47 protein-coding genes (2 of these 47 running past the window's edge) are annotated in these 57,671 nt (G+C 71.1%); 37 read left to right on the forward strand and 10 right to left on the reverse strand.

Annotation, left to right across the window (positions count from 1 at the left end):
• The 14 genes from ABZ953_RS11195 to ABZ953_RS11260 form a co-directional block, all read left to right on the forward strand.
• Positions 1-497: the final stretch of a methionine synthase gene (locus tag ABZ953_RS11195; protein WP_361720366.1), read on the forward strand. It extends 517 nt beyond the left edge of the window; 497 of the gene's 1,014 nt are visible here — the last part of the coding sequence; the start codon falls outside the window, past its left edge; it ends in the stop codon at positions 495-497.
• 30 nt (positions 498-527) lie between these two features.
• Positions 528-2,711, forward strand: a complete 2,184-nt coding sequence (gene ligA, locus ABZ953_RS11200; protein ID WP_361720369.1) for an NAD-dependent DNA ligase LigA — start codon at positions 528-530, stop codon at positions 2,709-2,711.
• A 314-nt stretch (positions 2,712-3,025) separates the two neighbouring features.
• On the forward strand, positions 3,026-5,356 hold the full coding sequence (locus ABZ953_RS11205) for a bifunctional diguanylate cyclase/phosphodiesterase (protein WP_361720372.1): 2,331 nt from the start codon (positions 3,026-3,028) through the stop codon (positions 5,354-5,356).
• A 121-nt stretch (positions 5,357-5,477) separates the two neighbouring features.
• The gene (gatC, locus tag ABZ953_RS11210; RefSeq protein WP_010984178.1) at positions 5,478-5,774 is read left to right on the forward strand and encodes an Asp-tRNA(Asn)/Glu-tRNA(Gln) amidotransferase subunit GatC; all 297 of its coding nucleotides are present in this window, start codon (positions 5,478-5,480) and stop codon (positions 5,772-5,774) included.
• A gap of 4 nt (positions 5,775-5,778) precedes the next feature.
• Entirely contained in the window at positions 5,779-7,272 is a 1,494-nt protein-coding gene (gene gatA, locus ABZ953_RS11215; RefSeq protein ID WP_361720375.1) for an Asp-tRNA(Asn)/Glu-tRNA(Gln) amidotransferase subunit GatA, read from the forward strand.
• On the forward strand, positions 7,269-7,508 hold the full coding sequence (locus ABZ953_RS11220) for a hypothetical protein (RefSeq protein ID WP_361720378.1): 240 nt from the start codon (positions 7,269-7,271) through the stop codon (positions 7,506-7,508). Before gatA ends, ABZ953_RS11220 begins: the two co-directional genes overlap by 4 nt.
• A 16-nt stretch (positions 7,509-7,524) precedes the next feature.
• The gene (gene gatB, locus ABZ953_RS11225) at positions 7,525-9,039 is read left to right on the forward strand and encodes an Asp-tRNA(Asn)/Glu-tRNA(Gln) amidotransferase subunit GatB (RefSeq protein WP_361720381.1); all 1,515 of its coding nucleotides are present in this window, start codon (positions 7,525-7,527) and stop codon (positions 9,037-9,039) included.
• Positions 9,040-9,304: 265 nt separating this feature from the next.
• A complete protein-coding gene (locus ABZ953_RS11230) occupies positions 9,305-11,434 on the forward strand; it encodes a phosphocholine-specific phospholipase C (protein WP_361720384.1) in 2,130 nt (709 codons plus the stop codon).
• 215 nt (positions 11,435-11,649) lie between these two features.
• Positions 11,650-13,959, forward strand: coding sequence for an MMPL family transporter (locus ABZ953_RS11235; RefSeq protein ID WP_361720387.1), 2,310 nt, complete (start codon positions 11,650-11,652; stop codon positions 13,957-13,959).
• Complete coding sequence (locus ABZ953_RS11240; RefSeq protein ID WP_361720390.1) at positions 13,928-14,506, forward strand: GNAT family protein; 579 nt, start codon at positions 13,928-13,930, stop codon at positions 14,504-14,506. Before ABZ953_RS11235 ends, ABZ953_RS11240 begins: the two co-directional genes overlap by 32 nt.
• A 35-nt stretch (positions 14,507-14,541) precedes the next feature.
• Positions 14,542-15,195, forward strand: a complete 654-nt coding sequence (locus tag ABZ953_RS11245) for a hypothetical protein (protein ID WP_361720393.1) — start codon at positions 14,542-14,544, stop codon at positions 15,193-15,195.
• Between the two features lie 197 nt (positions 15,196-15,392).
• Positions 15,393-15,572: a hypothetical protein gene (locus ABZ953_RS11250; RefSeq protein ID WP_361720396.1), complete on the forward strand. Its 180-nt coding sequence runs from the start codon at positions 15,393-15,395 to the stop codon at positions 15,570-15,572.
• Positions 15,573-15,639: 67 nt separating this feature from the next.
• Complete coding sequence (locus ABZ953_RS11255; RefSeq protein ID WP_361720399.1) at positions 15,640-18,768, forward strand: AAA family ATPase; 3,129 nt, start codon at positions 15,640-15,642, stop codon at positions 18,766-18,768.
• Positions 18,769-18,849: 81 nt separating this feature from the next.
• The gene (locus ABZ953_RS11260; RefSeq protein ID WP_361720402.1) at positions 18,850-19,095 is read left to right on the forward strand and encodes a DUF6191 domain-containing protein; all 246 of its coding nucleotides are present in this window, start codon (positions 18,850-18,852) and stop codon (positions 19,093-19,095) included.
• Here the strand turns inward: ABZ953_RS11260 and ABZ953_RS11265 are convergent, their stop codons facing one another.
• Positions 19,096-20,253, reverse strand: a complete 1,158-nt coding sequence (locus ABZ953_RS11265; protein ID WP_361720405.1) for a PQQ-dependent sugar dehydrogenase — start codon at positions 20,251-20,253, stop codon at positions 19,096-19,098.
• A gap of 89 nt (positions 20,254-20,342) precedes the next feature.
• A complete protein-coding gene (locus tag ABZ953_RS11270) occupies positions 20,343-21,368 on the reverse strand; it encodes an aldo/keto reductase (RefSeq protein WP_361720408.1) in 1,026 nt (341 codons plus the stop codon).
• A 117-nt stretch (positions 21,369-21,485) separates the two neighbouring features.
• On the opposite strand from ABZ953_RS11270, the gene ABZ953_RS11275 reads away from it, so the two are divergent.
• The 6 genes from ABZ953_RS11275 to serA all read left to right on the forward strand — a co-directional run bounded on the left by ABZ953_RS11275 (position 21,486) and on the right by serA (position 31,408).
• Positions 21,486-22,439 (forward strand): 2-hydroxyacid dehydrogenase, encoded by a 954-nt coding sequence (locus tag ABZ953_RS11275; protein WP_361720411.1) that lies wholly within the window; start codon positions 21,486-21,488, stop codon positions 22,437-22,439.
• A 437-nt stretch (positions 22,440-22,876) separates the two neighbouring features.
• Positions 22,877-25,822: an EAL domain-containing protein gene (locus ABZ953_RS11280; RefSeq protein WP_361721004.1), complete on the forward strand. Its 2,946-nt coding sequence runs from the start codon at positions 22,877-22,879 to the stop codon at positions 25,820-25,822.
• A 235-nt stretch (positions 25,823-26,057) separates the two neighbouring features.
• Positions 26,058-27,905, forward strand: a complete 1,848-nt coding sequence (locus ABZ953_RS11285; protein ID WP_361720414.1) for an acetolactate synthase large subunit — start codon at positions 26,058-26,060, stop codon at positions 27,903-27,905.
• A gap of 29 nt (positions 27,906-27,934) precedes the next feature.
• Positions 27,935-28,462: an acetolactate synthase small subunit gene (gene ilvN, locus ABZ953_RS11290; protein ID WP_361720417.1), complete on the forward strand. Its 528-nt coding sequence runs from the start codon at positions 27,935-27,937 to the stop codon at positions 28,460-28,462.
• A gap of 115 nt (positions 28,463-28,577) precedes the next feature.
• Complete coding sequence (gene ilvC, locus ABZ953_RS11295) at positions 28,578-29,576, forward strand: ketol-acid reductoisomerase (protein ID WP_361720420.1); 999 nt, start codon at positions 28,578-28,580, stop codon at positions 29,574-29,576.
• Positions 29,577-29,803: 227 nt separating this feature from the next.
• The gene (serA, locus tag ABZ953_RS11300; protein ID WP_361720423.1) at positions 29,804-31,408 is read left to right on the forward strand and encodes a phosphoglycerate dehydrogenase; all 1,605 of its coding nucleotides are present in this window, start codon (positions 29,804-29,806) and stop codon (positions 31,406-31,408) included.
• A 104-nt stretch (positions 31,409-31,512) separates the two neighbouring features.
• On the opposite strand, the gene ABZ953_RS11305 is transcribed toward serA, so the two are convergent.
• Positions 31,513-33,006, reverse strand: coding sequence for an MFS transporter (locus ABZ953_RS11305; RefSeq protein WP_361720426.1), 1,494 nt, complete (start codon positions 33,004-33,006; stop codon positions 31,513-31,515).
• Positions 33,007-33,117: 111 nt separating this feature from the next.
• On the opposite strand from ABZ953_RS11305, the gene ABZ953_RS11310 reads away from it, so the two are divergent.
• The gene (locus ABZ953_RS11310) at positions 33,118-33,702 is read left to right on the forward strand and encodes a TetR/AcrR family transcriptional regulator (protein WP_361720429.1); all 585 of its coding nucleotides are present in this window, start codon (positions 33,118-33,120) and stop codon (positions 33,700-33,702) included.
• 65 nt (positions 33,703-33,767) lie between these two features.
• Here the strand turns inward: ABZ953_RS11310 and ABZ953_RS11315 are convergent, their stop codons facing one another.
• Complete coding sequence (locus tag ABZ953_RS11315; protein ID WP_361720432.1) at positions 33,768-34,118, reverse strand: hypothetical protein; 351 nt, start codon at positions 34,116-34,118, stop codon at positions 33,768-33,770.
• A 96-nt stretch (positions 34,119-34,214) separates the two neighbouring features.
• Positions 34,215-35,420, reverse strand: coding sequence for a helix-turn-helix domain-containing protein (locus tag ABZ953_RS11320; RefSeq protein WP_361720435.1), 1,206 nt, complete (start codon positions 35,418-35,420; stop codon positions 34,215-34,217).
• A gap of 163 nt (positions 35,421-35,583) precedes the next feature.
• On the opposite strand from ABZ953_RS11320, the gene ABZ953_RS11325 reads away from it, so the two are divergent.
• Together ABZ953_RS11325 and pruA are read left to right on the forward strand one after the other, a co-directional pair.
• Positions 35,584-36,510, forward strand: a complete 927-nt coding sequence (locus tag ABZ953_RS11325; protein ID WP_361720438.1) for a proline dehydrogenase family protein — start codon at positions 35,584-35,586, stop codon at positions 36,508-36,510.
• Positions 36,511-36,551: 41 nt separating this feature from the next.
• A complete protein-coding gene (pruA, locus tag ABZ953_RS11330) occupies positions 36,552-38,183 on the forward strand; it encodes an L-glutamate gamma-semialdehyde dehydrogenase (protein WP_361720441.1) in 1,632 nt (543 codons plus the stop codon).
• 317 nt (positions 38,184-38,500) lie between these two features.
• Here the strand turns inward: pruA and bla are convergent, their stop codons facing one another.
• On the reverse strand, positions 38,501-39,415 hold the full coding sequence (gene bla, locus ABZ953_RS11335; RefSeq protein ID WP_361720444.1) for a class A beta-lactamase: 915 nt from the start codon (positions 39,413-39,415) through the stop codon (positions 38,501-38,503).
• A 251-nt stretch (positions 39,416-39,666) separates the two neighbouring features.
• Between bla and ABZ953_RS11340 the strand changes: the two genes are divergently transcribed.
• Positions 39,667-40,584, forward strand: coding sequence for a hypothetical protein (locus ABZ953_RS11340; protein WP_361720447.1), 918 nt, complete (start codon positions 39,667-39,669; stop codon positions 40,582-40,584).
• Positions 40,581-40,817 carry a hypothetical protein gene (locus ABZ953_RS11345; protein ID WP_361720450.1) on the forward strand — a complete coding sequence of 79 codons (237 nt, stop codon included), beginning with the start codon at positions 40,581-40,583 and terminating at the stop codon, positions 40,815-40,817. Before ABZ953_RS11340 ends, ABZ953_RS11345 begins: the two co-directional genes overlap by 4 nt.
• Before the next feature lie 22 nt (positions 40,818-40,839).
• Here ABZ953_RS11345 and ABZ953_RS11350 read toward each other — a convergent pair whose 3' ends face one another.
• Positions 40,840-41,199, reverse strand: coding sequence for a MerR family transcriptional regulator (locus ABZ953_RS11350; RefSeq protein ID WP_361720453.1), 360 nt, complete (start codon positions 41,197-41,199; stop codon positions 40,840-40,842).
• A 56-nt stretch (positions 41,200-41,255) separates the two neighbouring features.
• Here ABZ953_RS11350 and ABZ953_RS11355 point away from each other — a divergent pair, with 56 nt between their 5' ends.
• On the forward strand, positions 41,256-42,380 hold the full coding sequence (locus tag ABZ953_RS11355) for an alkene reductase (RefSeq protein WP_361720456.1): 1,125 nt from the start codon (positions 41,256-41,258) through the stop codon (positions 42,378-42,380).
• On the opposite strand, the gene ABZ953_RS11360 is transcribed toward ABZ953_RS11355, so the two are convergent.
• The gene (locus ABZ953_RS11360; protein WP_361720459.1) at positions 42,359-43,066 is read right to left on the reverse strand and encodes a nitroreductase family protein; all 708 of its coding nucleotides are present in this window, start codon (positions 43,064-43,066) and stop codon (positions 42,359-42,361) included. The two genes, ABZ953_RS11355 and ABZ953_RS11360, sit on opposite strands and share 22 nt — an antisense overlap.
• Positions 43,067-43,205: 139 nt before the next feature.
• On the opposite strand from ABZ953_RS11360, the gene ABZ953_RS11365 reads away from it, so the two are divergent.
• Together ABZ953_RS11365 and ABZ953_RS11370 are read left to right on the forward strand one after the other, a co-directional pair.
• Entirely contained in the window at positions 43,206-43,739 is a 534-nt protein-coding gene (locus ABZ953_RS11365; protein ID WP_361720462.1) for a GNAT family N-acetyltransferase, read from the forward strand.
• A 291-nt stretch (positions 43,740-44,030) separates the two neighbouring features.
• Complete coding sequence (locus ABZ953_RS11370) at positions 44,031-44,159, forward strand: hypothetical protein (protein WP_361181394.1); 129 nt, start codon at positions 44,031-44,033, stop codon at positions 44,157-44,159.
• A gap of 16 nt (positions 44,160-44,175) precedes the next feature.
• Here ABZ953_RS11370 and ABZ953_RS11375 read toward each other — a convergent pair whose 3' ends face one another.
• Positions 44,176-45,738: a metallophosphoesterase family protein gene (locus ABZ953_RS11375; RefSeq protein ID WP_361720465.1), complete on the reverse strand. Its 1,563-nt coding sequence runs from the start codon at positions 45,736-45,738 to the stop codon at positions 44,176-44,178.
• Positions 45,739-45,867: 129 nt separating this feature from the next.
• Between ABZ953_RS11375 and ABZ953_RS11380 the strand changes: the two genes are divergently transcribed.
• Together ABZ953_RS11380 and ABZ953_RS11385 are read left to right on the forward strand one after the other, a co-directional pair.
• On the forward strand, positions 45,868-46,917 hold the full coding sequence (locus tag ABZ953_RS11380; protein WP_361720468.1) for a 3-isopropylmalate dehydrogenase: 1,050 nt from the start codon (positions 45,868-45,870) through the stop codon (positions 46,915-46,917).
• Positions 46,918-47,186: 269 nt separating this feature from the next.
• On the forward strand, positions 47,187-48,278 hold the full coding sequence (locus tag ABZ953_RS11385; RefSeq protein ID WP_361720471.1) for a branched-chain amino acid aminotransferase: 1,092 nt from the start codon (positions 47,187-47,189) through the stop codon (positions 48,276-48,278).
• 102 nt (positions 48,279-48,380) lie between these two features.
• Here the strand turns inward: ABZ953_RS11385 and ABZ953_RS11390 are convergent, their stop codons facing one another.
• Entirely contained in the window at positions 48,381-49,814 is a 1,434-nt protein-coding gene (locus ABZ953_RS11390) for a cytosine permease (protein ID WP_361720474.1), read from the reverse strand.
• 189 nt (positions 49,815-50,003) lie between these two features.
• Between ABZ953_RS11390 and ureA the strand changes: the two genes are divergently transcribed.
• The 7 genes from ureA to ABZ953_RS11425 form a co-directional block, all read left to right on the forward strand.
• The gene (gene ureA, locus ABZ953_RS11395) at positions 50,004-50,738 is read left to right on the forward strand and encodes an urease subunit gamma (RefSeq protein WP_361720477.1); all 735 of its coding nucleotides are present in this window, start codon (positions 50,004-50,006) and stop codon (positions 50,736-50,738) included.
• Positions 50,735-52,456 carry an urease subunit alpha gene (locus ABZ953_RS11400; RefSeq protein ID WP_361720479.1) on the forward strand — a complete coding sequence of 574 codons (1,722 nt, stop codon included), beginning with the start codon at positions 50,735-50,737 and terminating at the stop codon, positions 52,454-52,456. The genes ureA and ABZ953_RS11400 overlap by 4 nt, the downstream gene beginning before the upstream one ends.
• Before the next feature lie 11 nt (positions 52,457-52,467).
• Entirely contained in the window at positions 52,468-53,505 is a 1,038-nt protein-coding gene (locus ABZ953_RS11405) for an agmatine deiminase family protein (protein ID WP_361720482.1), read from the forward strand.
• A gap of 28 nt (positions 53,506-53,533) precedes the next feature.
• Positions 53,534-54,142: a TetR/AcrR family transcriptional regulator gene (locus ABZ953_RS11410; protein WP_361721007.1), complete on the forward strand. Its 609-nt coding sequence runs from the start codon at positions 53,534-53,536 to the stop codon at positions 54,140-54,142.
• Positions 54,143-54,485: 343 nt separating this feature from the next.
• Positions 54,486-56,090, forward strand: a complete 1,605-nt coding sequence (cimA, locus tag ABZ953_RS11415; RefSeq protein ID WP_361720485.1) for a citramalate synthase — start codon at positions 54,486-54,488, stop codon at positions 56,088-56,090.
• Positions 56,091-56,153: 63 nt separating this feature from the next.
• Positions 56,154-57,524, forward strand: coding sequence for a hypothetical protein (locus ABZ953_RS11420; RefSeq protein ID WP_361720488.1), 1,371 nt, complete (start codon positions 56,154-56,156; stop codon positions 57,522-57,524).
• Between the two features lie 71 nt (positions 57,525-57,595).
• On the forward strand, positions 57,596-57,671 hold the start of the coding sequence (locus tag ABZ953_RS11425) for an alpha/beta hydrolase (protein ID WP_361720491.1). Its footprint extends 836 nt past the window's final position; 76 of the gene's 912 nt are visible here — the first part of the coding sequence; it begins with the start codon at positions 57,596-57,598; the stop codon falls past the right edge of the window.

The following is a 57,671-nucleotide window of genomic DNA, read 5'->3' on the forward strand; positions in this document are numbered from 1 at the left end:
CGCTCATCGCCGTGCTTCGCGGACAGATCAAGACCGCCAGCGAGTACCGCACCCACCGCGCCGTGGACCGGCAGCGCGTCGAGAGCACCCTGCGGGACGTCCTCGCCGTCCGGGGCGACGGGCCCGCGGTCATCCACTCCTGCGCGCCCGACGTGCCGTTCGCGCTGCTGCGCCGCGCCGGGGCCGACGCGATCTCCTTCGACTTCTCCCTCCTCACCGAGCGTGACGACGAGGCGATCGGTGAGGCGGTCGAGGGGGGCACGCGGCTCTTCGCCGGTGTCGTGCCGGGCGTGGACGGCGGATTGTCAGACCCTGCCGGTAGCGTCATGGGTGTCAGGACGTTGTGGCGCAGGCTGGGGCTGAATCCGGGATCACTCGCGGAGTCGGTCGTGGTCACTCCGTCGTGCGGGCTCGCGGGTGCGTCTCCCGCGTATGCCCGCGCGGCGCTCGCCCACTGCGTCAGGGCGGCGAGATCGCTCGCAGACAACCCTGAGTAATTGGGTATGACGTAACGGGAGGACGAAACGGTGGCTGTCGAACAGCAAGGCTCTGTGCCCGCCGAGGCACGGGATCAGCATGCCCAGCTGGCCGAGCAGATCGAGGAGCACCGCTTCCGGTACTACGTGAAGGACCAACCGGTCGTCAGCGATGCCGAGTTCGACAAGCTCCTGCGTTCCCTCCAGGCCCTGGAGGAGGAGCACCCGGAGCTGCGCACCCCGGACTCGCCCACCCAGAAGGTCTCCGGTTCGTACGAGACGGAGTTCACCGCGGTCGAGCACCGGGAGCGCATGCTCTCGCTGGACAACGCGTTCGACGACGCGGAGCTCGCCGCCTGGGCGGACCGCGTCGCCAAGGAGGCCGGCACCCCCGACTTCCACCTCCTCTGCGAGCTGAAGATCGACGGCCTCGCGGTCAACCTCACGTACGAGGACGGGAAGCTGACCCGCGCCGCCACCCGCGGCGACGGCCGCACCGGCGAGGACATCACGCCGAACGTCCGCACCATCGGGGACATCCCCCAGCGCCTCAAGGGCGACCGGGTGCCCGCACTCGTCGAGATCCGCGGCGAGGTCTTCTTCCCCATGGAGAAGTTCGAGGAGCTGAACGCCCGCCTGGTGGAGGCGGGCGACAAGCCCTTCGCCAACCCGCGGAACGCGGCGGCCGGTTCGCTGCGCCAGAAGGACCCGCGCGTCACCGCGACCCGCCCGCTGCACATGGTGGTGCACGGCATCGGCGCCCGCGACGGCTTCGACATCGACTGCCTCAGCCATGCCTATGACCTGCTCCACGAATGGGGCCTGCCCACCGCCAAGCACAACAAGGTCGTCGAGGGCCTCGACGGCGTGCGGGACTTCATCACGTACTTCGGAGAGAACCGCCACTCCGTGGAGCACGAGATCGACGGCGTCGTCGTCAAGCTCGACGAGATCCCGCTGCAGGGCCGCCTCGGCTCCACCTCGCGCGCCCCGCGCTGGGCCATCGCCTGGAAGTACGCGCCCGAGGAGGTCAACACCAAGCTCATCAACATCCGGGTCGGCGTCGGCCGCACCGGCCGCGTCACGCCGTACGCCCAGGTGGAACCCGTCACCGTCGCCGGTTCCGAGGTCGAGTTCGCGACCCTGCACAACCAGGACGTGGTGAAGAAGAAGGGCGTCTTCATCGGCGACACGGTCGTGATCCGCAAGGCGGGCGACGTCATCCCGGAGATCCTCGGCCCCGTCGTGGACCTGCGGGACGGCAGCGAGAAGGCGTTCGTGATGCCCGCCGAGTGCCCCGAGTGCGGCACGGAACTGCGGCCCATGAAGGAGGGCGACATCGACCTGCGGTGCCCCAACGCTCAGTCGTGCCCCGCCCAGTTGCGTGAACGTCTCTTCTACCTGGCCGGCCGCAAGTCCCTCGACATCGAGAACTTCGGATACGTCGCGGCGGCCGCCCTCACCAAGCCCCTGGAGCCCGCCGAGCCGCCGATCCTCGACGAGGGCGACATCTTCGACCTCAAGGTCGAGGAGCTCCTTCCCATCAAGTCGTACGTCCTCGACCAGGACTCCGGCCTGCCCAAGCGCGACCCCAAGACCGGCGAGGAGAAGGTCGTCACCTTCTTCGCCAACCAGCAGGGCGAGGCGAAGAAGAACACCCTGGCCATGCTGGAGAACATCGCCGCGGCCAAGGAGCGCCCGCTCGCCCGCATCCTCACGGGCCTCTCGATCCGGCACGTCGGCCCGGTGGCCGCCGAGGCGCTGGCCCGCGAGTTCCGCTCCATCGACAGCATCGATCAGGCCACCGAGAAGGAGCTGTCCGACGTGGCGGGCGTGGGCCCGACCATCGCGGCCTCCCTCAAACAGTGGTTCGCCGAGGACTGGCACCGGGAGATCCTGCGCAAGTGGCAGGAGGCCGGCGTGCGCATGGAGGAGGAGACGAGCGGCGAGGACGAGGGCCCGCGTCCGCTCGCGGGCCTCACAGTGGTCGTCACCGGAACGCTTGAGCACTACACCCGGGATGGCGCGAAAGAGTCGCTACAGACCCAGGGGGCGAAGGTCACGGGTTCCGTTTCCAAGAAGACCGATTTCGTGGTCGTGGGCGACAACCCGGGATCCAAGTACGACAAGGCCATGCAGGTGAAGGTTCCGGTTCTCAACGAGGAAGGCTTCGTTGTCCTGCTCGAACAGGGCCCGGACGCGGCGCGGGAAGTCGCGCTTCCGACCGAGGAGTAGCGGTTGAAGGCCACCCGTTCAGCGCATATCAGATGCATAGGGGTGGCCGGGTCGCATTCGGGCAACCGTAGTCGACCGCTGCCCCTGGAAGCCTTCTGCGGCCTACTGTTGAGGTGTGCGCCTGCCGTGCCCCGCTGCGAACGGGGTATCTCCTGCTCATCAAGAGCTTGGAAGGGGGCATCCCCTGTTCGGCGCGAGTTGTGGAGCAGTGCATCTCCTTGCTCGCGGAGGGCCAGGGGAAAAATGATGGGACACGGCCGACTCCGGGCCGGGTCCGCATGGCGTGGGCACCGCCGGCTGTGAGAGGGACGGGAATGGAACCGACCGAGAGCGCCGCCCCGGACTCACGGCTGCGCGCGCGCCTGTGGCGCGCGCCGACCGCCTGGGTGCGCGGCCGCCGAACAGCTACGACCACCGGCCCGTGCACCGCGTCGGGAGCCGCCGCGGGTTGCGGGTCAGGAACGCTGAGCACCGCCGTCGAACCTCGCGAACGGGCCTGGTCCTCCGGCGTGAGCCGCCCCGTGGACAGCCCCGGCGCCACCGCGGGGCCCACCGCCCAGGACGCCCGTGACCCCTGGCCGCTGCTGCCCGTCGTGATCGTCGCGGCGGCCGCGATCCTGCTCGGCACCGGCTTCTTCCAGGCCTTCGCGGGCGGGCACGCGCTGTTCCCCTCCGGCGCCGAGGGCTGGTCCCTCGCCGTCCTCACCGGCTTCGTCGTCGGCCATCTCGTCGCCCTCGGCCGCGACCGCTGGTGGGGCGGCACGGGCTCCGGCGGCGCGCTCACCGTCGCCGTCCTCCTGCTCTACGGCTGGGTGCCCGCCGGCATGGTCAGCCTCACCGTCTTCGTCCTGGTCGGCGTCGCGCGCAGGCACCGCTGGCGGCAGGGCGTCCTGCACGGCGCCGTCGACATCCTCGGCATCGGCGCGGGCGCACTCGCCCTGGCCGCCTTCGGCACGGCGCCGAGCGCCGAGTCCCCCTGGCTGCCCGAGACCTGGGACCTGTACACCGCGCCCCAAGTCGCCCTGGTCGCCGTCGCCTACCTCGTCGTCACCCGCGCCCTGCTCTGGTACGTCCATGCACCGCGCACCGGCGCCCTGCCCACCGTCACCCGCACCGCCCTGGTCAGGCAGGGCCTCCTCGGCGTCGCGCTGCTCGGCATCGCCCCGCTGATCTGCGTCGTCGCGATCTCCCTGCCCATCCTGCTGCCGCTCTTCGCGATCCCCCTTGTCGCCCTCGACTCCACCCTGTGGATCGCCCGCGCCAGGGCCGAGGAGCAGCTGCGGGACCCGCTCACCGGGCTGCCCAACCGGCAGTGGCTCCTCGAACGGACCTGGACGGCCCTCGACGACGCCGAGCGCATCGGGGCGCGGGCCGCCCTGCTGCTGATCGACATGGACCGCTTCCGGTCGGTGAACGACACCCTCGGCCACCTCGCGGGCGACCGGCTGCTGTTGCAGATAGCGGACCGGCTGCGCCTCGCGCTGCCCCGCGGCGCGGAGGCCGCCCGCCTCGGCGGCGACGAGTTCGCCGTACTGATCCCGATCGCCGACTCCACGACGTCGGCCACGCGCGTGGCGCGCCAGCTGGTCGCCGCGCTCGGCTCGCCGCTCGACCTGGACGGCCTGACCCTCGTCCTGGAGGCCAGCGCGGGCCTCGCCGTCTTCCCCGACCACGCGCTCGACGCGGAGGGCCTCCTGCGGCGCGCGGACGTCGCGATGTACCAGGCGAAGCGGGACCGCACCGGCGTCGAGGTGTACGAGTCCAAGCGGGACTCCAACACACCGGACCGGCTCGGACTCCTCGGCGACCTGCGCCGGGCGCTCGACGCGGGCGACGTCGAACTCCACTACCAGCCCAAGGTCCGCTTCGACGGCAAGGTCGCGGGCCTCGAAGCGCTCGTGCGGTGGGTGCACCCCGAGCGCGGCAAGGTGCCGCCCGACGAGTTCATCGCCATCGCCGAGTCGTCCGGCCTCATGCCGCACCTGACGGAGTACGTCCTGGAGACCGCCCTCGGCCAGGTCGCCAAGTGGCAGGCCCAGGGCCTGAAGGTGCCCGTCGCCGTCAACGTGTCGCCGCGCGACGTGCACACGCCGGGCTTCGCGGGGGCGGTCGCCGCGCGCCTCGCCCGCCACGGAGTGCCCGCGGGTGCGTTGCAGTTGGAGATAACCGAGCACGTCCTCCTGGAGGACCCGCAGCGCGCCGCGGACACGCTGGCCGGGCTCACAGGACACGGCGTCAAGATGTCGCTCGACGACTTCGGCACGGGGTACTCCTCACTGGTCCACCTGCGCCGCCTCCCGGTCAGCGAACTGAAGATCGACCGTTCCTTCGTCGCACGGCTCGCCGTCGACAACGAGGACGCGGAGATCGTCCGCTGCACCGTGGACCTCGCGCACTCGCTCGGCCTGCTCGTCGTCGCCGAGGGCGTCGAGGACGACGAGACGTGGGAACGGCTGCGTGACCTCGGCTGCGACGCGGTGCAGGGCTGGCTGGTCGCCGCGGCGATGCCCGCCGAGGAGACGACGGCGTGGCTGCGGGCGCGGGGCTCCCGCGGCTGGCGCCGCCCCGTGGACCTCGCCGCGGAGGCCGCGGCGAGCGCGGAGGCCGCCGACGCGGACCAGCCCTCGGGCCACGTGGTCCAGTAGCCGCCCCGAACACCTGAGCCCCGGCCGTCGGCCGGGGCTTCTGTACCGGCCCGGACCTCACGTACGCGGGGATTAGGATTGGGCCACCACCCACACACTCACCACCCCTGAGGATCGCCGCATGCCTGGCATCACGCGCGAGGAGGTCGCCCACCTCGCCCGCCTTGCACGTCTGGAGCTGAAGGCCGAGGAGCTCGACCACTTCGCCGGACAGCTCGACGACATCATCGGCGCGGTCGCCCGCGTCTCGGAGGTCGCCGACCAAGACGTACCGCCGACCTCGCACCCGCTGCCGCTGACGAATGTCATGCGCGCGGACGAGGTCCGTCCGTCGCTCACCCCCGAGCAGGCGCTCTCGGGCGCTCCCGCCCAGGAGCAGCAGCGTTTCAAGGTGCCGCAGATCCTGGGGGAGGACTAAGAACATGACGGACATCATCAAGCTCACGGCCGCCGACATCGCGTCGAGGATCGCCTCCGGCGAGCTCACCGCCGTCGAGGTCACCGAGGCCCACCTGGCCCGTATCGAGGCCGTCGACGAGAAGGTGCACGCCTTCCTGCACGTCGACCGCGAGGGCGCCCTCGCGCAGGCCCGCGCCGTCGACGAGAAGCGCGCCAGGGGCGAGAAGCTCGGCCCGCTGGCCGGCGTCCCGATCGCGCTGAAGGACATCTTCACCACCGAGGGCATCCCGACCACGGTCGGCTCGAAGATCCTCGAGGGCTGGATCCCGCCGTACGACGCGACGGTCACCCGGCGCCTGAAGGCCGCCGACGTGGTCATCCTCGGCAAGACCAACATGGACGAGTTCGCCATGGGGTCCTCCACCGAGAACAGCGCCTACGGCCCCACCGGCAACCCCTGGGACCTCACCCGCATCCCGGGCGGCTCCGGCGGCGGCTCCTCCGCCGCCCTCGCCGCGTACGAGAGCCCGCTCGCGATGGGCACCGACACCGGTGGCTCCATCCGCCAGCCCGCGGCCGTCACCGGCACGGTCGGCGTCAAGCCGACCTACGGCGGCGTCTCCCGCTACGGCATGGTCGCGTTCAGCTCCAGCCTCGACCAGGGCGGGCCCTGCGCCCGCACCGTCCTCGACGCCGCGCTGCTGCACGAGGCCATCGCAGGCCACGACGAGCTCGACTCGACGTCCATCGACGCCCCGGTCCCGCCGGTCGTCGAGGCCGCGCGCAACGGCTCCGTACAGGGCATGCGCGTCGGTGTCGTCAAGCAGTTCCGCGGCGAGGGCTACCAGGCCGGTGTCGTCCAGCGCTTCGACGAGTCCGTCGAGCTGCTCAAGGAGCTCGGTGCCGAGATCGTCGAGCTGGACTGCCCGACCTTCGACCTGGCGCTCTCCGCGTACTACCTGATCGCGCCCTCCGAGTGCTCCTCGAACCTCGCCCGCTTCGACGCCATGCGCTACGGCCTGCGCGTCGGCGACGACGGCACCCGTTCGGCCGAGGACGTCACCGCGCTGACCCGCGAGGCGGGCTTCGGCGACGAGGTCAAGCGCCGCGTCATCCTGGGCACGTACGCCCTGAGCTCCGGCTACTACGACGCGTACTACGGCAGCGCCCAGAAGGTCCGCACCCTCATCACCCGCGAGTTCGAGGCCGCCTTCGGGCAGGTCGACGTGATCGTCTCCCCGACGACGCCGACCACCGCCTTCCCGATCGGCGAGCGCGCCGACGACCCGATGGCGATGTACCTCGCGGACCTGTGCACCATTCCGACCAACCTGGCGGGCAATTCCGCCATGTCGCTGCCCTGCGGCCTCGCGCCGGAGGACGGCCTGCCCGTCGGGCTGCAGATCATCGCCCCCGCCATGAAGGACGACCGGCTGTACAAGGTCGGCGCTGCCGTCGAGGCCGCCTTCGTGGAAAGGTGGGGACACCCGCTGCTTGAGGAGGCACCGTCGCTGTGAGTGCACTGAACAAGGCCAAGGGCTTCAAGAAGTCCAAGACCGGCACGTACCTGTCGATCGGCACCACCGCGTTCGGCGCGGTCTCCGTGCTGAAGCAGGCCAAGAAGGCCCGCTACGACAACGACACGCTCCGTCTCGTGGACGCCGTGGTCTCCGCTGCCGCCATCGCCACCGGCGTCGCGCTGCTCCTGCGTGAGCTCAAGCGCCTCGGCGACGACGACGTCCTGCTGGGCTGAGAGGGAAAGTTTCACCGTGACTGTCACTTCTGACCTGGTGTCGTACGAGGAAGCCCTCGCGACGTACGACCCCGTCATGGGCCTCGAGGTCCATGTCGAGCTCGGCACCAAGACCAAGATGTTCTGCGGCTGCTCGACCACGCTCAAGCAGGACGCGAACAGCCAGACCTGCCCGACCTGTCTCGGCCTGCCCGGCGCCCTGCCGGTCGTCAACGAGATCGGCGTCGAGTCCGCGATCAAGATCGGCCTCGCGCTGAACTGCGAGATCGCCGAGTGGTGCCGCTTCGCCCGGAAGAACTACTTCTATCCGGACATGCCGAAGAACTTCCAGACCTCCCAGTACGACGAGCCGATCGCCTTCAACGGCTATCTGGACGTCCAGCTGGAGGACGGCGAGATCTTCCGCGTGGAGATCGAGCGCGCCCACATGGAGGAGGACACCGGCAAGTCGACGCACGTCGGTGGCGCGACGGGCCGTATCCACGGCGCCTCGCACTCCCTGCTCGACTACAACCGCGCGGGCATCCCGCTCATCGAGATCGTCACCAAGCCGATCGAGGGCGCAGGCGAGCGGGCCCCCGAGGTCGCCAAGGCGTACGTCGCCGAGCTGCGCGAGCTCATCAAGGCGCTCGACGTCTCCGAGGCCCGGATGGACAAGGGCCAGATGCGCTGCGACGTGAACCTCTCGCTGCGCCCCCACGGGCAGCAGGAGTTCGGCACGCGCAGCGAGACGAAGAACGTCAACTCGTTGCGCTCCGTGGAGCGCGCGGCGCGCTTCGAGATCCAGCGTCACGCGGCCGTCCTGAACGACGGCGGCACGATCATCCAAGAGACCCGTCACTTCCACGAGGAGGACGGCTCCACGACGTCGGGCCGCATCAAGGACAACGCCGAGGACTACCGGTACTTCCCGGAGCCCGACCTCGTCCCCGTCGCCCCGGCCCGCGAGTGGGTCGAGCAGCTGCGGGCCGGGCTGCCCGAGATGCCGCGTGTGCGCCGCAACCGTCTCCGTGAGGAGTGGGGCGTCACGGAGCACGACATGCAGTCGATCCTGAACGCCGGTGCGGTCGACCCCATCGTCGCCACGATCGAGGCGGGTGCCGACTCGGCTGCCGCGCGCAAGTGGTGGATGGGCGAACTGTCCCGCAACGCCAACGAGTCGGGCAGGGCCCTGGACGAGCTGCCGGTCACCCCGGTGCAGGTCGCCCGGGTGGCCGAGCTCGTCACCAAGGGCGATCTGAACGACAAGCTGGCGCGCCAGGTCTTCGAGGGTGTCCTCGCGGGCGAGGGCACGCCGGACGAGGTCGTCGAGAAGCGCGGCCTGAAGGTCGTCTCGGACGAGGGCGCGCTGACGTCCGCCGTCGACGAGGCCATCGCAGGCAACCAGGGCGTCGCGGACAAGATCCGCGGCGGCAAGGTCGCGGCGGTCGGCGCCCTGGTCGGCGCGGTCATGAAGGCCACCCGCGGCCAGGCCGACGCGGCCCGCGTCAAGGAACTGATCCTGGAGAAGCTGGGCGTCAGCGAGGGCTGACGGCTCTTCCCCGGACGAAGGGGGCGGCGCACCCACGGGGCGCGCCGCCCCTTTCGCGTACCTTCATCGCTGCGCGTGCCCTCATCGCCTCGCGTTTCCCTCACCACCTCGCGTTTCACCAACGCGTCCGGGTCCGAGACCTTTTGGACGTTCACCCCGACTTCGTCCCGCAGCCTTCACAGGGAAACCGGACGTCACTAGCGTCCCCGCCGTACAGGTCAATGGATCGTCAGAGAACCATTGGATGTCGACTGGGAGGTCGCACGTGACTCCGGAGATTTCGCGCAGACGCCTGATGGCGATCGGCGGTGGCGCCCTGGGCGTCGCCACCGTCGGCTCGTTCCTGCCGCCGTCGTTGCAGGAAGCGCTCGCGCACGAGCCGCCGCGCGGTGGCGGCCTCGACTCGATCGAGCACGTGGTGATCCTGATGCAGGAGAACCGGTCCTTCGACCACTACTTCGGCTCCCTGCGCGGCGTGCGCGGCTTCGGCGACCGCAACGCCGTCCAACTGCCCGGCGGCAAGCCGGTGTTCGAGCAGCCCGGCGTCCTGCGCGCGATCCTGCCCTTCCCGGTCCGGCAGGCCGCCGAGACCCAGAAGAAGGACCTCCAGTACATCGGCGCGCTCGACCACTCCTGGGGCGGCGGCGCCACGGCCTGGCACGACGGCTGGATGGACGGCTGGATCACCGCCAAGACGGCGGCCACGATGGCGTACTACACGCGCGAGGACATCCCGCTGCACTACGAACTCGCCGACACCTTCACCGTCTGCGACGCCTACCACTCCTCCATCCACAGCTCCACCAGCCCCAACCGCAACCACCTGTGGAGCGGGAAGACGGGCTACGAGGCGAACGGCAAACGGGCCGTCGGCAACGACGCGTACGACGAGGGCAAGCACCCCGGATACGGCTGGGGCACGTACGCCGAGCGCCTGGAGAAGGCGGGCGTGAGCTGGCGGACGTACACCGAGTGGGAGAACTTCACCGACAACCAGATCGAGTTCTTCACCACCTTCAAGGCCATCGCCCGCAAGGTCCTCGCCGGGACGGGCGTCACTTTCATGGAGGCGTTCTACGCCAAGGTGCGCGACGCCAAGGACGAGGCCGAGCGCGGCAAGCTGCTCGCCGACCTGGAGAAGGGCGTCAAGGCCCTCTCCAAGGCCGAGCGTTCGCTCTTCGAGCGCGGTCTGCGGCGCGTGCCCACCGGCAAGCTCGCCGAGGAGTTCGCCAAGGACGTCGCGGCCGGCAAGCTCGCGAAGGTCACCTATCTGGTCCCCTCCGCCCAGGACTCCGAGCACCCCAGCGTCTCCTCGCCGATCCACAGCGCGACCATCGTCTACAAGATCCTCGACGCCCTCGCCTCCCACCCCGACGTCTGGCGCCGCACCGCCGTCTTCATCAACTACGACGAGAACGACGGCTTCTTCGACCACGTCCCGCCGCCCGTGCCCGGCGGCGACTCCGCGGAGGAGCGCGAGGAGCGCTGGGAGGGCAGGCCCACCGGGCTCGGCGTGCGCGTGCCGATGCTCGTCGTCTCGCCGTGGACCGTCGGCGGGTACGTCTGCTCCGAGGTCTTCGACCACACCTCCGTCGTGCGCTTCCTGGAGAAGTGGACCGGCGTGCGGGAGCCCAACATCAGCGCCTGGCGCCGCAAGGTCACCGGCGACCTCACCGGCGCGTTCGACTTCCACCGCGGCCACCGGCAGCCCGACGTCGAACAGCCCGGCTCCATACCGGCGTTCAGCGGCCGCTGGGCCCCGCAGCCGCCCCTGAAGCAGTCCATGCCGGTCCAGGAGCCCGGCGCCCGCCGCGCCCGCCCGCTGCCGTACCAGCCCGACGCGGACGCGCGGCCCGGCGAGGACGGCACGCTCACGGTGCGGCTGCGCAACGGCGGCAGCTCCAGCGCGCACTTCGCGCTCTATCCGTACGCCGGGGAGTTCAAGGTCCCCCAGCACCAGGACGTCGTGCGCAAGGGCTCCTGGACGGTGCCGGTGCCGGGCGACGCGTACGCCTTCACCATCACCGGGCCGAACGGCTTCCGGCGCGAGTTCGCGGGCGGCAAGGGCGGCAAGGGCGGCAAGGGCGGCAAGGGCGGCGGGGGCGCGCGGCTCGCGTCCGCGATCACCCGGCGCGAGATCCACCTCACCCTGGCCAACCGCGGCCGCCACTCGCTCGTCTTCACCGTCAAGCCGCTCGGATACGTGGACGAGGACGACATCAGGTCGCGCACACGGACCGTCCGCGTCAAGGCGGGCAGCAGCCGCACGGTCGCCTGGCACACCGCCGACGAGCACGGCTGGTACGACGTCGAGGTGACCGCCGACGGCGACTCCGCCTTCCGCCGACGGCTCATGGGACACATCGAGAACGGACGTACGAGCGTCTCGGGCTGAGGCCCGACCCGGCGCGCGGGGTGAGGGCCCGCTGTGTGCCCCGCGCGCCTCGCGGCTTGTGCTCTTGTGAGGATGGCCACGAAAGGGGCCAATGATCTCCAAGGGCTGTCAAAGTGACAGCTGCGCTCATGTCGCCACTCATGCGTTCTTTGCGGGCCCCAGTTGTCGGCTGCTGCTCCCGGTGAAGATCCACAGAACATCCAGGGAGTCAGTCCGTGGCAGCACTCGCCCGGTGGTGCGTCAGACGCCGTCTCGTCGTCGTCCTGCTGTGGCTCCTCGCTCTCGGCGCGACCGCGTCGGCCGCCGCGGTCGCCGGAACCGCGTACTCGAACGACTACGACGTGCCGGGCACCGAGTCGGGCCGTGCGAGCGAGCTCCTGAACGACAACTTCCCCGGCCTCGGCGGCGACAGCGACACCGTCGTCTGGCACACCGGACCCGGCACCACGGTCCGCGCCGCCGACGTCGAGCAGACGATGTCCGACGCGCTCGACAAGATCTCCGGGCTGCCCGCCGTGGACTCCGTGACCGGTCCCTACGGTGGCAAGGGCGCCGAGCAGGTCGCCGGGCAGATCAGCGCGGACGGCCGCACCGCGTACGCCACCGTCACCTTCCGCGAGCAGGCCGACGAAATCGAAAGGGCCGACGCGCGAGAAGTCGTCGACACCGCCAAGGCCGCCGCCTCCGACCGGCTGCAAATCGAGCTCGGCGGTACCGCCATCGGACTCACCGAGTCCAAGAGCGCCCAGGTCGCCGAGGTCGTCGGGGTGGCCGTCGCCGCCGTCGTCCTCTTCCTCGCCTTCGGCTCGCTCGCCGCCTCCGCCCTGCCCATCGCCACGGCCCTGGTGTCCGTCGGCACCGCGTACGCGGGCATCGTCCTGCTCGGCCACCTGATGACGGTCGCGGACTTCGCGCCGATGCTCGGCACCCTGATCGGGCTCGGCGTCGGCATCGACTACGCCCTCTTCATCGTCACCCGGCACCGCAAGGGCCTCAGACGGGGCCTGCCCGTGGCCGTCGCCGCCGAGCGCGCCGTCGCCACCACCGGACGCGCCGTCGTCTTCGCGGGCGCCACCGTCTGCATCGCCCTGCTCGGCATGCTCATCCTGCGGCTCAGCTTCCTGAACGGCGTCGCCATCGCCGCCTCGCTGACCGTCGTCCTCACCGTCGCCGCCTCCGTCACCCTGCTGCCCGCCCTCCTCGCCTGGATCGGCCCGCGCGCGCTCAGCCGCCGCGAGCGCCGCGGACTCGCCGCGCACGGGCCCGAACCGGAGCTGCCGACCGGGTTCGCCGCCCGCTGGGCCGCCTTCGTCGAGCGCCACCCGCGGCTCCTCGGCGCCCTCGCGGTCCTCGTCATGGCCGTCCTCGCGCTGCCCGCCTTCGCCCTGCACCTGGGCACCTCCGACCAGGGCAACAACCCGGCGAAGACCACCACACGGCAGGCGTACGACCTCCTCGCCGAGGGCTGGGGGCCCGGCGTGAACGGACCCCTGACCCTGGTCAGCGAGGTCTACGGGGCCGGTGACCGGACGGCCGTCGACGACCTCGCCACGACGCTGCGGTCGACCGAGGGCGTCGCCTCCGTGAGCCCGGTGACGCACGGCGAAAGCGGCCGCGCCGCCTTCCTCACCGTCGTACCCGACACGGCTCCGCAGTCCGAGGCGACCAGCGCACTCGTCGACCGGCTGCGTGCGGACGTCCTGCCCCGGGCCGCGGCGGACAGCTCGCTCGACGTGCACGTCGGCGGTGTCACCGCGAGCTACGACGACTTCGCGGAGATCATCGTCGGCAAGCTCCCGCTCTTCGTGGGCGTGGTCATCGGCCTCGGCTGCGTCCTGCTCCTGCTGGCCTTCCGCTCCATCGGGATCCCGCTGAAGGCCGCCGTGATGAACGTCGCCGCGGTCGCCTCCGCCTTCGGGATCGTCGTCGCGGTCTTCCAGTGGGGCTGGGGGAGCGAACTGCTCGGACTCGGCAGGGCCGGGCCGATCGAGCCGTTCCTGCCGGTGATCATGGTGTCCGTCCTCTTCGGCCTCTCCATGGACTACCAGGTCTTCCTGGTCAGCCGGATGTACGAGGAGTGGCTGGAGACCGGCGACAACCGGCGGGCCGTCCGCGTCGGCCTCGCCGAGACCAGCCGCGTCATCAACTCCGCGGCCGTGATCATGATTTCGGTCTTCCTCGCCTTCGTCCTCAGCGGCGACCGGGTCATCGCGATGTTCGGCATCGCGCTCGCCGCGGCCGTCGCGCTCGACGCCTTCGTGCTGCGCACCCTGCTCGTACCGGCGCTGATGCACCTGCTCGGCGGCGCCAACTGGTGGCTGCCGCGCGGCCTTGACCGCCTCCTGCCGCGCATCAGCATCGAGCCGCCCGAATCTCGTTCGAAGTCGCGCGGCGCGCGTGCGAGGATCCCCGCACAGCCGGACGCAGACGACGATCTGAGCGATCTGAGCGATCTGAGCGACCTGAGTGACATGAGTGATCTGAAGGGGCGGGATGTTCGCGACAACGCTGGCCGAGGGGGCTGAGCTGCGGCCGCTGGAGCCGTGGCAGGCGCAGGAGTTCCTCGAACACATCGAGCGGGCGCGGGAGTACGCGGGGCCGTGGGTGCCCTTCACCGCGACCGTGAAAGACCTCGAATCCGCGCGGAACGTGCTCCAGAGGCACGCCGACAAGCACGCCGGCGACACCGGGCGCTTCTGCGGCATCTGGCTGGACGGCACGCTCGTCGGCGGTGTCTTCTTCCGCATCTTCGACACGAGCGTCGACGGCTGCGAGGTCGGCGTCTGGCTGGAGCCGTCGGCCGCCGGGCGCGGTCTCGTGAACAAGGCCTCCAAGGTCCTCATCGACTGGGCCGTGGACCAGCGCGGCATGCACCGCGTGGAGTGGCTGGTCTCCTCGCTCAACGACCGCAGCAGGGCCGCCGCCGAGCGGCTCGGATTCGTCAAGGACGGCGTGCTGCGCGAGAGCTTCCCGTGGCAGGGCATCCGGCACGACATGGAGGTCTGGTCCGTCCTCGCCCCCGAGTGGCGGGCGCTGCGGGACGGCGCGGGGCCCGCGGCCCCCGTTCGTTAAGAGAGCTCTCAGACTCCGTCCGTACGGTGCGCAGCATGGGTACCAAGACAGACGCCGCGACCGGGGCGAAGGCTGCCACCGGAGCCAAGGACGCCACCGGAGCCAAGGACGCCGACCAGACCGAGGAAGTGACCGGTTCCGACACGTCGGAAGCGAAGACGGAGGCGCCGAAGGCCGACGTCACGAAGTCCGGGGAGCCGTCCGACGCCGTCCCCGGGGCCGAAGCCGAGGTGGACGAGGACGCCGCCGAGGCCGATGACACGTACGACGCCGAGGTCCGGCCCGCCAGGTCCACCGGCGTCGGCCAGGGCGCCGCGGCCGTCGTCTCCGCCGCGCTCGGCGTGATCGGCCTCTCCGGCGGCTGGCTCGGCACGATCGCCGGCGCCCGCTCCAACATCATGGGACAGCTGGAGACCAAGCAGTCCGCGAGCGTCTCCGACCAGCTCCAGGCGCTCTACGGAGACTCCTGGCAGGCCACCGCGCTGATCGCGGGCCTCTTCGCGCTCGCCGCGCTGGTCGTCGGCTTCCTCGTCCTGGTCAGGCCCGCGTTCGGCGCGCCCGGCAAGGAGCAGGCGCCGTGGATCAAGTCGGTGGCGTGGGCGGGTGTCGCGCTCGGCGTGATCGGTCTCGTCCTCGCCGTCGCCAAGTACAGCGACCTGCTGCTCGGACTGCCGTCGGCACCTTCCTGAGCCGTCGAACCTGCGGGTAAGGCAGGGGCGGGGCAGGGGCTAAGGCCCCCGCCCCGCCCTTCGTCGTATCTAAGGCCCCGGGCGCCCCGGAGATGCGGCAGCCGCCCGATGTGGGCGACCCCCCTGGGAAACGACAGTGGAGACATCGCAGAGCACGACACCGGCGATACCACCGTCAACGAACCGAGGGGTACGAGATGTTCGAGTACGAGATGCACCAGATGCGCGCCGCCGAACTGAGCCGGGAGGCCGCCCACCGCCGCCTCGTCGGCGAGGCCCGCAGGAACCGCGCCGCCGCCCGCCGATCGGCCCGCGACGAAGCAGAGGGGCAGGTGAGCGCGTCGGCCTGGAAGTCCCGCTTCACCCGGGCCGCCTGAGATGCGCAGACCGGCCCTGGTGTCCGCTCCTCGGATAACGGGTGCCGCACCGTCCGCACGCTGTGCGATGCTCGCCGCTGTGGAGACCAGGTCCGTCAGCCCCGTGTTCGTCGGTCGCACCGATGAACTGGGCGCACTGAACGAAGCGCTCGCCCGCGCCACGGGTGCCCCCCTCGAAGGAGCCGGGGGCCCCGGGCCGGGCGAGCCGCAGGCGTTGCTGCTCGGCGGTGAGGCGGGCGTCGGCAAGACCCGCCTCATCGAGGAGTTCACCGTCGCCGCCGAGCGGCGGGGCGCCGTCGTCGCGACCGGCGGCTGCGTCGAGATCGGCGCCGACGGCCTGCCGTTCGCGCCCTTCTCCGCCGCGCTGCGCTCGCTGCGCCGCCGCCTGCCCGACGAGCTGGCCGCCGCGGCCGAGGGCCAGGAGGAGGAGCTCGCCCGCATCCTGCCCGAACTGGCCGGAGCGGCCCCGCACGGCCACGGCCCCGGCAGCCGCCCCGACGAACAGGGCATGGCCCGCCTCTTCGAACTCACCGCACGCCTCCTGGAGCGCCTCTCCCGCGACCGCACGGTCGTCGTCGCCCTGGAGGACCTGCACTGGGCCGACGCCTCCACCCGCCACCTCCTCGCCTACCTCTTCCGCACCCTGCGCGGCGGCCGCCTCGTCCTGCTCGCCACCTACCGGGCCGACGACATCCACCGCCGTCACCCCCTGCGCCCCCTGCTCGCCGAACTCGACCGGCTGCGCACCGTGCGCCGCATCGAACTCGGCCGCTTCAGCAAGCACGAGGTCGCCCGCCAGATGGCCGGTATCCTCGCGGCCGAGCCCGAACAGAGCCTGGTCGACGACATATTCGACCGCTCCGACGGCAACGCCTTCTTCGTCGAGGAGCTGGCCGTCGCCTCCCACGGCAGCAGCTGCGCCAGCCTGACGGACTCCCTGCGCGATCTGCTCCTCGTCCGCGTCGAGGAGCTGCCCGAGGACACCCAGCGGGTCGCCCGGATCGTCGCCGAGGGCGGCTCCACCGTCGAGTACGAACTGCTCGCCGAGGTCGCGGGGCTCGGCGAGGACGACCTGATCGAGGCACTGCGGGCCGCCGTCGGCGCCAACATCCTGCTCGCATCCCCCGACGGTGACGGCTACCGCTTCCGGCACTCCCTGGTCCGCGAGGCGGTCAGCGACGACCTGCTGCCCGGCGAACGCTCCCGCATCAACCGCCGCTTCGCCGAGGCTCTTGAGGCCGACCCCGCCCTCGTCTCCGCCGACCAGCGCGCCGCCCGCCTCGCCACCTACTGGTACTACGCGCACGACGCCGCCAAGGCCCTGCCCGCCGTGCTCGCCGCCTCCGTCGAGGCCCGCCACCGGCACGCCTACGCCGAGCAACTGCGCCTCCTCGAACGGTCGATGGAGCTGTGGGACGACGCCCCCGAAACCGTCCGCGACGAACTCCGCCCCGCCGACTACGTCGTGGGCTACTCGCCCCCGCTGCCCGAAGGATGCGGCGAGGCCCCCGGCGGCTGCGACCCGGCCACCACCCCGCTGCGCTACCTCGACCTGATGGCCGAGGCCACCGTCGCAGGACGCCTCTGCGGTGAACGCGAACGCGCCCTGAAGATCACCAAGCGCGCCCTGCGCCTCCTGGACGACGAGCACGACCCCCTGCGCGCCGCCTGGTTCTGGGTGGCCCGCTCCAGCATCGTCTCCACCCTCGGCCGCGGCGACGGCTGGACGGAGATCGCCAAGGCCCAGGAGCTGATGCGCGGCCTGCCGCCCTCCGAGGTGCACGCCGACGTCCTCGTCCACCGTGCCTCCTGGGGCATGCTGCACGACCCGGGCCCCGAGACCCTGGCCGCCGCCGAACGCGCCGTCGAGTACGCCCGCATGGTCAAGGCCGACACCATCGAACTCAATGCCCGCCTCACCCGCGGCAACCTCCTCATCGAGGCGGGCGACCCGGAGGCGGGCCTCGCCGAGATGTACGAGGTCAGGGAGCGCGTCATCGCCGAAGCCCTGGTCACCGACCTGAACCGGGCGCACATCAACCTCCCTTCCGCCCTTGAGGGCGTCGGCCGCTCCGCCGAGGCCGTGAAGGTCTCGATGGAAGGCGTCGAGTTCTGCCGGAAGTACGGCCTGGTGGACACCGAGGGCTGGGTCTGGGCCAACGCCGCCGAGTCCCTGTTCGCCCTCGGCCGCTGGGACGAGTGCGCCGACGCCGTCGCACGGACCCACCGCTGCGCGCAGAGCTCCAAGCCCCGGGGCTCCGCCGCCCAGTGCTCCGCGCGCCTGGCGCTCTCGCGCGGCGACCACGCCGCCGCGACCCGCCACATGCAGTCCGCCCACCACCACTACGGCAGCCACGACCCGCAGCCGCAGTACTTCCTGCCGCTGACCCGCATCGCCCTCGGCATAGCCGCGGGCGAGGGCCGGGTCCTGGACGGCCGCGCCGAGCTCGAACGCGCCCTCACCACCGGCTTCCCCGTGGGCACCCAGCGGTACGCCTGGCCCCTGCTGCTCGCCGCCGCCTCCATGGAGGCCGACGCCCGGGGCCTGCCCGCCGCCGAGCCCGGCCGCCCCGCCACCGTCGAAGCCATCCGCACCGCCGCCAAGTCCCTCGCCACCCCCATCCCGCTCTGGCGGGTCTACGACGAGTGGACCCGCGCGGAACTCCTGCGCTCCGAGGGCAGCGACGGCCCCGACGACTGGTCCGCGGTCATCGCCGCCCTCGAACCGCTCGACCGCCCCTACGACCTCGCGCGGGCCCGCCTGCGCCTGGCCGAATCCCTCCTCGCCCCCGACACCACCGACCGCGACCGCGCCGCCCGGCTGCTGCGCCAGGCCACAGAGGTGGCCGACCGGCTCGGCGCCCGGCCGCTCTCCGACGCCATCACCGGACTCGCCCAGCGGGCCCGCCTCACCCTGCGCCCCACGGAGGCCACGCGCGCCCCCGCCGCCCCGGCGGACCCCGCGGAGGCGCTGGGCCTGACCAGCCGGGAACGGGACGTCCTGCGCCTGGTCGCGGTGGGCCGCAGCAACCGCCAGATCGCCGAGGAGCTCTTCATCTCCCCGAAGACGGCGAGCGTCCACGTCTCCAACATCCTCGCCAAGCTGTCCGTCACCGGCCGCGGCGAGGCCGCCGCGCTCGCCCACCGGCTGCGGTTGTTCCCGTCGACCGACGTTCAGCCGCAGGCCACTCGCTGACCTGCGCGTTCGGTGGACCGGCCGGGTTTTCGGCGGCCTCGCTTACGCTTGACGGCAGAGACTCGGTTCCTTGGAGGCGCAGTGTTCAACGCGATCGAGGCCCTGTTCGCGCCGGGCCGCAAGCACACCGACGATGAGCAGAAGCGCCTCGAGCTGGCGCGCGTCGATCTCGCCGACGGCGACCCGGGACGCGGCCCGATAGACCTGACCTCGGGAAAGGTGGTCGTACGCCCGCCTGTGCCGACCCCGCGCAGCGATGCGTCCTCCGATGAAAATGCTTCTTCCGATGAAGGTGCTTCTTCGGACCCCGACGAGTCACCGAGCTGACTACTGCACTTCCACTTCCAGGATCTTGTCGTCGCCCTTCTCCGGTGTCCCCCGGGAGTCCGTCTCGCTCGTGACCACCCACAGCTTGTCGCCGCCCGCCGCGAGGACCGTGCGCAGCCTGCCGTGCTCGCCCTTCAGGAAGGCCTGCGGCTCCGGCTCGCCGTCCACGCCCCGTACCGGGACGCGCCACAACCGCTCACCGCGCAGACCCGCCATCCAGACGGAACCCTCGGCATAGGCGACGCCGCTCGGTGAGGCCTCCGACGTCTTCCACTGGGCGACCGGATCGCGGAAGCCCTCCTCGCCCGCCTTGCCCTCGGCCTCCGGCCAGCCGTAGTTGCCACCGGCCTTGATCTCGTTCAGCTCGTCCCAGGTGTCCTGGCCGAACTCCGAGGCCCACAGCCGCTTCTGCTCGTCCCAGGCCAGGCCCTGCACATTGCGGTGGCCGTACGAATAGACGGGGGAGTCGTCGAAGGGGTTGCCGGGGGCCGGATCGCCGTCCGGAGTGAGGCGGAGGATCTTGCCGCCCAGGGACTTCTTGTCCTGCGCGAGGCCGGTCTCGCCCGTCTCACCCGCTCCCGCGTACAGCATCTTGTCCGGGCCGAAGGCGATCCGGCCGCCGTTGTGGATCATGCCCTTGGGGATGCCCTTGAAGACCGTGTCCGGTGCGCCGAGCTGCTCACCGGACGGCTTCGCCTCCTCGTACAGCATGCGGGCGATGCGGTTGTCGGACTCCGTCGTGAAGTACGCGTACACCAAGTGGTCCGACGCGTAGGAAGGGGAGAGGGCGAGGCCGAGGAGGCCGCCCTCGCCGCCGGGGGCGACGCCGGGCACCGTGCCGAGCTCCGTCTTCTTGCCCGTCTTCCCGTCGACCCGGGTGATCGTCCCCTCGTCGCGCGAGGAGACGAGGAGGTCGCCGCCGGGCAGTGGCGCGAGGCCCCAGGGGGACTTGAGGCCGGTGGTCAGGGTGCGGGTGACCTCGGCGGAACCCTTCTCGGGTGGTGCCTCGGCGCCCGCCTTGCCGGTGGGGGCGTGGCTGGACTTCCGGTCCGATGGGCTCTCGCGGCGGTCCGGCTCGTCGCCGCCGCCCGAGGAACACCCGGCCGCGAACACGAGGGCGGCAGCGGCAAGTACAGCCGTAACAGCAGGTCGTTGCACGATCAGGTTCCCTTCGACGCAGCGCTTCTCCTGTTCATACACCGACGGCGCCCCGCAGGTTCCCGTTCCGCCGTCACGAGAACGCCCCCTCAGTCCCACGACCCGAGCGCCGCGGGCAGCGCCGCGATCTCCGCCAGGTCCCTCTCCGTCAGCCGCACCGCCGCGGCCCCGGCGTTCTCGACCGCCCAGCGCGCCCGCTTGGCCCCGGGTATCGGCACCACGTACCGGCCCTGCGCGAGGACCCAGGCGAGTGCGACCTGCGCAGGTGTCGCTCCGTGTCGCTCCGCCACGCGGCGCAACCCCACCACAAGGGACTGGTTCGCCGCCATCATCTCGGCGGTGAAGCGGGGATGGCGGGCCCGCAGGTCGTCCGGTTCGAAGCCCTGGCCCGGCGTCAGCGTTCCCGTGAGGAAACCGTTCCCCAGCGGCATCGCCGCGAGAATGCCGATCCCGCGCGCCGCACACCACGGCAGCAGCGCGTCAAGGGCCTCCGGCGACCACACCGACAGCTCGGCCTCCACCGCGCTCACCGGAAACACCTGCTGCGCCCGTTCGAGGAGCCGGATCGTTCCGTCGTGCAGCCCCGGCCCCGGGCGCCCCGGCGCCGCACGCCGGTGCGAGCGCGCCCCCATCGCGCAGAGGCCGAGCGCCCGCACCTTGCCCGCGGCGACGAGCTCGGCCATCGCGCCCCAGGTCTCCTCGATGGGCACCTCGGGGTCGGGGCGGTGCAGCTGGTACAGGTCGATGGTGTCCGTCTGCAGCCGCCGCAGTGACGCGTCGCAGGCCCGCTTCACATAGCCGGGGCGGCCGTTGGCGACGATGTGCTGCTCGCCGACGAGCAGCCCGCACTTGGTGGACACGAACGCCTCGGCGCGCCGTTCCTTGAGCACCCTGCCGATCAGCAGCTCATTGGTGAAGGGCCCGTACATGTCCGCGGTGTCAAGCAGCGTCACCCCGCCACCGTCGGCGCCGGCCGCGTCCAGGGCGGCGTGCACCGTGCGCACCGACGCGTCGCCGCGCTGCCGCGAGCCGGTGTATGCCCAGCTCATCGGCATGCAGCCGAGTCCGACGGCACCCACTTCGAGCGCCCCCGCGCCGATCGTCCTGCGCTCCACCTGGCCGTACCCTCCCACTCTCCGTCCGGAGATCATCAAAACTAACCGCTGACGCCCCGGCCCCGAGCGCTGCCTCCCCGGGGGCGCCATCCGGACGGCGCGCACTAGCCTCCAGCCATGACGACAGATGTATGGCTTCCGTATGAAGCGCACGAGGTCCCGGGGCTGCCCGAGGCCTCCGAGGCGGGCCTCACCTACCGATTCTGGGACGGCGGACCGGAGTTCCCCGCGGACCCGGCCGACTGCGCCTTCTATGTGGTGCCCTATATGAAGGACACCGAGACCGCCGTACGCCCCCTGTCCGCGATGACGTCCGTACGCGTCGTACAGACCCTCACCGCGGGCATCGATCACGTGGAACCGGGGATCAAGTACCTCGCGCCCGGTGTGCGGTTGTGCAACGCGCGGGGTGTGCACGAAGCGAGCACCGCCGAGCTCGCGCTCACCCTGATCCTCTCGTCCCTGCGGGGTGTTCCGCGCTTCGTGGAGGGACAGCGGAAGGAGGAGTGGCGGTCGGGGTTCTATCCGGCCCTCGCCGACAAGTCCGTGCTCATCGTGGGGTACGGATCGATCGGCGCGGCCATCGAGGACAGGCTCGCCCCCTTCGAATGCGCGCGGGTGGCGCGCGTCGCGCGCTCCGCCCGTGCCACAGAGCGCGGCCCCGTGCACCCCCTCGCCGACCTGCCGTCCTTGCTGGCCGCAGCGGACATCGTCATCCTCTCGACACCGCTCACAGAGGCCACACGTGGGCTGGTGGGCGCCGACTTCCTGGCCCGCATGAAGGACGGCGCGCTGCTCGTGAACGTCGCCCGCGGCCCCGTCGTCGACACCGAAGCGCTCGTCATCGAACTGGAGTCGGGCCGCATCACCGCCGCTCTCGATGTGACCGATCCAGAACCGCTGCCCGCAGGTCACCGCCTGTGGCAGGCTCCCGGAGCGCTCATCAGCCCGCACGTGGGAGGCTCGTCGTCCGCCTTCGGGCCGCGCGCCAAGCGACTCCTTGCCGCGCAGCTGACCGCGTACGCGGCCGGGAAGCCTGTCGACAACATCGTGCTGACCACGGGCAGTTGATCGCTCGGAAGCGTTTTGTGCACGCTCCGCAGCCGCCTGCGTGCGCCCCGTGTCCGCTTTCCCGCCGACAGTCACTGAGCGTAGAGGAGCTATGTCCCTGAGTGACGAGTCTGGTGTATCGTCCCGACAGGGGATGCGCCGTGGACCCTTCGGCGCTGGGGATGAGACATCAGACTGCGAGGGGGGCGACGGGCGATGTATGGCCTATGGGCGAAAGATCCGACGCGGCGGGAGCGCAGCCGCCGACTCTGGCGCACACCGCCCCGCAGGCGCAGGCGAGCAGGGAGTCGCACGAGCGCCCGTCGCCGCACGCACCAGCGCCCGTGCCGGCCCGGCCGGCGTCCGGGCCGGGCGGACGCGGGAGCGGCGCGTACCGAGGCGGCCCGGTGAGTGCCCGCGTGACCGCCACCGCCGTCCTCGACGGGGGCCTTGCGGCGCTGTCGCCCAGGACGCCTTCGGTCCGACGGCCGCTGCCGGGCGGCCGCGGCCTCGCCTCCCAGCTGGCCCTCCTGCTGGTCTGCGGCGCGTATGCCGCGGGCTCCGCGCTCGGCTGGGGCTCCGACCGACTCGCCCTGATCATGGGGGACTTCGGCCTGAGTGTCGCCGCCGCGGCAGCCGCGGTCTCCTGCTTCCGGTACGCCCGCACCCGGCGCAGCCGCTTTCGACCCGCATGGCTGTTGTTCGCGCTCTCCTCCGCGATGGCAGCCCTGGGCAACGCGGTGTGGGGCTGGTACGAGGTGGTGCTCGACGAAAGAGTGCCGCCGCTCGGCCTCGCCGACGTGTTCTTCCTGTGCTTCGCCCCGCCCGCCATCATCGGCCTGCTCGTGTTGGCCAAGCGCCCCGTGACGCGGGCCGGCTGGGTCTGCCTCGGCCTCGACGCCTGGCTCATCGGAGGCTCGCTCCTGACGCTCTCCTGGAGCCTGGCGCTCGCGAGTGCCGCGAGGTTCGAGGGCCAGGGCGTCACCCAGGACGCGCTCTCCCTCGCCTACCCCCTCCTCGACATCGCGCTGGTCAGCATGGTCCTCGCGCTGCACTTCAGACGCTCGTCCGCCCATCGCACCCCGGTGAACACCGCGATCGGCGCGCTCGCCCTGACCGTGATGTGCGACGCCCTCTTCACCTCACCGCTGCTGCACGCCGCCTACCGCTCGGGCCAGATGCTCGACGCGGGATGGTTCGCGGGCTCACTGCTCCTCGCGTACGCCCCGTGGGCCGCCCCCTGGCACGCGCGCGAGGTGAACGGACCGGGCCACACGCGCGTGTCGTACGACAGTGGACCCGAGGAGCCGCGGACCGCGGCGACCCGTCCGATCGCCGGTTCATTGGCCGCCCTCACGCCGTATCTCGCCGCCGCCGTCTGCACGTTGGGGATTCTGTACAACGTCCTGAGCGGCCAGCGCGTCGACCGCGTCGTGCTCTTCACGGGCGGCACCGTGGTGCTCGCCCTCGTGGTGCGCCAGGGCATCATGCTCATGGACAACATCACGCTGACCCAGGAACTGGCCCAGAAGGAGAACCACTTCAGATCGCTGGTCCAGGGCTCCAGTGACGTCATCATGATCGCCGCACCGAACGGCATCCTGCGCTACGTGAGCCCGGCCGCCGCCGGGGTCTACGGCCGAGACGCCGAAGAGCTCGTCGGCTGCGAACTCGCCACGCTCATGCACCCCGAAGACCTCGGCCGGGTCGTCCACGAGATCCGCAGATTCCTCGCCGCCAACCCCGTCGAGGAGCCCACCACCCGCATCGAGTGCCGCTTCAAGTCCGGCGACGGCGACTGGCTGAACGTGGAGTCCACCGTCAACCGCCACCAGGGCGGCCTCATCTTCAACAGCAGGGACGTCACCGAACGGGTCCGTCTCCAGGCGCAGTTGCAGCACAACGCCGAGCACGACCCGCTCACCGACCTGCCCAACCGCGCCCTGTTCACCCGGCGCGTGGGCCAGGCCCTGACCGGCCGCAGAGTCACCGACCGCGGCACGGCCGTGCTCTTCATCGACCTCGACGGCTTCAAGGCCGTCAACGACACCATCGGACACCAGGCCGGTGACGAGCTCCTCATCCAGGCGGCGCGCAGACTTCAGGAGGCGGTGCGTTCGGGCGACACCGCCTCCCGGCTCGGCGGCGATGAGTTCGCGGCCCTCATCGTCGGCGACGGCACCAGAGACCAGGCCGCGAGAGAACGGCACATCTATGAGCTCGCCGACCGGCTGAGAATCACCCTGTCCCAGCCCTACGCCATCGACGGCAACGACGTGCGCGTAGCGGCGTCCATCGGCGTGGCCTTCGCCGAACCGGGCATCGGTGCCGGGGAGTTGCTGCGCAACGCCGACCTCGCGATGTACCGCGCCAAGGCCGCGGGCAAGGGGCGCGTCGAGCTGTACGCCCCGCAGATGCAGGCCGACGTCGTGCGCAAGGCGGAGCTCGCCACCCGGCTGCGCGCCGCCCTGCACGACGGCGAGTTCGCGCTGCTGCACCAGCCCGTGGTCGCACTGGACGATGGCCGGATCACGGCGGTCTCGGCCCAGGCCCGCTGGCGCTCGGCGCAGGGCGTCCTCTTCACGCCCGCCGAGTTCCTGCGGGTGTCCGAGAGGGGCGAGCGCCAGGACGCCGGGCGCGCGGCCGAGCTCGGCCGCTGGATGTTCGAGGCGGCCGTCGAGCAGGCCGCCGAGCGCGGCAGGACCGGCCACGCGGTGCCCGTCGCCGTGCGGATGAGCGCACGCCGCCTCCTCGACCGCTCCATGCCGCTGGCCTCCATCGAGTCGCTCCTGACCCGGCACGGGCTGCCCTCCGGCGCGCTCATCATCGAGCTCGCCGGAACTGACCCGCGGGTCTCGCTCGACGACCTGGAGCGCCGTCTCGCCTCGCTGCGCAGGCTGGGCGTGCGCATCGCGCTCGACGGCTTCGGCAGCGGCTATGCGGCGATCACAGCACTGCGCCGGCTCCCGGTGGACATCCTGAAGCTGGACCGCGGTCTGGTCGAGGGTGTCGTGGAGTCCGCCCGCCTGCACAAGATCACCTCGGGGCTGCTGCGCATCGCGGGCGACCTGGGGCTGCTCTCCGTGGCGGACGGCGTCGACCTGCCCGAGCAGGCGGTCGCGCTCCGCGCCATGGGCTGCACGCACGGACAGGGGACGGCGTTCGCCGGGGCCCTCGACGAGTACCGGCTGCGCCGGGCGCTCTCCATCGGGGAGTATCCGGTGCCGCTCGGTCCGGCCGAGCCGGTGCTCGCGGGCGGGCCCGCGGGGACGTACGCGAGCAGTCCCTCCAGTGCGTACGGAGGCGGGCCCACGGCGTTGTTCAGCGGGACCCCGGCGGCGTACACGGGTGGTCCCACGACCTATGCCCGCTCACATAATGAGACCCCCATCCCACCTACTTGACAGGCACTGCGTGCCGGGGGGAGGGTCAATGCCATGCGCACCCGAATTCTCGTACTTGGAAAGCGCGTCGGCTGAAGCTGGGACTGACCGGTCCGAACACCGTCAACCCCAGCGACCGCACCCGGCGCGCTCCCCTCGCTTGCCTCACGGCACGAGGGGTTTTTTGTTGCATTGGCACCTGCCAAACCACCGCAAAACCCCCGCAAAAACCCTCAGCTTCGAGAAGAGAATGCCGATGACCGAGCAGGCCTCCGGGGCCCACCATCCGCAGCCGCGGCCCCGAACCTCAGGACACCAGTCCACCCCTGTCGAGCACGTCTCGGGTGCGCAGTCCCTCATTCGTTCTCTCGAGGAGGTCGGGGCCGACACCGTGTTCGGCATTCCCGGCGGAGCCATCCTTCCGGCGTACGACCCGATGATGGACTCCACCCGGGTGCGGCACGTGCTGGTCCGTCACGAGCAGGGCGCGGGGCACGCGGCCACCGGGTATGCGCAGGCCACCGGCAAGGTCGGCGTCTGCATGGCGACGAGCGGCCCCGGCGCCACCAACCTGGTCACCCCGATCGCCGACGCCCACATGGACTCCGTCCCGATGGTCGCGATCACCGGCCAGGTGGCCTCCAAGGCGATCGGCACGGACGCCTTCCAGGAGGCGGACATCGTCGGCATCACGATGCCGATCACCAAGCACAACTTCCTGGTCACCAAGGCCGAGGACATCCCGCGGACCATCGCGGAGGCCTTCCACATCGCCTCCACCGGCCGTCCGGGCCCCGTCCTCGTGGACATCGCGAAGGACGCGCTGCAGGCGCAGACGACGTTCTCCTGGCCGCCGCAGCAGGACCTGCCCGGCTACCGCCCGGTGACCAAGCCGCACGCCAAGCAGATCCGCGAGGCGGCCAAGCTGATCACCGCCGCCAAGCGGCCGGTCCTGTACGTCGGCGGCGGCGTCATCAAGGCCCAGGCCACCGCCGAGCTGAAGGTCCTGGCAGAACTCACCGGAGCGCCCGTCACCACCACACTGATGGCGCTCGGCGCATTCCCCGACAGTCACGAGCTGCACGTGGGAATGCCGGGCATGCACGGAGCGGTCACCGCCGTCACCGCGCTGCAGAAGGCCGACCTGATCGTCGCCCTCGGAGCCCGTTTCGACGACCGTGTCACCGGCAAGCTGGACAGCTTCGCCCCGTACGCGAAGATCGTGCACGCCGACATCGACCCGGCCGAGATCGGCAAGAACCGCACCGCCGACGTGCCGATCGTCGGCGACGCCCGCGAGGTCATCGCCGACCTCGTCCAGGCGGTCCAGGCCGAGCACACCGAGGGCCACACCGGCGACTACACCGCCTGGTGGGCCGACCTCAACCGCTGGCGCGACACCTACCCGCTCGGCTACACGCAGCCCGAGGACGGCTCCCTCTCGCCGCAGCACGTCATCGAGCGCGTCGGCCAACTCGCCCCGGAGGGCACGATCTTCGCGGCGGGCGTCGGCCAGCACCAGATGTGGGCCGCGCACTTCATCGAGTACGAGACCCCGGCCACCTGGCTCAACTCCGGCGGCGCCGGGACGATGGGCTACGCGGTCCCGGCCGCGATGGGCGCCAAGGCGGGCCGCCCCGACCGCACGGTCTGGGCGATCGACGGCGACGGCTGCTTCCAGATGACCAATCAGGAGCTCACCACCTGCGCCCTGAACAACATCCCGATCAAGGTCGCCATCATCAACAACGGCGCCCTCGGGATGGTCCGCCAGTGGCAGACGCTGTTCTACAACCAGCGTTACTCCAACACCGTCCTTCACAGCGGTCCCGAGGACATCGGCCCCAACAAGGGCACCCGCGTCCCGGACTTCGTGAAGCTGTCGGAGGCCATGGGCTGTGTGGCGCTGCGCTGCGAGCGCCCCGAGGACCTCGACAAGGTCATCGCCGAGGCCAACGCCATCAACGACCGGCCCGTCGTCGTCGACTTCATCGTGCACGAGGACGCCCAGGTCTGGCCGATGGTGGCCGCCGGCACCTCGAACGACGAGGTCATGGCCGCCCGGGGCGTCCGCCCCGACTTCGGCGACAACGAAGACGACTGAGACCGAGAGCGAAAGAGAGACCCAGAGTCATGTCCACCAAGCACACGCTCTCCGTCCTGGTCGAGAACACCCCCGGCATCCTCGCCCGGATCGCCGCCCTGTTCTCGCGCCGCGGCTTCAACATCGACTCGCTCGCCGTGGGCGTCACCGAGCACCCCGACATCTCCCGCATCACCATCGTCGTGAATGTCGAGGACCTGCCGCTCGAACAGGTCACGAAGCAGCTCAACAAGCTCGTCAACGTCCTGAAGATCGTCGAACTGGAGCCGGGCGCCGCCGTGGCCCGTGAACTCGTCCTGGCGAAGGTCCGCGCCGACAACGAGACCCGCTCCCAGGTCGTCGAGATCGTCCAGCTGTTCCGCGCCAAGACCGTGGACGTCTCCCCGGAGGCCGTCACCATCGAGGCGACCGGCAGCAGCGACAAGCTGGAGGCCATGCTCAAGATGCTGGAGCCCTTCGGCATCAAGGAGCTCGTCCAGTCCGGCACCATCGCGATCGGCCGCGGCTCCCGCTCCATCACGGACCGCAGCCTGCGGGCGCTCGACCGGTCGGCCTGAGGCCGACCGGCCGGAACCCGCCCCCGGGTCCGCCCGCATGGCGAGACCCGCGGACTTCCCTCACTGAACCCGCCGTACGGTGGGACGCAACACCAGCACACATAGGAGATTCCCAGTGGCCGAGCTGTTCTACGACGACGACGCCGACCTGTCCATCATCCAGGGCCGCAAGGTCGCGGTCATCGGCTACGGCAGCCAGGGCCACGCCCACGCGCTGTCGCTGCGCGACTCGGGTGTCGACGTCCGCGTCGGTCTGCACGAGGGCTCCAAGTCCAAGGCCAAGGCCGAGGAGCAGGGCCTGCGGGTCGTCACCCCGTCCGAGGCGGCGGCCGAGGCCGACGTCATCATGATCCTGGTGCCGGACCCGATCCAGGCCCAGGTCTACGAGGAGTCCATCAAGGACAACCTCAAGGACGGCGACGCGCTGTTCTTCGGCCACGGCCTGAACATCCGCTTCGGCTTCATCAAGGCCCCCGAGGGCGTCGACGTCTGCATGGTCGCCCCGAAGGGCCCCGGCCACCTGGTCCGCCGCCAGTACGAGGAGGGCCGCGGCGTTCCGTGTATCGCGGCCGTCGAGCAGGACGCCACGGGCAAGGGCTTCCCGCTGGCGCTCTCGTACGCCAAGGGCATCGGCGGCACGCGTGCGGGCGTCATCAAGACGACCTTCACCGAGGAGACCGAGACCGACCTCTTCGGCGAGCAGGCCGTGCTCTGCGGCGGCACCGCCGCGCTGGTCAAGGCGGGCTTCGAGACGCTGACCGAGGCGGGCTACCAGCCGGAGATCGCGTACTTCGAGTGCCTCCACGAGCTGAAGCTGATCGTGGACCTCATGTACGAGGGCGGCCTGGAGAAGATGCGCTGGTCGGTCTCCGAGACCGCCGAGTGGGGCGACTACATCACCGGCCCGCGGATCATCACGGACGCCACCAAGGCCGAGATGAAGAAGGTCCTCACCGAGATCCAGGACGGCACGTTCGCCAAGAACTGGATGGACGAGTACCACGGTGGTCTGAAGAAGTACAACGAGTACAAGAGCCAGGACGAGAACCACCTCCTGGAGACCACGGGCAAGGAGCTGCGCAAGCTGATGTCCTGGGTCAACGACGAGGAGTGAGGCATTGCGGACACGCTGGAGGGGGTCACCCCCTCCGGCGTTGTCCACCTCGTCCAGCCACGGACGAGTGATCCTTCCACGGAGGCGCATGTCGGCCGCCGTGGCGCCACTACACTGCTGTTCAACATTCGCGTCGGGCCCACAGCGTCGTGCGTCTTCCACGCGGCTAAGCGACACCGCATGCGGCCGTCGGGACGGCCGTCCGCATTGGACCTGTGAGGACTCACGTGAGCACTGCTGCCAACGGCAAACCCGTCGTACTCATCGCTGAGGAGCTGTCGCCCGCCACCGTCGACGCCCTTGGCCCGGACTTCGAGATCCGCCAGTGCAACGGCGCGGACCGCGCCGAGCTGCTGCCCGCGATCGCCGACGTAGACGCGATTCTGGTCCGCTCCGCGACCAAGGTCGACGCCGAGGCCATCGCCGCCGCCAAGAAGCTGAAGGTCGTCGCCCGCGCGGGCGTCGGCCTGGACAACGTGGACGTGTCGGCCGCCACCAAGGCCGGCGTGATGGTGGTGAACGCCCCCACCTCCAACATCGTCACCGCTGCCGAGCTCGCCTGCGGTCTGCTCATCGCCACCGCCCGCAACATCCCCCAGGGCAGCCAGGCCCTGAAGGCCGGCGAGTGGAAGCGCTCGAAGTACACGGGCGTCGAGCTCGCCGAGAAGACCCTCGGCGTCGTCGGCCTCGGCCGCATCGGCGCGCTCGTCGCCCAGCGCATGAGCGCCTTCGGCATGAAGGTCGTCGCGTACGACCCGTACGTACAGCCCGCGCGCGCCGCGCAGATGGGCGTCAAGGTCCTCACCCTCGACGAGCTGCTCGAGGTCTCGGACTTCATCACCGTGCACCTGCCCAAGACCCCCGAGACGGTCGGTCTGATCGGCGACGAGGCCCTGCACAAGGTCAAGCCCGCCGTCCGTATCGTCAACGCCGCGCGCGGCGGGATCGTCGACGAGGAGGCGCTGTACTCGGCGCTCAAGGAAGGCCGCGTCGCGGGCGCCGGTCTGGACGTGTACGCGAAGGAGCCCTGCACGGACTCCCCGCTCTTCCAGTTCGACCAGGTCGTCTGCACCCCGCACCTCGGCGCCTCCACGGACGAGGCGCAGGAGAAGGCCGGTGTCTCCGTCGCCAAGTCGGTGCGCCTCGCCCTCGCCGGTGAGCTCGTGCCGGACGCCGTGAACGTCCAGGGCGGCGTCATCGCCGAGGACGTGCGCCCCGGTCTGCCGCTCGCCGAGAAGCTCGGCCGGATCTTCACCGCCCTCGCGGGCGAGGTCGCGGCCCGCCTCGACGTCGAGGTGTACGGCGAGATCACCCAGCACGACGTGAAGGTGCTCGAACTCTCCGCGCTCAAGGGCGTGTTCGAGGACGTCGTCGACGAGACCGTGAGCTACGTGAACGCGCCGCTCTTCGCCCAGGAGCGCGGCGTCGAGGTCCGCCTCACCACGAGCTCGGAGTCCCCCGACCACCGCAACGTGGTCACGGTGCGCGGCACGCTCACCGGCGGCGAGGAGATCTCGGTCTCCGGCACGCTGGCAGGCCCCAAGCACCTGCCGAAGATCGTCGCCGTCGGCGAGTACGACGTGGACCTGGCGCTCGCCGAGCACATGGTCGTCCTCCGCTACGCGGACCGCCCCGGTGTCGTCGGCACCGTCGGCCGCGTCCTCGGTGAGTCGGGCATCAACATCGGCGGCATGCAGGTCGCTCGCGCGGACGTGGGCGGCGAGGCGCTGGCCGTCCTGACGGTGGACGACACGGTGCCGCAGTCGGTGCTGAACGAACTGGCCTCGGAGATCGGTGCGGAGTCCGCTCGCGCGGTGGACCTCACGGAATAGGGCTCCAGAGCCTCGGGCGGTGCCATCACCGGCTTCGCCGAGTTCGTACTCAAACGCCGGACAGGCTGGGAGTTCCCAGCCTGTCCGGCGTTCGTCTTGCCGTTTCAGGCGGTCCGGCGCAGCGTCGCCGCCGCCAGCGCCGCCGCGAGCAGCAGGAGCGCCGCCCCGCTGAGCGCCGCGACGTGCATCCCGCTCGTGAACGCCTCCCGGGCCGTGGCCGCGAGGGCGGACGCCGCCTCGCCCCGCATCTCCTGGGCCACCGCGAGCGCGCCGCCGAGTGTTTCGTGGGCCTCGGTGGGGGCGGTGGCCGGGATCTCGTCGCGGTAGACCGCGTTGCCGATGGAGCCGAGCAGTGCCATGCCGAGCGCGCCGCCGAATTCCTGTCCCGTCTCAAGGAGCGAGGACGCGGAGCCCGCCTTCTCGGCGGGGACCGAGCCGAGGGCCAGGTCGGTGAGTTGTGAGCCGATGATCACGGCGCCGCAGGCGATGAGTCCGGCGGCGGCGAGGACCGTCCACAGGGAGTCCGTGCCGGTCAGGGTCAGCAGGCCGAACCCGGCCGCCGAGACGGCGAAGCCGGCCGAGACAACGTAGGCGCGGTTCATGCCGCGCTGCACCAGCGCCGTGGCGAGCGGGGCGGCGGCGCCGATGGGGACCGAGGGGAGCAGGGCCCACAGTGCGGCTTCCAGCGCGCTTTTGCCGAGGACGGATTGCAGGTACTGCGTGGTGAAGTAGGCCGAGCCCATCATCGCCAGGGACGCGATCAGGTTCAGGAGGACCGCGGGGGCGAAGCCGCGGCCGCGGAACAGCGCGGGGGAGATCAGCGGGGACTCCGTGGTGCGCTGGCGGTGGACGAAGAGGGCGGCGAAGACGAGTCCGGCGGCGAGCGACGCGACGTGGGTGAGGTCGAGGCCCTCGGCGGCGATCTCCTTGAGGCCGTAGACGACCGGCAGCACGGCGGCCATGGAGAGCGGCACGCTCAGGAGGTCGAAGCGGCCGGGCCGCGGATCCCTGGACTCCGGGATGAGGACCGGCGCGAGGATCAGGAGCATCACCATCGCGGGCAGGTTGACCAGGAAGACCGAGCCCCACCAGAAGTGTTCGACGAGGATGCCGCTCATCACCGAGCCGAGCGCGATCCCGGCGACCATCACGCCGCTCCAGATGCCGATCGCCTTCGCGCGCTGTCCGGCGTCGCGGAACATCGTGCGGACGAGGGCCATGGTCGAGGGCATCAGGGTCGCGCCGCCGATCCCGAGGACCGCGCGGGCGGCGATGAGCAGTTCGGCGCTGTTCGCGTAGGCGGCGGTGAGGGAGGCCGCGCCGAAGGCGGCGGCGCCGAACATCAGGAGCTTGCGGCGGCCGATGCGGTCGCCGAGGGAGCCCATCGTCATCAGCAGCCCGGCGAGCACGAAGGCGTAGATGTCGAATATCCAGAGCTGCTGGGTGCCGCTGGGGCGCAGGTCGGCGTTGATCTGCGGGACCGCGAAGTAGAGGACGGAGACGTCCATCGAGACCAGGAGCAGCGGGAGCATCAGGACGGCGAGGGCCGTCCATTCCTTGCGGGTGGCGCGCGAGTTCGTCTGCGTGTTCGTCGTCATGCCGAGGACTGTACGGGCGTCTTATACGGCTGTCTAGTACGGACGTATAAATCGTCCGTCTGGGACGATGGTTTAGGACGCCCGTATGAATCCCGGCGTATCGTGTCTCGCATGGGACACCGTGAAGATCTGCTCGAAGGTGCGAAGCGCTGCCTGCTGGAGAAGGGGTTCATGCGCACGACGGCCCGCGACATCGTCAAGGAGTCGGGCACCAACCTCGGCTCCATCGGCTACCACTACGGGTCGAAGGACGCGTTGCTGGTGGAGGCGTTCATCGCGCTCGTCGAGCCGATGGGGGACGGCTTCGAGGGCGCGGAGGAGGAGGGGAGCGCCGAGCCCGGCAGCTTGGAGCGCTTCCAGAAGGTGTGGGACGCCATCATCCGCTCGGTCCCCGAGACGCGGCCCATCTGGATGCTGACCCTGGAGGTCGTCACGCAGGGTGAACGCCTCGCGGGCATCCGGGAGTTGCTGATCGAGGCGCAGAAGGAGGGCCGTAGTGGGCTCGCGGCGCTGTTCACCGGCATCGAGGAGGGTGAGCTGCCGGAGGATGTCGTGGAGGGCGAGGGCCGGCTCTACACGACGCTTCTCAACGGCCTGATGGTGCAGTGGCTCTTCGACCCGGACTCGGCGACCACCGCGGAGCAGCTCACGGAGGGGCTGCGGCGCGTGATGGCGCGGGCGGGCGGGACCGGCTGAGGCCGGCCCGGGGTGCGGGCCGGCCTCAGGGCGGTGGTGCTTACGCTGCGGTGGTGCTTACGCGATTACGACCACTTGATGCAGGCGGCGGGGATCCAGCCCCGCTTCTTGCCGAACTCGCTGCCGTACAGCCACTTGGTGCTGGTCTTGCCGCACAGCTTGTACTTCTGGCCCGTGTAGAAGTGGCCGTCGTTGCAGAGGCTGCCCTTCTTGCCCTTGTTCCACTGGCTGACGCCGGTGGCGTTCACCTTGGCGTGGGTGCGTACCTTGACCGCCTCCTTGGCAGGGACGTTGACGATCTGCCGCGAGCAGTCGGGCTTCGACGCGGCGACGGCGGTACCGCCCGTGGCGACGGTGCCGCCGACGAGGGCGACGGCGGAGAAGGCGACCGCGGGGGCCAAAAGCCTGAACTTCATGAGGTGCTGGTTCTCCCATGTGTGGGGGACGAATGTTCGGACGCCGAATACCGTATCGCCCCACGATCATGGCTGTAATCGTTCGTTGCCCGGTCCTTACAGTCGTGACGACTTCAGGACCATGTGCAGCAGCAGGCGGTCCTCGCCCTCGTCCAGGTCCAGGCCCGTGAGCTGCTCGACCCGCGAGAGCCGGTAGTAGAGCGTCTGGCGGTGGATGCCCAACTCAGCCGCCGCGCGGCCCGCTTGTCCGGCGCAGTCGAGGAACACCTCGGCGGTGCGGGCGAGTTCGCGGTGGGTGGGGCCGAGGAGCTGGCGCGCCACGGGGTCGTGCGCCGCCTCCGGAGGCAGCGCGGTCAGCAGGCGGTAGGGCCCCACGTCCGACCACTGCGCCACCGGCGCGAAGCGCCGCTCGGCCAGCGCCGCGCGCGCCGCAGCCGACGCCTCCCACCAGGCGGCGCCCAGGTCCTCAAGGCCGTGCCGGGCCGCCGCGATGCCGGCCGCGGCGCCCGGCGCGGAGTCGAGCAGGCGCGCCGCCGCCGTGTGCGCGGGCGACAGCGCGTCGGCCGAGCGCAGCCGCACCAGGGCCGCGAGGGACTGCGCAGTCGTGCCCCACGGCACCGTGCACACGGCCGCCGCGCCCGGCACCGTACGGGCGGCCGGGGCGTCGTCCGGGTCCGCCGAGCGCCACGGTGCCACGCAGACCACCGCGTGCAGGCCGTCGCCGCGGGTGCCGAGCGCCGTGCGCAGGGCGGCCACCGCCATGTCGCGCTGCCAGCCGCGCCCGGCCGTCAGGACCGCGCGGAACTCCCGGGTCAGATCGGCGCCCGCCTGCGCCTCGTCGGCGAGCAGCGCGCCGATCCGGGTGGCCACCTCCATGGCGGCGGTCAGCTGCTGCTCGGCGGGTCCCGGCTCGTCGTCGAGCAGCCATACGTATCCGAGGGCGAAGCCGCGATGGCGTACGGGAAGGCAGATGCGGCCCCGGTAGACCCCCGCCTCGGGGGTGGGCGGGATGCGGACGGGGGTCGTGGCGCGGGTGATGCCGAAGCTCTCGAACCAGGAGCGGACCTCGGCGGTGGAGCGGCGGGTCAGGATCGAGCGGGTTCTGACCGGGTCGAGGACGGTCGCGTCGAAGCCGCTCTCACCGTCACCGCCGCCGTCGTGCGCGCCGAAGGCGATGAGCTCGAAATCCCGGTTCTCCAGGGTCGCCGGGGCGCCGAGCAGCGCCGAGATCTCGTCGACCAGTTCTTGGTAGTCACCCTTCACCACCCCATTCTCACGCACCCCGCCACGTTCTTCAGACATCTGTCTGAGATCCAGGGCACGGATGCGTGACAGCTGTCGATGGCACGTGTTCCGGGGGATCCTTAAATTTCACGGTGGTTCTCCGTGTCGTACCGCCGCATTCCCTCTGTGGAGGGTTGTGCCGGTATGGCCCCTCGATTTCGTACACCCGTGGAGGTGCCCCGTGCTGGGTCCCGTGATCCTCGCCGCGTCGCGCAGCGACAAGATGCGCCGCTTCGTCTCGGCGGCCCCCGGCACCAAGCAGGTCGTGGCCCGGTTCATCGCCGGTGAAGGCGTCGACCAGGTCGTCCCGGTCATCGTCGACGCCGCCGACAAGGGCCTTGAGGTCACCCTCGACGTGGTGGGCGAGGACATCACCACGGTCGAGCAGTCCCACGCCGCCCGCGACGCCTATCTGGAGCTCATCGGGCGCCTGAAGGACCTCGGCCTCGGCACCAGGGCCGAGATGTCCGTGAAGCTGTCGATGTTCGGCCAAGCGCTCGAGGGCGGCCACGAGCTCGCGCTGAGCAATGTGCGGCCCGTCGTCGAGGCCGCCGCCGCGATCGGCACCACGGTCACCCTGGACGCCGAGGACCACACCACCCTCGACTCGATGTTCGCCATCCACGACGAGCTGCGGAAGGACTTCCCGCAGACCGGCTGTGTCATCCAGGCCTACCTCTTCCGCACCGAGGCCGACGCCCGGCGGCTCGCCGCGAACGGCAGCCGGGTGCGTATCGTGAAGGGTGCCTACAAGGAGCCCGCCGAGGTCGCGTACCAGGACAAGGCCGAGACCGACAAGGCGTACGTCCGCATCCTGCGCGTCCTGATGGAAGGCGACGGGTACCCGATGATCGGGTCCCACGACCCGCGCCTCATCTCCATCGCGCAGGAGTTCGCGCGGCGTGCGGGGCGCAAACTGGACGAGTACGAATTCCAGATGCTGTACGGCATCCGCAGCGACGAGCACCTGCGGCTCACCGCCGAGGGCCACCGCATGCGCGTGTACACCGCCTACGGCACCGACTGGTACGGCTATTTCATGCGCCGTCTCGCCGAGAAGCCCGCCAACCTGCTCTTCTTCGCCCGCTCCATCCTCACCAAGGGCTGAGCTCCCCACCCCCTCGACCCTCTTAAGGAGATACGGAACTCATGGACGCTGTGACCCAGGTCCCCGCCCCGGTCAACGAGCCGGTGCACGGCTACGCCCCCGGTTCCCCGGAGCGTGCCCGCCTCGAGACCAAGCTCAAGGAGCTGGCCGAGAACCCCATCGAGCTGCCGATGACCATCGGTGGCGTCAAGCGCCTCGGTGGCGGTGAGCCCTTCGAGGTCGTGCAGCCGCACAACCACCAGGCCGTCATCGGCACCGGCCGCGGCGCCACCCAGCAGGACGCCCAGGACGCGATCGACGCCGCCCTCGCCGCCGCCCCGGCCTGGCGCGCGATGGCCTTCGACGACCGCGCCGCGATCATCCTGCGCGCCGCCGAGCTGCTCTCCACGACGTGGCGCGAGACGCTTGCCGCCTCGACGATGCTCGGCCAGTCGAAGACCGCCCAGCAGGCCGAGATCGACACGCCCTGCGAGCTGATCGACTTCTGGCGCTTCAACGTGAAGTACGCCCGTGACCTGCTCGCCGAGCAGCCTCCGGCGAACGCCACCGGCGTCTGGAACCGCCTGGACCACCGCCCGCTCGAGGGCTTCGTCTACGCGATCACGCCGTTCAACTTCACCGCGATCGCGGGCAACCTGCCGACCGCCCCCGCCCTCATGGGCAACGTGGTGGTCTGGAAGCCGAGCCCCACCCAGACGCACGCCGCCGTGCTGCTCATGCAGCTCCTCGAGGAGGCCGGGCTTCCCAAGGGCGTCATCAACCTCGTCACCGGTGACGGCATCGCCGTCTCCGAGGTCGCCCTCGAACACCGCGACCTGGCCGGCATCCACTTCACCGGCTCGACCCCGACCTTCCAGCACCTGTGGAAGACGGTCGGCGAGAACATCAAGAAGTACCGCACGTACCCGCGCCTCGTCGGCGAGACCGGCGGCAAGGACTTCGTCGTCGCGCACCCGAGCGCCGACCGCGCGATCCTGAAGACCGCCCTGACCCGTGGCTCCTTCGAGTTCCAGGGCCAGAAGTGCAGCGCCTCGTCGCGTGCGTACGTCCCCGCCTCGATCTGGAACGACGGCTTCCGCGAGGAGTTCGCCGCCGAGGTCGACGGCATCAAGATGGGCGACGTCACGGACCTCTCCAACTTCATCGGAGCGGTCATCGACGAGCGCGCGTTCGCCAAGAACAAGGCGGCCATCGACCGCGCGGCGGCCGACCCGACCTGCACGATCGTCGCGGGCGGCACGTACGACGACTCGGTGGGCTACTTCGTCCGTCCGACCGTCGTCGAGTGCACCGACCCGGCCAACGAGGTCTTCACGACCGAGTACTTCGGCCCGTTCCTGGCGATCCACGTCTACGAGGACGACGCGTACGACGAGATGCTGACCCAGATGGAGTCGGCCTCGGACTACGCCCTCACCGGCTCGGTCATCGCGGGCGACCGCGCGGCCGCCGCGCACACGATGGAGAAGCTCCGCTACGCCGCGGGCAACTTCTACATCAACGACAAGTCGACCGGCGCCGTCGTCGGCCAGCAGCCCTTCGGCGGCGGCCGCGGCTCCGGCACCAACGACAAGGCGGGCGCCCCGCAGAACCTGCAGCGCTGGACGCTGACCCGCGCCATCAAGGAGACGCTGGTCCCGCCGACCGAGTACGGCTACCCGCACATGGGCTGACGCCCCTGCCGGGCCTCAGGGGCCTGTGTCGGAAGTCCCGTCTGCCCCGCGACGCCCGGCACGCGCCCTCGCGGCGTTGTCGGGCTCACCCCGATACAACCAGTATCGGGGCGACCCTCCGCCTTGCGATCGCACTCCCCCAAGCTCTCGGCTCCGCTCGAGCAGGGAGGTGCCCCCAGGACGCCGCGGGGCCCGCCCTCCGGGCGAACGACGCGACTTCCGACACAGGCCCCTGCGGCCCGCCCTGAACTCCGCCTCCGACCTGGGCCCCACCCCGGTCGGAGGCGGTGTCGTTTCCCCCGCGGCTACGGGGTGGGTCAGCCGCCGAGCGCGTCGACGACGACGCGGGTGATGTCCTCGGCGATCCGGTCCTCGCCGGGCGTGTCCGGGTCGAGGCGGGTCGTGTAGACGGAGATCACCAAGGGGTCCTGCTTCGGCGGCCAGGCGACGGCCACGTCGTTGACGCCGCCGTAGGCCGGGGAGCCGGTCTTGTCGCCGACCCGCCAGCCCGCCGGGAGCCCGGCCCTGATCCGCTTGTCGCCGGTGGTGTTCTCCACCAGCCAGCGGGTCAGCTGGCCGCGGTCGAGCGGGTGGAGCGCGTCGCCGACGACGAGCTTGTGGAGGTTGGCGGTCATGACGGCGGGCGTCGTGGTGTCCCGCCGGTCGCCGGGGATGTTGCTGTTGAGGTCGGTCTCCCACCGGTCGAGGCGAGTACGGGAGTCGCCGAGGGAGCGCGCGAACTCAGTGATGCCGGAGGGCCCGCCGATCCGCCGCATCAGCAGATTGGCGGCGGAGTTGTCGCTGTACGTCACCGCCGCGTCGCACAACTCCCGTACGGTCATGCCGGTTTCGAGGTGCATCTCGGTCCGCGGCGAGTACGCGACGAGGTCGCCGCGCCCGTACCGGATCAGTATGTCGAGCAGGCCGGGCTCCTGTTCCCGCGCCCTGCGCAGGATGGCCCCGGCGGCCAGGACCTTGAACGTCGAGGCGATGGCGAAGCGTTCGTCGGCGCGGTAGCCGACGGTGGCGCCGGTGCCGGTGTGCAGGGCGTGGACACCGATACGGCCCGGGTAGCCGTCTTCGAGGGCGCGCAGTCTGCGCTGGGTCTCCGGGAAGGCGCCGGAACCCGGAGCGGCGGAGGCCTTCGCGCTCGCGGTGCCGGACACCGACAGGAGCACGGGGGCCGCGGCGGCGGCGCCGATGATGGTTCGGCGGGAGGCGGATGTCGTCATGATCCCGACGGTACCGGGCGGCGGTGACTGTCTCGCGGGAGGCGCCCCCGGGGAAGTCCGCCCCGGCCGGCACTCCGCTGTTGTAGCCTGACCGTGCGTCGGTAGGCGGACGCGGCTCTATGCCCCGGGGACCCGGCACCTCGGGGAGAGCTGAAGGGCTCTCGCGAACCCACCTACGGTCAGGCACAGTTGGCAGGGATGTACACATCACCTCAGTGGTCGCGCCGGGCGGCGAAACCACAGGGGGACGTATGTCCAAGAAGCAGAACAACCGTCAGCGTGCGGCCGACATGTGCCTCAAGGCGACCGGTGTCGGCTATCAACAGTGTTTGAACTGGGCCGATGAGAGCTGGATTTCGCGTCGGCAACCTATCCCCGATGCGGCCACGTCGGGTCAGCGCCGGTTCGAGGCCCGCATCGCACACACCTTGACCGAACCCTTCCGGGACAGCCAACTCGACGGTGCTGTGCTGGGATTGCATGGCGTGGACCCGGACCCCGACCGGCCCGCCCTGCGTCTGCACCCTCTCATGGCGGACCGGATCGTGACCGAACTGCTGCCGCGCTTCGACACGTCCTTCGGCGGGATGCGCGGCGTGCCGGGGCTGCGCCTGCAACGTGCCGACGATTGTTGGCAGTTGGTGGACATACGTGGGTCGGCCGAGGTGAGACTGAACCACGACGATCCCGGCTGGTCTCCCAGGATGCCGGAGCGGGAACGCGGCATCACCTGCATCTGGCGGGACGCGCCGGCCAAGTGCTCGCGCGTCGAGCACCAGGAAATCGCCGAGTGGGATGCGGACAAGGGGTATCTCCGCCCCGAAGCCCGCGACCTGCTGTTCAGCCGTGTGCTGCGGCGCCCCCTCCTGATCAACGCCGCGGCGAGTGCGCACGGATGGGCCAACACCTACAACCACCACACGCACGACATCGTCGTCGAGTGGTGCTGTGGGCTGCCCGCCGTCGAGGTCGCCGCTGACCTGCGGCGCAGCGGAATCACCTCGGCGTTCGAGGGCGTGGACGACCGGCCGGCGTACAGCCGTGCTCCTCATCCGGAACGTATCGACATCGGTGACGCCTCCCTCGTGCTGCGCTGCCTGAACGCCGGCTGGTGCACGAAGGACGGTGCCGAGCGCGTCGCCGCTCGGATCCGCAGGAGGTACCGGTGAGGGCCCTGGAGGCGATCGTCCTGTCTGTGCTTCTGCTCGGGATCCTGCTGGGCCTGCTTCATGCGGTGACGAGGGCCTATCGGGATGTCCAGATCATGCGTCTGCTGCGCAGGGCTCTCGTCGACTGCGCTCCCGACGAGCGAATGCTGTTGTGCCTCGAGCTGACACGGGTGCTGCAGGATGCCGACCGCCTGCCCCCGGGTGCGCACCAGCCGCCGGAGGGGCGGGGCTGACCGGAGAGGGCGCGACCGTGCGTCAGGGCCCCGTGGCCGCCGTGATGACCTCGTCCAGGACCTGGCGGGCCCGCAGGAGGTCTTCGACCTGGCGGTCGATGCGGGACCGTTCCTCGGCGAGTTCGGCGACCAGCCAGGGGGTGGCGGACGCGGACGGGCCGCCGTCTCCGTCCCGCATGCACGGCAGGAGCTGGACGATCTTCGTGCTGCACAGGCCCGCCGCGAACAGCTCCTGGATGTGGACGACGCGGTCCACCGCCGAGTCCGGGTAGTCGCGGTGGCCGCCCGGGGTGCGGTCCGCGTACAACAGGCCCTGCTCCTCGTAGTAGCGCAGGGACCGCTCGCTCACCGCTGTACGCTTCGCCAGCTCGCCGATCCTCATGCCCGTGCTCCTCCGCACTTGAATCTCACACCGATGTCAGCTTCTACCGTTCCGGCATGACGAACACCGCGCTTCTCGCCCCCTATTCCGCGGGCCCCCTCGGCCTCCTCCCCAACCGCATGGTGATGGCCCCCATGACCCGCGCCCGCGCCGCGGAGGACGGCACCCCGCTGCCGGTCGTTGCCGACCACTACGCCCAGCGTGCGGGCGCGGGGCTCATCGTCACCGAGGGCATCTGGCCCAGCAGCAGGGGCCAGAGCGGCTGGCGCTATCCCGGGCTGCAGACAGCCGCCCATAGAGAGGGGTGGCGGCGGGTCACCGACGCCGTGCACGCCGCGGGCGGCCGCATCTACGCGCAGCTGATGCACGGCGGACGCAACGGCCACCCGCTCGCCCGCGTCGACGGAGACCTGCCGTCCGCGCCCTCGGCCGTCACGCCGCCCGGTCACGCGCACGGCCCGGACGGCAGCAAGCCCGACTACGTCGCTCCGCGCGAGATGACGCGGGACGACATCCGCACGGCGGTCCAGGACTTCGTGGCCGCCGCCCGCAACGCCGTAGCGGCCGGGTTCGACGGCGTCGAACTGCACGGGGCCAACAGCTACTTGATCCACCAGTTCCTCGCGGACAACACCAACCTCCGCGACGACGCGTACGGACGCGGCTCGATCGCCGACCGCATCCGTTTCGCCGTCGAGGTCGTCCGCGCCGTCGCCGACGCCATCGGCGCCGGACGGCTCGGCCTCCGGCTCTCCCCGGGCAACCCGCAGTTCGGCATGGCGGAGGCCGACCCCGGCCCCGTCTACCGCGCGCTGCTCGACGAGATCGACGGACTCGGCCTCGCCTACCTCCACCTCACCGACAACGACCGCTACCCGGCCCTCGCCGACCTGCGGCCCCGCTGGCACGGCGTCCTCATCGGCAACGTCGGAGAGAACGGCGACCCGACGACCCGGGAAGCGGGCGAGGCCGTCCTGGCGTCCGGCCTCGCCGACCTCGTGTCGTACGGGCGCGGGTTCATCTCCAACCCCGACCTGCCGGAGCGGTTCGCCGCGGGAGCGCCCCTCCAGGACATCGACGAGGCCCACCTCTACACCCACGGGCCGGAGGGCTACACCGACTACCCCGCCCTGCGGGAGCTCCTGGTCTCCGCCTCCGCTCAGACCTCCACGAGCACCTGATCAAGGGATTTCCGTACGAGATCGGGGACCCGGCAGTCCGACGCGGGATAGCCCACCGGGATCACCGCGAACGCCTTCTCGTTCTCCGGACGGCCAAGCACCTGCTGTAGGAAGCGCATAGGGCTCGGCGTGTGGATCAGGGCGGCGAGGCCGGACAGGTGCAGCGCGGAGAGCAGCATCCCCACCGCGATGCCGACCGACTCGTCGACGTAGTAGTGCTTGTGCTTGGCGCCGTCCTCGCCCAGCCAGTACCGCTGCTGGAAGACGACGATCAGCGCGGGCGCGTCCGTCAGGTGCGGCTTCACCTCGTCCGTGCCGAGCGGGCGCAGCGCCGCGAGCCACTCCTCGCCGAGCCGGCCGTCGTAGGAGATCTGCTCCTCGTGCTCGGCGGCCTCGCGGATGCGGCGTCGTATCTCCGGGTCCTGGACGAGGACGAACGTCCACGGCTGCTGGTGCGCGCCGGACGGTGCCGTCGCCGCGCAGGCGATGGCGTCGCGCACGACCTGCGTGGGCACGGGGTCGGGCGCGAACTGGCGCACGGTCCGCCGCTCCCGCATCCGGTCCCTCAACTCGGCTGCCTGCGTGAGGGATTCGGCCTCGGGCATGCGGGCGGGGTGGTAGGGAACGGAGCGGTAGGGCTCGCCGTGGACGGGGGTCCATTCTCGCTGCTGCTCGGTCTCAGACATGGTCAGATTCTGCGGTGTGAGGCGGACCCGACGCCATGGTGCAGACCAATTCCGGCCCCTCATGGGACCGACTCTGCCGCCGTTCGCGCGCGGACAAATCGGGGTGCGTACCCAAGTGCGGCCTGAGTACCGTGGGTGCGTGACCGTGAACACCGTGCGTACCGCCCACACCAGCGACCTGACGGCGGCCGGACTGCGGGCCGCGCGCGCCCTCCTTGACGAGGCCTTCGACGGAGACTTCAGCGACCAGGACTGGGAGCACGGGCTCGGCGGTGTCCACGCCCTCGTCCACGACGCGGACGGCCGGCTGCTCGCGCACGGCTCCGTGGTGCAGCGGCGCATCCTGCACAACGGCCGTTCCCTGCGCGTCGGATACGTCGAAGCGGTCGCCGTCCGCCCAGACCGGCAGCGGCAGGGTCTCGGCGGGCAGGTGATGGGCGCCCTGGAGCGGGTCATCGACGGGGCGTACGAGCTGGGGGCGCTCTCGGCGTCCGACGAGGGGGCGCGGCTCTACCTCGGGCGCGGCTGGCAGGAGTGGAAGGGCGCGGTCGGCGCGCTCGGCCCCGAGGGCGTGGTCCATATGCCGGAGGAGGAGCCTCCGCTGCTCCGTGGCGCGGACCTCGACCCGGCGCACGAGATTTTCATCGACTGGCGTGACGGGGATGTCTACTAAGAGGACTCAGAGTGAGACGGCTCAGAGTGAGACGGCTCAGAGTGGCGTGTGCATGACCGCCGTCTCAGATAGTAGGAAGTCCGAGTAATTGTGGAGACAGACGCTCCGTCCTCCCTTAGCTTTGTAGAAGCCGAACGTCTCGCTTGATCAAGCGACTGGCGGTTGTGAGCCGGAGCCCCACGCAGGCGAACCCTGCCGCTCCACCGCTCCCCGCCCCGTTGGGGGTCCCCCCACGCGTCACGCAGTGGGGGAGTTCTCGAATACACCCTTCCCTCAAGGAGTGGATCTCCCATGGCCGAGACGACCGCCCGCCGAGTCCGTCACACCTCCCGTACCAGCGATTCCGAGCGCAAGAACGCCGCCGCGGCCCTCCAGCGGGCCCTCGACCGCAGGGACAACGGCGGCGAGACGGGCCACTGAGCCCGGTGTGCGCCGGTCACCTCGACCCGCGCACCACCTCGAAGTGGTCGATGCGCTCGCCGCTCCCGGCGAGCGCGGAGACCGAGAGCCTCGGGTGCGCCCCGGCCGTCGCCTCCACCGCGAGGAACGAGAAGCCGGTGTAGCGCACCCGTGACCACTCCACGGTCTCCGGGGCGTGGTCACGTGACCTCGTCCAGCGGAAGGTCGCGATGCTCTCGTGATCGTGGACGTTGCCCTCGTGGCTGTCCTTCACCCCGGGGCCGAAGCCGTACAGGTCCTTGCCCGCGCCGCCCGCGGTGACATACACGATGCCGTCGCGCGTCGGATCGGTCGACGCGCCGACCGGCACGGGCTTGCCGACCTTGCCGTCCTTGATCGCGTCCGTGCGTTCGTAGACGTGGTTGTGGCCGTTGACGACCAGATCCACCTGGTGCCGGGTGAACAGTTCCAGCCACGCGTCGCGCACCCCGCCGTCGGAGGCGTGCGTCGACGTCGAGTACGCGCAGTGGTGGAAGAAGACCACCACGAAGTCAACGGCGTCGTCCGCGCGCAGCGCGCGCAGGCGCCGGTCGAGCCACGCGGTCTGGCGGCCGTCCGTGCAGCCCCTGTTGGCGGTGATCTCGTACGAGACGTCGTTGGCGTCGAGTGCGACGACCCCGACGTTCCCGTACCGGAACGAGTAGACGCCCGGCGCGCTCGCCGGGTCGAAGCCGTTGTCGGGGAGCGACCAGCGCGCGTACTGGCCGCCGTAGCCGTTCGGCGAGTACCACGCCTCCATGTCGTGGTTGCCGGTGGTCACCATCCACGGCACCGACTTCGCGACGGACTCGGTCTGCGCGAGGAAGGTGTCCCACACGCGTGCGTCGTAGGTGTCCGACTCCTCGCCGTGCCCGGTGGTGTCCGCGTAACAGATGTCGCCCGCGTGCAGATGGAACGCGGGGTTCTGGCCCCGGATCACCTGGTCGGTGGAGAGTGCGTGATGACTGACGCCCTGGTCGCCGAAGGCCGTGAAGACGAACGTCTCCGCCGTCGCGGGCGCGGTCCTGAACGAGCAGACCGTCCTCATCCGCTCGGGCGACGCGGGGTCGAAGCCGTCGTGACCGACGCCGTAGTAGTACGTCGTGCCGGGGGCGAGGCCGTCGAGCGCGGCGTGCACGTAGTACTGCTCCACCGCGGGCAGCTTCTTCGAGAGCGCGGGGGTGTGCAGGTCGCGCACTTCCGCCTCGATCTTCTGGCTCAGGTCCCACGGCTTCGAACCGACGCGTACGTAAGGGGACTTGACCGCGAACGGCACCTGCCAGGAGATCCGCATCTGCGTCCTCGGGTCGGCGCCGAAGGCGAGATGCCGCCCGAAGGGGGCCACCATCCGACCGTGGACGCGCACCGGCGTGGTCGGCGCGCTCCGAGGGCGCGCCGCCGACGGGCCCTCGCAGCCCGCCGCCCCCGCCGCCGCGGCGGCCGCGAACGAACCGGCGAGCACCGTGCGGCGGGAGAACTTCGCGCGCAGGTAGGCGTGTTGTTCCGGCATGCTCAGCTCCGCCGCGAGCGGCGCCGGAATGCCGACGTTCGGGGTGTCCATACGGAGAGAAGTACCCAGCGCGTGCCAACCGCGGCGGGACACCCGGGTGAACAGCGGCCGTCGACGAATCGACTGTCCGCATGCCGGACATCCGGTGTCATCCCGTGGGACGAAGAGTACGGTGCTGGCATGTCGGCCAGTTCTCGCAGCATCAATCTCGCAGTCATCCCCGGAGACGGCATCGGCCAAGAGGTCGTGGCCCAGGGGCTCAAGGTCCTCAATGCCGTGCTTCCGCAGGACGTGAAGCTGGAGACGAAGGAATTCGACTTCGGCGCCAAGCGGTACCACGCCACCGGTGAGACCCTCACCGACGCCGACGCGGCCGCCCTCAAGCAGCACGACGCGATCCTCCTCGGCGCGATCGGCGACCCCTCGGTCCCGTCCGGCGTCCTGGAGCGCGGCTTCCTGCTGAAGCTCCGCTTCCTCTTCGACCACCACGTCAACCTGCGGCCCTCGAAGCTGCTGCCGGGCGTCGCGACCCCGCTCGCGGGCCAGCCCGAGATCGACTTCGTCGTGGTGCGCGAAGGCACCGAGGGCCCCTACACGGGCAACGGCGGCACCATCCGCAAGGACACCCCGCACGAGGTCGCCACCGAGGTCTCCGTCAACACCGCCTTCGGTGTGGAGCGCGTGGTCCGCGACGCCTTCGCGCGCGCCCAGGCCCGCCCCCGCAAGAAGCTGACGCTGGTCCACAAGAACAACGTCCTCACCTACGCCGGCCACCTCTGGACGAACGTCTTCAACCGGGTGGCCGCGGAGTTCCCCGAGGTCACCACCGACTACATCCACGTCGACGCCGCGACGATCTACCTCGTCACCGACCCCGGCCGCTTCGACGTGATCGTCACCGACAACCTCTTCGGCGACATCATCACCGACCTCGCCGCGGCCGTCTCCGGCGGCATCGGCGTCGCGGCCTCCGGCAACATCAACCCGAGCCGCGAGTTCCCGTCCATGTTCGAGCCCGTGCACGGCTCGGCCCCGGACATCGCGGGCCAGGGCAAGGCCGACCCCTCGGCCACGGTCCTCTCCGTCGCCCTCCTGCTGCGCCACCTCGGGTACGAGGCGGAGGCCGCCCGCATCGAGGACGCCGTCTCCACCGACCTCGCGGAGCGCGGTGACACCGTGCGCACCACCGAGCAGATCGGTGACGCGCTCGCCGTACGAGTAGCGGGCTGACCCGGCAGCGCAAGGTCAGCGCGAAGGTCAGCGCGAAGATCGACAGAAGCCGCCGGGTCCCGTACGACACCCGGCGGCTTCTCGTATTCGGCCCCCGGGTGTCACCATCGACCCCCGGGCCGCAATCATGCCGTTTCTCCCTCGGGACCCTCACGAGCGATAATCGAACGTGGGGCCGTGACAGCAGCAGGGAAACTCGGACGTCCTAGTACTGGGCGTACGGATGTGAGCGCGGTCCGTCACCATCACACGTGAAGGACGAAGCACTCATGACGACGACGCCGACCATCGAGCTCAAGCCCTCCTCGACGCCGCTGGCCACTGCCGACCGAGAGGCGATCCTGACCAACCCGGGGTTCGGCCGCCACTTCACCGATCACATGGTGACGATCAAGTGGACGGAGGGCCGCGGCTGGCACGACGGCCAGCTCGTGCCGTACGGTCCGCTGGCCCTCGACCCGGCGACGAACGTCCTGCACTACGCGCAGGAGATCTTCGAGGGCCTCAAGGCCTACCGGCAGCCCGACGGCACGGTGGCCACCTTCCGCCCCGACGCCAACGCCCGCCGCTTCCAGGCCTCCGCGCGCCGCCTCGCCATGCCGGAGCTGCCCGTCGAGACGTTCATCGAGGCGTGCGACGTGCTGGTCGGGCAGGACAAGGAATGGGTTCCGGCGCACGGCGGCGAGGAGTCCCTCTACCTGCGCCCCTTCATGATCGCCACGGAGGTCGGCCTGGGCGTGAAGCCCGCCAACGAGTACCTCTTCGTCGTCATCGCCTCGCCCGCGGGCGCGTACTTCCCCGGTGGCGTCAAGCCCGTCTCCATCTGGCTCTCCGAGGACCGCGTGCGCGCCGTGCCCGGCGGCATGGGCGACGCCAAGACCGGCGGCAACTACGCCGCGTCGCTGCTCGCGCAGGCCGAGGCCGCGGCGAAGGGCTGCGACCAGGTGGCCTACCTCGACGCGGTCGAGCACAAGTGGGTCGAGGAGCTCGGCGGCATGAACCTGTACTTCGTGTACGGAGACAAGATCGTCACCCCCACCCTGACGGGCTCGCTGCTCGCCGGTGTCACCCGCGACTCGCTCCTCTCCGTCGCCCGTGACCTGGGCTACGAGTCGGAGGAGGCCCGCGTCTCCATCGACCAGTGGAGGACCGACGCCGAGAACGGCACGCTCACCGAGGTCTTCGCCTGCGGCACCGCCGCGGTCATCACGCCCGTCGGGACGGTCAAGTCCGCGGGCGGCGAGTGGCTGCAGAGCGGTGGCGAGCCGGGTGAGGTCACGATGAAGCTGCGGGACGCGTTGCTCGATGTGCAGCGGGGCACGGCGAAGGACCAGCACGGCTGGATGCACGACCTGGGCTGAGCGGGCTGAGCGGTCCTCGCGCAGTTCCCCGCGCCCCTGGGGTGTTCGTCCGCGGGCCCCCTGGTGGGGCTTGGCCTTGCGGGGCGGGGTGCGGAGGTCCGGTCAGGGGCGCGGGGAACTGCGCGACCAGCCCCCACCGGGGCGCAAGCCGTATGCGGGGGCGCGGTGGGTCAGGCCGGTGTAGGTCAGCCCGCCCACCGCTCCGGACAGGAGGAAACTGCAGTCGACCCCGCCCGTCAGAGCCAGCAGCGGCCCCTCGTACGAGGGGAGCGAGACCGCGAGCAGCCCCACCGCCGCGCCCGCCGCCCACGCCCCCGTGGCCCGGACGTTCCAGCCCGCGCGGTACCAGTAGACCCCGCCCCTGGAGCGGCGGTTGAAGACCTGCAGGGCCTCCGCGTCGTACTCCCCGCGGCACCGCACGAAGCCGATCAGGGTGATCACCGCCCACGGCGTGCCGATGGCGGTGAGGAGAAGGACGAAAGACGTCATCGCGTCCTGCGCCTCCCACGCGTAGTGGCCGACGAAGACGCAGCCCGTGGCGACGGCGGCGACCGTGTACGTGGCGCGGGCACGGGAGGCGCGGGGCAGGATCGCGTCGAGGTCGAGGCCCATGGAGTAGAGCATCAGGCCCGCGTTGCCGACCGAACCTGCGGAGGCGGCGAGCAGCAGCGGGACCAGGTACCAGCCGGGTGACGCGCCGACGAGCCCGCCCGCGTACTCGAGGGCCGCGCGCGCCGCGTACGCCGTGAACGTGCCGAAGAGCTGGGGGATCAGGAGCCCCGCGAGCAGACCCAGCCAGGCCGCCCCGAGGACCGCGCGGGAGCTGTGCCGGGCCGGGGAGACGTATCGGGTGTAGTCGCCGAGCAGGGTGATGAACGCGATCGGTCCCGAGAGGCCCGCGGCGACCAGCGCGAGCAGCCACGTGGGCCAGAACGAGCCGAGCGCGTAGCCGCCCGCCCCGGGCAGTGCCGCGGTCGTGAAGTCGGGGGCGTAGGCGACGACGCCGAGGACAAGGAGGGCCGTCATGCCGACCGCGAGGATGCGCGAGAGACGGAGCAGCACGCGGTAGCCGTAGACCGCGCCCGTGACGGTGGCGGCGGCGAGCAGCGCGTAGACCAGGGCGTACGAGAGTCCGCCGGCCGGCAGGCCGAGCAGGCGGTGCAGGGTGCCGACCATGACATCGCCGCCGATCCAGATGGTCAGCGCGGTGTAGCCGAGGGAGAGCAGCAGGCCGACGATCGAGCCGACCAGGCGGCCGCGCACCCCGAACTGGGCGCCGGAGGAGGTCGAGAGGTTCGTGCCGGTGCGCAGCGAGACCAGGGCGAGCGGCGCGGTCAGCGCCGTGCCGATCACCGTGCCCGCCACCACCGCGCCGACCGACTGCCACCAGCCGAGGCCGAACGACACCGGCAGCCAGCCGAAGACGATCACCCCCAGGCAGAGGTTGGAGCCGATGAGGATCGACACGAGATCGCGGGGGCCGCTGGTGCGTTCCCCGTCCGGGATGGTGTCGACTCCGCGCTGTTCTATCGGCATGAGGGTGCCCCTGACACTCGCTTGGTCCCGATGGTTGCGATGGTTGCCCCAACATTTGAGCAGCGCTCAATGTGGCGCGTAAACCCCTGTCGCGTCAATGCTTCCCGCATGCGGATTTCGTAGTTAGAGTGTTGCTCTAAACGCTCGCAAAGAGTGTTGCTGTCGACGTGGAACAGGGAGATACCGCGCGTGCGACTCACGCCCACCGAACGCGACCGGCTGCTGCTCTTCGGGGCCGCCGAGCTCGCCAGGTCCCGCAAGGCGCGCGGCCTCAGACTCAACGTCCCCGAGGCGACCGCGCTGATCGCCGACACGGTCTGCGAGGCCGCCCGCGACGGCGCCCGGCTCGCCGAGGCCATCGAGCGCGCCCGCTCGGTCCTCGGCCCGGACGACGTGCTGCCAGGCGTCGCGGACGTGGTGACCGAGGTGCACGTGGAGGCCGTCTTCGACGACGGGTCCCGGCTCGCAGTGGTCTCGGAGCCGATCGGTCCGGGGCTCGGCGACGAGGCGCCCGGCGCGCTCCTGCCCGGCCCCCCGCACGAGGACCCCGCCCCGACCGTGACGCTGACCGTGCGCAACACCGCCACGGTGCCGGTCTCGGTCACCTCCCACTTCCACTTCTTCGAGGCCAACCCCCGGCTCGACTTCGACCGCGCGGCCGCGTACGGCCTGCGCCTCGCCGTCCCCGCGGGCTCCTCGGTCCGCTTCGGGCCCGGTGAGAGCGCCGACGTCGGGCTGCTGCCCATCGGCGGCGAGCGGATCGCCATCGGCTTCGCGGGCCTGGTCGACGGCCCGCTGGACGCGCCGGGCGCCCGCGAAGAGGCGCTGCGCCGGGCCGCGGCCTGCGGCTACCTCGGCGCCCCGGAAACCACAGAGCCCGAAGGCGCGGAGCAGGACACCACAGAGCAGGAGGTCGGGCGATGAGCCGCCCCGGAGGACACCCCGCCGCACCACGCCGCCTCACCCCGTACGAGTACGCCTCCACGCATGGCCCCCGCGCCGGCGACCACGTACGGCTCGGCGACTCCGGCCTGACGATCCGCGTCGAGTCCGACTCCCAGCGGCACGGCGACGAATTTCTCGCCGGATTCGGCAAGACGGCCCGCGACGGACTGCATCTGAAGGCCGCCGCGGTCCGCGAGACCTGCGACGTCGTCATCAGCAACGTCGTCGTCATCGACGCGGCGCAGGGGATCAGGAAGGTCTCCATCGGGATCAGGGAGGGGCGCATTCACGCCATCGGGCGTGCGGGCAATCCCGACACGCTCGACGGCGTCGACGTCGTGGTCGGCACCGGCACGTCCATCGTGTCGGGGGAGGGCCTCATCGCCACCGCCGGATCCGTGGACACCCACGTCCACCTGCTCTCCCCGCGCATCATGGAGGCCTCCCTCGCCTCCGGCGTGACCACGGTCATCGGCCAGGAGTTCGGGCCCGTCTGGGGCGTCGGCGTCAACTCGCCCTGGGCGCTGCGGCACGCCTTCAGCGCCTTCGACGCCTGGCCGGTCAACATCGGCTTCCTCGGCCGTGGCTCGTCCTCCCACGACGCCCCGCTGATCGAGGCGCTCGCCGAGGGCGGCGCGTCCGGCTTCAAGGTGCACGAGGACATGGGCGCGCACACCCGCGCACTCGACACCGCGCTGCGCGTCGCCGAGGAGCACGACGTCCAAGTCGCGCTGCACAGCGACGGGTTGAACGAGTGCCTCTCGGTCGAGGACACCTTGAAGGTCCTCGACGGGCGCACCATCCACGCCTTCCACATCGAGGGCTGCGGCGGCGGCCACGTGCCGAACGTCCTGAAGATGGCGGGCGTGCCGAACGTCATCGGCTCCTCCACCAATCCGACACTGCCCTTCGGGCGGGACGCCGTCGCCGAGCACTACGGCATGATCGTCTCGGTCCACGACCTGAAGACCGATCTGCCGGGTGACGCGGCGATGGCGCGCGACCGCATCCGCGCCGGGACGATGGGCGCGGAGGACGTGCTGCACGACCTCGGCGCCATCGGCATCACCTCGTCCGACGCGCAGGGCATGGGCCGCGCGGGCGAGACCGTCCGCCGCACCTTCGCGATGGCCGGGAAGATGAAGGCCGAGCTCGGCCCCATGGAGGGCGACGGCGAGCGCGACGACAACGCGCGCGTCCTGCGCTACATGGCCAAGCTGACCATCAACCCCGCCCTCGCGCACGGCCTCGCCCACGAGGTCGGCTCCATCGAGGTCGGCAAGCTCGCCGACATCGTGCTGTGGCGCCCCGAGTACTTCGGCGCCAAGCCGCAGCTGGTCCTGAAGTCCGGCTTCCCCGCCTACGGCGTCGTGGGCGACCCGAACGCCGCGACCGACACCTGCGAACCCCTCGTACTCGGACCGCAGTTCGGCTCGTACGGGGCGACGCCCGCCGACATCTCCGTCGCCTTCGTCGCCCAGGCCGCCGTCGACCAGGGCAACGACAGGATGCCCACCCGCAGGCGCCGCGTCGCCGTCCGGGGCACGCGCGGCATCGGCCCCGCCGACCTGCGGCTGAACTCCCGCATCGGCGCCGTCGACGTGAACCAGCGCACCGGCCTCGTCACCCTCGACGGCGACCCGGTCCGCTCCGAGCCCGCCGACTCCGTCTCCCTCAACCGCCTCTACTTCCTTTAAAGGTGTACGTCATGACTGCTGCCGCCGACGGCTTCCGCATGCCCGCCGAGTGGGCCCCGCACGAGCGCACCTGGATGGCGTGGCCGTGCCCCAACCCCACCTTCGACGACCCCTCGGGCCTGGACGAGTCACGCCTCGCCTGGGCGAACGTCGCTCGCGCCGTACGCCGCTTCGAGCCGGTCACCGTGGTCTGCGGACCAGCACAGGCCGCGTACGCGTCCGAGCTCCTCGGCCCGGACGTCGACGTGGTGGAGCGGGAGCTCGACGACGCCTGGATGCGCGACATCGGGCCGACCTTCCTCACCGACGGCAAGGGCCGCCTGGCCGCCGTCGACTGGACGTTCAACGGCTGGGGCGCCCAGGAGTGGGCCCGCTGGGACCACGACGCGAAGATCGGCGCGTACGTCGCCGACGTCGCCGGAGCCCGGACGTACGCCTCACGCCTGGTGAACGAGGGCGGCGGCATCCACGTCGACGGCGAGGGCACGGTCCTGCTCACCGAGACCGTGCAGCTCGGCCCCGAGCGCAACCCCGGGTGGACCAGGGAGCAGGTCGAGGCGGAGGTCCACGCCCACCTCGGCACCACCAAGGCGATCTGGCTGCCCCGCGGCCTCACCGCCGACTACCCCGGCCACGGCTTCGGCACCCTCGGCCACGTCGACATCGTCGCCGCCTTCGCCGCCCCCGGCGTGGTCCTCGTGCACTCCCAGCGCAACCCCGACCACCCCGACCACGAGGTCAGCAAGGAGGTCATCGCCGCCCTCACCGGCCAGAGGGACGCGCGCGGCCGCACCCTGCGGATCGTCGAGGTGCCCGCCCCGGCCGTCCTGAAGGACGCCGAAGGCTGGGTCGACTACTCGTACATCAACCACTACCTCTGCAACGGCGGCGTCGTCCTGTGCGCCTTCGGCGACCCCCACGACGAGATCGCGGCAGGCATCTTCCGCGGCCTCTTCCCCGACCGTACGGTGACGCTCGTCGACGCCCGTACGATCTTTGCCGGGGGCGGTGGCATCCACTGCATCACCCAGCAGCAGCCGAAGGTGTGATCAAGGAGATGTGATCAAGGAGAACGGAATGGGCGGTCAGGCCCGCGCGCGGAAGAACGCCCCACCGCGCGAGGACGTGCTGGCGGCCGCCATGGAGATGATCGCCGAGCGTGGCCTGGAGAAGCTGACCATGGCCGCGCTCGGCCGCGAGGTCGGCATGAGCTCCGGCCACCTCCTCTACTACTTCCGCACCAAGGACGAGCTGCTCCTGCGCACCCTGGAGTGGAGCGAGGGCCGCCTCGGCGCCGAGCGCGGCCGCCTCCTCGCCCGCCCCGGCACGGCCCGCGCCCGCCTGGACGCCTACGTCGACCTGTACGTGCCCGACGGCCCCGGCGACCCCCACTGGACGCTCTGGCTGGAGGTCTGGAACCGCTCCCTGGGCGCCGACGAGGACGGCCGCGACCGGCAGGCCGCGATCGAGGGCGCCTGGCACCGGGACCTGGTCGCGCTGCTCGCCGAGGGCGTCTCGCGCGGTGAGTTCGGAGCGGTCGACCCCGACCGCTCCGCGACCCGGCTGCGGGCGCTGCTCGACGGGTTCGCCATCCACGTGGCGATCGGACTGCGGGGGACGGGCCGGGATCAGGTCCTCGCCCACGTACGGGAGTTCCTGGACGGAGCGCTCACCCCGGCTCCCTGAAGACGCCCGACGGGCGCCCTCGTGCAACCGCGCCGCTGACGGGCGCGCCGCCCGCATCGTGAGACGGGCGTCCCGCTCGGCCCCGAAGCGTGGCAAGCTGCCCCCGTGCTCTCGTTCGCCATGATTATTGGCAGCAGGCGCGCCGGTCCGCAGTGACCGCCTCGTATCCATCACGTACGGGCGGACACCGTCGCCTCGACCCGCGCGCAGACCTCTCGCACCCGCGAGGGGTTTTTTCGTTTCCCGGCCCAACTGCAGCCGGACACGGAGCGCGAGGGATCATTGGGGGTGGTGGAGCCGGTCATTCCGGTAGACCGAGATCCGACACAGGAGCCAGATCAGCATGACGGAAACCAGCACACCCGACGACTCGTTCCACGTCTTCGACACGACGCTGCGCGACGGCGCGCAGCGCGAAGGCATCAACCTCACCGTCGCGGACAAGCTGACCATCGCCCGGCACCTGGACGACTTCGGCGTGGGCTTCATCGAAGGCGGCTGGCCCGGCGCCAACCCGCGCGACACCGAGTTCTTCGCGCGGGCCCAGCAGGAGATCACCTTCCGGCACGCCCAGCTCGTCGCCTTCGGCGCCACCCGCCGCGCAGGCGCCAAGGCCGCCGACGACCCGCAGGTCAACGCCCTCCTGGCGGCGGGCGCCCCCGTCATCACCCTCGTCGCCAAGGCCCACGACCGGCACGTCGAGCTGGCCCTGCGCACCACCCTCGAAGAGAACCTGGAGATGGTCCGCGACACCGTCTCCTACCTGGTCGCCGAGGGCCGCCGCGTCTTCGTCGACTGCGAGCACTTCTTCGACGGCTACCGCGCCAACCCGGAGTACGCGAAGGCCGTCGTACGGGCCGCGTCCGAGGCCGGTGCCGACGTCGTCGTCCTGTGCGACACCAACGGCGGCATGCTGCCCGCCCAGGTCCAGGCCGTCGTGGGCACCGTCGCCGCCGACACCGGCGCACGGCTCGGCATCCACGCCCAGGACGACACCGGCTGCGCCGTCGCCAACACCCTCGCGGCGGTGGACGCGGGCGCGACCCACGTGCAGTGCACCGCCAACGGCTACGGCGAGCGCGTCGGCAACGCCAACCTCTTCCCCGTCGTCGCCGCCCTGGAGCTCAAGTACGGCAAGCAGGTCCTGCCCGAGGGCTCGCTGCGCGAGATGACCCGCGTCTCGCACGCCATCGCCGAGGTCGTGAACCTGACCCCGTCGACCCACCAGCCCTACGTCGGCGTCTCCGCCTTCGCGCACAAGGCGGGCCTGCACGCCTCCGCGATCAAGGTCGACCCGGACCTGTACCAGCACATCGACCCGGACCTCGTCGGCAACCGCATCCGCATGCTCGTCTCCGACATGGCGGGCCGCGCCTCCATCGAGCTCAAGGGCAAGGAGCTCGGCGTCGACCTCGGCGGCGACCGCGCGCTCATCGGCCGCGTCGTGGAGCGGGTCAAGGAGCGCGAGCTCCAGGGCTACACGTACGAGGCCGCCGACGCCTCCTTCGAACTGCTGCTCCGCGAGGAGGCCGAGGGGAGGGCGCGGCGCTACTTCCGCGTCGAGTCCTGGCGGGCCATCGTCGAGGACCGCCCCGACGGCACGCACGCCAACGAGGCCACCGTGAAGCTGTGGGCCAAGGGCGAGCGCATCGTCGCCACGGCCGAGGGCAACGGCCCGGTCAACGCCCTCGACCGGGCGCTGCGGGTCGGCCTCGAGCGGATCTACCCGCAGCTCGCCAAGTTGGAGCTCGTCGACTACAAGGTCCGCATCCTGGAGGGCAAGCACGGCACGTCCTCCACCACGCGCGTCCTGATCTCCACCTCCGACGGCGTCGGCGAGTGGTCGACCGTCGGCGTCGCGGAGAACGTCATCGCCGCGTCGTGGGACGCCCTGGAGGACGCGTACACCTACGGTCTGCTGCGGGCCGGGGTCGAGCCGGTCGAATAAGAGCCTGTGTCGTAGCCCCCACCCGAATCCCCGCCGGGGACCCCGCTGGGTTACGTTCGAAGTATGAGGAATCGGACGAAGCGGATCACCGTCGGACTTTCGGGGCTGCTGCTCGCCCTGGGTGCCGTGTCCTTCACTGCCGCGCCCGGGGCACTCGCGGCGCCCGCGGCACCGGACGCCTCCAGTGCGTCGGTGGTCGCCGATGCCTGGGAGAAGAGTCCGGTGTACGTCGATCCGGCGGCGTCCGACCAGCTGTCCGAGGCGCAGGCGGACGCCCTCGCCGAGAAGATCAAGAAGGCCGACAAGCCGGTGTTCGTGGCCGTACTGCCGGACGACTTCCCGCAGCAGAACCTCTTCCGGCAGCTGCGCACCGAGACCGGCGTGACCGGCGCGTACGCCGTGCGGCTCGGCGGCGGATTCGACGCGATGGCCGACCGGTCGGTGCTGACGCCCAACGCCGTCAACAACCTCGTCTCCCTGGTCCAGGGCGAGGACACCCCCGTCCAGCTCGACCGCTTCGTCGGCCAGGCACTCGTGCAGGCGCGCGGCAAGGCCCCGGAGTCCTGGGGCGGCGGTACGGGCGACGGAGTCTCGGCGGGCGCGCTCATCGGGGTCGGCGTGGTCGTCGTGGCGGGCGCCGGGGGCGCGTACGCGATCGTCCGGCGCAAGAAGCGGCGCCACGAGGAGGCGCAGCAGGATTCGCTGCGCAAGCTGTCCGTCGTCGTGGACGAGGACATCACCGCGTTCGGCGAGGAGCTGGACCGGCTCGACTTCCACCCCGCGGAGGCGGGCGCGGACGACGCGATGCGCGCGGACTACGAGCGCGCCCTCGACGCGTACGAGAAGGCGAAGTCGTACATGGCCGCCGCGACCCGCCCCGAGGACGTACGGGCCGTCACCCAGTCCCTGGAGGACGGCCGCTTCTCCCTGGCCCTGCTCGCCGCGCGGCGCGAGGGGCGCGAGCTGCCGGAGCGGCGGGCCCCCTGCTTCTTCGATCCGCGGCACGGACCCTCGACCGAGGACGTGACGTGGGCGCCCCCGGGCGCGCCGGAGCGCTCGGTCCCGGTGTGCGCGGCGGACGCGGCACGCCTGGCGGACGGCCAGGACCCGATGGCCCGCACGGTGGCCACGGAGTCCGGCGAGCGCCGCCCCTACTGGGAGGCGGGCCCGGCCTACGGGCCCTGGGCGGGCGGCTACTTCGGCGGCGGCCTGCTGCCGGGCCTCCTGGTCGGCACGATGCTCGGCGGCATGATGTCGGCGCCCGCCTACGCGGCGGACTACGGCTCGGGGTACGGCGACTTCGGCGGCGGTCACGAGGGCGGCGACTTCTCGGGCGCGGACTTCGACCCCGGAGACTTCGGCGGCGGAGGCGACTTCGGTGGGGGAGGCGATTTCGGAGGGGGCGGGGACTTCGGGGGTGGCGGCGGGTTCTGAGGGCTTGACCGCACTGCGGTAATTCGAGACGATACGGTTCGTCTTGTTGTTCCGAGTGCGGGGAGACAGCCATGCGCCAGACCATGCGGCAGGTCCAGGAGCAGTACGTCGACGTCGCGCCGGGGGTCCGGCTGTGGACCGAGCGTC

It is taken from the genome of Streptomyces sp. NPDC046465 (assembly GCF_040646035.1).
Lineage (GTDB): Bacteria > Actinomycetota > Actinomycetes > Streptomycetales > Streptomycetaceae > Streptomyces.

Coding starts and splice junctions, on each gene's coding strand:
- pruA (WP_361720441.1), top strand. CDS start 36,552: ATGGACGCTGTGACCCAGGTCCCCGCCCCGGTCAACGAGCCGGTGCAC.
- ABZ953_RS11360 (WP_361720459.1), bottom strand. CDS start 43,066: ATGTCTGAGACCGAGCAGCAGCGAGAATGGACCCCCGTCCACGGCGAG.
- ABZ953_RS11375 (WP_361720465.1), bottom strand. CDS start 45,738: ATGGACACCCCGAACGTCGGCATTCCGGCGCCGCTCGCGGCGGAGCTG.
- ABZ953_RS11380 (WP_361720468.1), top strand. CDS start 45,868: ATGTCGGCCAGTTCTCGCAGCATCAATCTCGCAGTCATCCCCGGAGAC.
- ABZ953_RS11320 (WP_361720435.1), bottom strand. CDS start 35,420: ATGTCTGAAGAACGTGGCGGGGTGCGTGAGAATGGGGTGGTGAAGGGT.
- gatC (WP_010984178.1), top strand. CDS start 5,478: ATGCCTGGCATCACGCGCGAGGAGGTCGCCCACCTCGCCCGCCTTGCA.
- ABZ953_RS11310 (WP_361720429.1), top strand. CDS start 33,118: ATGGGACACCGTGAAGATCTGCTCGAAGGTGCGAAGCGCTGCCTGCTG.
- ABZ953_RS11285 (WP_361720414.1), top strand. CDS start 26,058: ATGACCGAGCAGGCCTCCGGGGCCCACCATCCGCAGCCGCGGCCCCGA.
- cimA (WP_361720485.1), top strand. CDS start 54,486: ATGACGGAAACCAGCACACCCGACGACTCGTTCCACGTCTTCGACACG.
- ilvN (WP_361720417.1), top strand. CDS start 27,935: ATGTCCACCAAGCACACGCTCTCCGTCCTGGTCGAGAACACCCCCGGC.
- gatA (WP_361720375.1), top strand. CDS start 5,779: ATGACGGACATCATCAAGCTCACGGCCGCCGACATCGCGTCGAGGATC.
- ABZ953_RS11400 (WP_361720479.1), top strand. CDS start 50,735: ATGAGCCGCCCCGGAGGACACCCCGCCGCACCACGCCGCCTCACCCCG.
- ABZ953_RS11410 (WP_361721007.1), top strand. CDS start 53,534: ATGGGCGGTCAGGCCCGCGCGCGGAAGAACGCCCCACCGCGCGAGGAC.
- ABZ953_RS11240 (WP_361720390.1), top strand. CDS start 13,928: ATGTTCGCGACAACGCTGGCCGAGGGGGCTGAGCTGCGGCCGCTGGAG.
- ABZ953_RS11250 (WP_361720396.1), top strand. CDS start 15,393: ATGTTCGAGTACGAGATGCACCAGATGCGCGCCGCCGAACTGAGCCGG.
- ABZ953_RS11255 (WP_361720399.1), top strand. CDS start 15,640: ATGCTCGCCGCTGTGGAGACCAGGTCCGTCAGCCCCGTGTTCGTCGGT.
- ABZ953_RS11405 (WP_361720482.1), top strand. CDS start 52,468: ATGACTGCTGCCGCCGACGGCTTCCGCATGCCCGCCGAGTGGGCCCCG.
- ABZ953_RS11350 (WP_361720453.1), bottom strand. CDS start 41,199: ATGAGGATCGGCGAGCTGGCGAAGCGTACAGCGGTGAGCGAGCGGTCC.
- ABZ953_RS11385 (WP_361720471.1), top strand. CDS start 47,187: ATGACGACGACGCCGACCATCGAGCTCAAGCCCTCCTCGACGCCGCTG.
- ABZ953_RS11390 (WP_361720474.1), bottom strand. CDS start 49,814: ATGCCGATAGAACAGCGCGGAGTCGACACCATCCCGGACGGGGAACGC.
- ABZ953_RS11205 (WP_361720372.1), top strand. CDS start 3,026: ATGGAACCGACCGAGAGCGCCGCCCCGGACTCACGGCTGCGCGCGCGC.
- ABZ953_RS11275 (WP_361720411.1), top strand. CDS start 21,486: ATGACGACAGATGTATGGCTTCCGTATGAAGCGCACGAGGTCCCGGGG.
- ABZ953_RS11370 (WP_361181394.1), top strand. CDS start 44,031: ATGGCCGAGACGACCGCCCGCCGAGTCCGTCACACCTCCCGTACCAGC.
- bla (WP_361720444.1), bottom strand. CDS start 39,415: ATGACGACATCCGCCTCCCGCCGAACCATCATCGGCGCCGCCGCCGCG.
- ABZ953_RS11420 (WP_361720488.1), top strand. CDS start 56,154: ATGAGGAATCGGACGAAGCGGATCACCGTCGGACTTTCGGGGCTGCTG.
- ABZ953_RS11340 (WP_361720447.1), top strand. CDS start 39,667: ATGTCCAAGAAGCAGAACAACCGTCAGCGTGCGGCCGACATGTGCCTC.
- ABZ953_RS11355 (WP_361720456.1), top strand. CDS start 41,256: ATGACGAACACCGCGCTTCTCGCCCCCTATTCCGCGGGCCCCCTCGGC.
- ABZ953_RS11315 (WP_361720432.1), bottom strand. CDS start 34,118: ATGAAGTTCAGGCTTTTGGCCCCCGCGGTCGCCTTCTCCGCCGTCGCC.
- ABZ953_RS11245 (WP_361720393.1), top strand. CDS start 14,542: ATGGGTACCAAGACAGACGCCGCGACCGGGGCGAAGGCTGCCACCGGA.
- ABZ953_RS11305 (WP_361720426.1), bottom strand. CDS start 33,006: ATGACGACGAACACGCAGACGAACTCGCGCGCCACCCGCAAGGAATGG.